Genomic DNA, 57,327 nt, shown 5'->3' with positions numbered 1-57,327 from the left:
GACCTGGGGGGCGGGGCATCTGACCGGAACGTCCCCCTACCCCCGGGTAATCCGGTCTGGCAAGCTCGGGCCATGACTCCCCGTGCCGCCGACAGGGCCCGCTACGACCGGGCCACCGCCCATCTCGACGCGCCGCTCGCCGTGGTCGATCTCGAGGCGTTCGACGCCAATGCCGACGATCTGGTGCGCCGCGCCGGTGGGAAGCCGGTCCGGGTCGCCAGTAAGTCGGTGAGGTGCAGGGCGCTGCTGGAGCGGGTGCTCGCGCGGGACGGGTTCGCGGGGATCATGTCGTTCACGCTCGACGAGTCGCTGTGGCTGGCGCGGGCCGGGTTCGAGGACGTGCTGCTGGCCTATCCGTCGGCGGACCGCGCCGGCTTCGCCGAGCTCGCGTCGGACGCCAAGCTCGCCGCCGCCGTGACGGTGATGGTCGACGACCCGGCGCAGCTGGAGCTGATCGACGCGGCCCGCGCCGGCGGTGGCGAGGAGATCAGGGTGTGTCTGGAGCTGGACACCGCCCTGCGTCTGCTGGGCGGCCGGGTACGGATCGGTGCCCGGCGTTCGCCGCTGCGGGAGCCGGCGGACGTGGCCGAGCTGGCCCGTTCGATCGACCGCCGTCCCGGTTTCCGGCTGGTGGGGCTCATGGCCTACGAGGGGCATGTGGCCGGTGTCGGCGACTCGTTGGCGGGCCGGCCCGTGCGGTCCCGGGCGATCCGGCTGATGCAGGCCGCCGCGCGCAAGGAGCTCGCGGCCCGCCGCGCGGCCGTGGTGCGGGCGGTGCGCGGCGTCGCCCCGGACCTGGAGTTCGTCAACGGCGGCGGCACCGGCAGCGTGCAGCACACGGCCGCCGAGGACGCGGTGACCGAGATCGCCGCCGGCTCCGGGCTCTACGCGCCGAGGCTCTTCGACAACTACACGTCCTTCAGCGCGCGCCCGGCCGCGCTCTTCGCCCAGCCGGTCGTGCGCCGGCCGGGCGTCGGCGTGGTGACCGTGCTGGGCGGGGGCTACCCGGCGTCCGGCGCGGCGGGGCCGGACCGGCTGCCGGTGCCGTACCTCCCCGAGGGTCTGCGCTACGACCCGCAGGAGGGCGCCGGCGAGGTGCAGACGCCGCTCCTCGGCTCCGCCGCCGACGATCTGCTGATCGGCGACAAGGTGTGGTTCCGGCACGCCAAGGCCGGGGAGATGTGCGAGCGGTTCGACCGGCTGCATCTGATCGAGGGCGACCGGGTCACGGCCACCGTGCCGACGTACCGCGGCGAGGGCCGCACCTTCCTCTAGGGCCCCGCTTCCGAGCGGGCAGGGCCTGTTCTGCCGGGGTCGGGGAGAGCCTGTTCTGCCGGGTCGGCGCGCGCCTGGTGGTGGGCGGCGCGCCCGGTGGTGAGTCGGGCCGCGCCGGCACGGACCCGAACGACAGGCCCGGGTGCCCGCCCCCTCAGGGGCCGACGCTGCTGCCGACCCCGCCGCCGGTGGAGCTGCCGATGGGACGGATGCCCTTGAGGATCTCGTCCATCTGCGCGAGCGCGGGTCCGTCGGTCCCCGCGTCGAAGACGAAGCGGAGGATCACGGGCGACTCGCTGCCCAGGGACGAAGGGAAGGCGACGGACTGGACGTACCCGCCGGGACCCTTGCCGTTGACGACCCGCCAGCGCACCAGGTAGCCCGTGCGGCCGGCGACCACCGTGGGCTTGGAGGCCAGCACCGTGTGGGAGCGGATGCCCCCGCGAATGGTGTTGCCGAGGAAGTCCTCCCCGTAGGCGGTCTTCGCTGCCTTGGCGATGTCCTCCTTGGCGAGGGCCTCGGACGTGGTCCCGTCACCGGCCGGACCGGGACGGGAGGAGACGGTGCCCCGGCGGCAGTACTTGACCGCGCCGTCGGGGCATTCATAGGTGCCGACCGTGGTCACCGCCGTCGCGTCCTCGGCGAAGTACTCCGGCTTCTCCCAACCCGTGAGGATCGGCAGGGTGATGCCGTTGAGCTGGTCCGTGACGCGGGTGGGGTCCTCGGCCGGTGCGGAGGAGGCGGGCGGCGGCGAGGTGGTGTTCTTGCCGTCGGTGGGCGCGCTGGTGGAGGCGGTCGCCCGGGGCGGGTCGTCCTGGTCACCACCGAGTACGAGGACGGCGGTCACGGCCGCCGCCACGACCACGAGGGCCGCGCCGACGACCGCGACGACGGTTCCGCTCGTACGGGCCCGCTGCGGCGGCGACATGGTGGGAGCCGTCATGGGCACCGTCACCGGTGAGGTGAGGGGCCGGGTGTGCGCCGTCCACGCCGCGCCGTCCCACCACCGTTCGACGCCGGGCGTGACCTGGTCCGGATACCAGCCCGGGGGTGGTCCCCCCATGCCGCCAGGCGTAGTGGGAGGGGTCGTCATGCTCATTCGATCACCCTAGAGGGCGGCTTCAGGAGGCGTACACCGAGTCCACCTGGTCGGGCACGACGCTCCCGTCGCCGCGCCGCACGGGGCCCGTGGACCCGTCGCCGGCGGTGTAGCCGGAGGTGGCGCAGGGGTAGGGGCTCGTCCTCCGCTTCTTCGGCTCGATGAACATCGGGTTGACGAGCCAGTGGCCGTCCTCGTTGTCGTACGCCCGGCACATCACTTCGCTCTTGTTGCGGTTGAGGACCAGCCGCAGTTCGGTCGCGTCGCGCAGGAAGGAGATGTCGGTGTCCGAGTCGCCGGCCGCGAACACCTGCCGACGGGCCGGTGGTTGGATCCTCTCGGCGGCCGCGCCCCGCACTCCGAAGATCTCCTGATTGATCCAGCAGCGCTTGCCGTCGATGTACGTGATCATCGAGTCGTCGCCGTCGCGGACGGTGCCGCAGCCCTTGAGATGGGAGCCGAGGCGGCCGTGTTCCGTGGTGTTGCGGATACCGAGGGCGTGGGAGGCCTCGACGCCGACGCCGGCCGCCCAGACGTCGACGACGGGCTCGGGGGACGCGGACGCGATCCAGACGTCGAAGCCGGCCTGCTGGAGCGTACGGATCAGGTCGCGCTGCTGGTCGTAGTAGCGGACCCAGCCGGTGGCGGTGCCGCTGCCGACGCGCTGCTGGGTCCCGACGGGCGCGGCGAGGTTCTCGGTACGGGCGGCCGCCGCGAAGGAGGCGACCTGGCGGGTGGTCCAGCCGTGCAGGAGCTGGGCGAGCCAGGCGTACTGGGGCTCCATGCGGCGGTGGTCGAAGCCGGTGAAGGCGGGGGCGCCGGTGGTGGTCGCGCCCTGTGCGTAGACGGAGAGGATCTCGTCGGCGCAGCGGGTGTCGGTGGCGGTGGGGAGGGTGCGTACGCCGGTGGGACAGGCGGCGGCGAGCGCGGTGGCGGCCTCGCCGGTGAGGTAGCGGCTGGTGGTGCGCCAGTCGCCGTGGCGGGGTGGCCGTATCCTGCCGTTCCGCAGCAGCCAGAACAGGGTGGCGTCGCCGACGTCGTTCTTGATGACGGTGTTGTCCCAGTCGAAGACGGCGACGGGCTTGTTCCCCTTGGGTGCCGTGGAGGGCTGCTCCGCGCAGTGGGTGTCGATGAGCCGCTGGAGCGCTGCCCGGTTGTCGCCGTACCAGCCCTGAGTGAGCTTCAGCGTCGGGCACGGCCGGGGGGTGTGCGCCTGGGCGGGACGGGCGACGAGAAGGCCGGTGGCGGCGAGGACGAGAGCGGCGGTCGCGGCGGGCCAGCGGCGCTTGGTGTTCATGAGCACACTCCTGATCTATGCGCGACAGCCGGGCGTCGTGCGACGCCCGGCTGTCGGGTGGGTGGAAGCGGGGTGAACGGTTAGAGCGGGGTGACGTACGCGCCCGCGATACCGCCGTCGACGAGGAAGTCAGTGGCGTTGATGAACGAGGAGTCGTCGCTGGCCAGGAAGGCGACGGCGGCGGCGATCTCCTCCGCCTCGGCGAACCGGCCGGCCGGGATGTGCACAAGGCGGCGGGCGGCGCGCTCGGGGTCCTTCGCGAACAGCTCCTGGAGCAGCGGTGTGTTGACCGGCCCCGGGCACAGGGCGTTGACCCGGATGCCCTCGCGGGCGAACTGCACCCCGAGCTCGCGGGACATGGCGAGCACGCCGCCCTTGGAGGCGGTGTAGGAGATCTGGGAGGTGGCGGCGCCCATGATGGCGACGAAGGAGGCGGTGTTGATGATGGAGCCCCTGCCCTGGCGCCGCATGTACGGCAGGGCGGCCTTGCAGCACAGGTAGACGGAGGTCAGGTTGACGTCCTGGACGCGCTTCCACGCCTCGAGGCCGGTGGTGAGGATGGAATCGTCGTCGGGGGGCGAGATGCCCGCGTTGTTGAAGGCGATGTCGACGCTGCCGTAGGTGTCGAAGGCGGTCTTGAAGAGCGCCTCGACCTGCTCGGGGTCGGTGACGTCGACGCGTGCGAACGTGCCGCCGACCTCCTCGGCGGCGGCCTTGCCCGCGGTCTCGTCGATGTCGCCGCAGACGACGTTGGCGCCCTCGGAGGCGAGGCGGCGCGCGGTGGCCAGGCCGATGCCGCTGCCGGCGCCGGTGATGACGGCGGTACGGCCCGCCAGGCGGCGGCAGATGTTCTCGCTGGTGCTGTCGGTCATGGGTGCTCAGGCCTCCGTGCTGATGAAGACGTTCTTGGTTTCGGTGAAAGCGGTGAGGGCGTCGGGGCCGAGCTCGCGGCCGAGGCCGGACTGCTTGTAGCCGCCGAACGGCGTCCAGTAGCGGACGCTGGAGTGGGAGTTGACGGAGAGGTTGCCGGCGGCGACGGCCCGCGAGACGCGCAGGGCCCGGCCGATGTCGCGGGTCCAGAGGGAGCCGGAGAGGCCGTACTCGGTGGCGTTGGCCAGCCGGATCGCGTCCTCCTCGTCCTCGAAGGGCAGGACGACGGCGACCGGGCCGAAGACCTCTTCGGTGGCGCAGGGCGCGTCCTCGGGCAGCTCGGTGAGGACGGTCGGCGGGAACCAGAACCCGGGGCCCTCGGGGGCGGTGCCGCGAATGCCCTTGAGGTCCTCGGTGACATAGGACCGTACGCGCTGGAGTTGCGCGGCCGAGATCAGCGGGCCCATCTGGGTCTTCTCGTCCGAGGGGTCGCCGACGACGATCTCCTGGACGGCCGGGGTGAGCAGCTCCATGAAGCGGTCGTACGCGGAGCGCTGGACCAGGATGCGGGTGCGGGCGCAGCAGTCCTGGCCGGAGTTGTCCAGGAAGGACATGGGGGCCGCGGCCGCCGCGGCCTCGATGTCGGAGTCCGCGAAGACGATGTTGGGACTCTTGCCGCCGAGTTCGAGGGTGACCCGCTTCACGCGGTCGGCGCACTTCGCCATGATCGACTTTCCGACCCGGGTGGAGCCGGTGAAGACGATCTTCGCGACTCCGGGGTGTTCGACGAGCGCGTTGCCCGCGACGTCACCGGCGCCCGGCAGCACCTGGAACAGATGCTCGGGAAGGCCGGCTTCCAGGGCGAGTTCCGCGAGCCGCAACGCGGTGAGCGGGGTGGTCTCGGCGGGCTTGAGGATCACCGCGTTGCCCGCCGCGAGGGCCGGGGCCGTGCCCCAGGCGGCGATCGGCAGGGGGAAGTTCCACGGCGCGATCACGCCGATCACGCCGAGTGGTTCGAGGATCGTGATGTCGAGTCCGCCGGCGACCGGGATCTGACGGCCGGAGAGCCGCTCCACTCCCCCGGCGGCGAAGTCGAGGAGATCACGGACGTTACCGGCCTCCCAGCGGGCGTTGCCGATCGTGTGACCGGCTTCGCGGACTTCCAGCTGGGCGAGTTCCTCGATGTGGTCGTCGACGACGGCGGCGAAGCGGCGCAACAGCCGGGCGCGGTCCGCGGGCGCGGCGGCGGCCCAGCCGCGCTGTGCGGCGCGGGCCCGGGCGACGGCGGCGTCGACGTCGGCCGCGGTAGCCGCCGGGACGGTGGCGATGACTTCCTCGGTCGCCGGGTTCAGGACCTGGTGTGCGGAAGCGGGGTGCTCGTTCGACAAGGCGTTCCTCACATGCGTTCGAAGGAGCGGCGCAGCTCCCAGTCGGTCACCGCGGCGTCGAAGGCCTCCAGCTCGACGCGCGCCATGTTGCGGTAGTGGGCGACGACCTCGTCGCCGAAGGCGGCCTTCGCGAGGGGGCTGTTCTCCCACAGCTCGGCGGCCTCGCGGAGGGTGGTGGGCACGTGCGCGTAGTCGCCGGTGTAGGCGTTTCCGGTGCAGGCGTCCGGGAGTTCCAGCTCGTTCTCGATGCCGTACAGCCCGGCCGCGACCAGGCCGGCGACGGCGAGGTGCGGGTTGACGTCGCCGCCGGGGAGACGGTTCTCGAAGCGCATCGAGCGGCCGTGGCCGACGACCCGGAGGGAGCACGTGCGGTTGTCGTAGCCCCACGCGACGGCGGTCGGTGCGAAGGAGCCGGACTGGAAGCGCTTGTAGGAGTTGATGTTGGGCGCGTACAGCAGGGAGAAGTCGCGCAGGGCCGCGAGCTGTCCGGCGAGGAAGTGACGCATCACCGGTGACATGCCGCCGGGGCCGTCCCCTGCCATCACGTTGCGCCCGTCGGCGTCCTGGAGGGACAGGTGGATGTGACAGGAGTTGCCCTCGCGCTCGTTGTACTTGGCCATGAAGGTGAGCGAGACGCCTTCCTGCGAGGCGATCTCCTTGGCGCCGGTCTTGTAGACGGCGTGCTGGTCACAGGTGACCAGTGCCTCGTCGTACTTGAAGGCGATCTCGTGCTGGCCCGGGTTGCACTCGCCCTTGGCGGACTCGACGGTCAGTCCGGCGGCGGCCATGTCGTTGCGGATGCGGCGCAGCAGCGGTTCGATGCGGCCGGTGCCGAGGACCGAGTAGTCGATGTTGTACTGGTTGGCCGGGGTGAGGTCGCGGTAGTTCGCGTCCCACGCCTGCTCATAGGTGTCCTTGAAGACGATGAACTCGAGCTCGGTGCCGACGTGGGCGGTGAAGCCGTGCTCGGCAAGGCGCTCCAGCTGTCGGCGCAGGATCTGCCGGGGCGCCGCGACGACGGGCGAGCCGTCGTTCCAGGCGAGATCGGCGACGAGCAGGGCGGTGCCCTCGTCCCAGGGGACGCGTCGCAGTGTGGAGAGGTCGGGGTGCATGGCGAAGTCGCCGTAGCCGCTGTCCCAGGAGGACATCGCGTAGCCGTCGACAGTGTTGAGCTCCACGTCCACGGCGAGGAGGTAGTTGCAGCCCTCGGTGCCGTGCTCCAGTACCTCGTCGAGGAAGAAGGGCGCGGCGAACCGTTTGCCCTGGAGCCGCCCTTGCATATCGGGGAAGGCGAGGACGACTGTGTCGATCTCACCGTTCGCGACGAGGGCACGCAGCTCCTCGACGGCGAGCGGGGGTTTGCGGTCTGCCACGGGAATACTCCGATTCACGTCATGGTGACGGCCTGCCGGAAGCCATAAGGTATTGCCGAAGACCATTGCTTGGGAAGGGGAAACCACAACGTGGCCAGGACGAGTGAACCGGCGGACCGGCTGACGCCCGTGCTCAGGCCGGTGCGGGCGGGCAACGGCTTCGAGGAGGCGCTGGAGCAGATCCTCCAGATCGTGCGGCTCGGGCTCGTGCCCGGCGGGGAGCGACTGCCCGCCGAGCGGGAGCTGGCGGACCGGATGGGGATCAGCCGGGTCACCCTGAGGGAGGTGCTGAAGGTCCTCCAGGACCAGGGGCTCGTGGAGAGCCGGCGCGGCCGGTACGGCGGAACGTTTGTGCTCCAGCGGGACCGAACGGGCGGCGAGGACGAGCTGCGGCGCCGTATCGCCTCGGTGGACGTCGAGGACACCCTGCGCTTCCGTGAGGTGCTGGAGGCCGGCGCGGCCGGGCTCTGCGCGGCCCACGGACTCACCGAGGAGGGCGCCGAGCGGCTGCGCGCGGCCCTCTCCGCGACGCACGACGCGGAGCTCGGCGACTACCGCCGGCTCGACACCCTGCTCCACCTGACGATCGCCGAGCTGTCCGGCTCGGCGACGCTGACGGCCCAGTACGCCGCCGTGCGGGCATCGGTGAACGACCTCCTGGACTGCATCCCCCTGCTCGTACGCAATCTGGAGCACTCCCAGCACCAGCACACCGCTCTCGTGGAGGCGATCCTCGACGGGGACGCGGACGCGGCCCGCGAGGTGATGCGCGAGCACTGCGGCGGCACGGCGGCGCTGCTGCGGGGCTTTCTCACCTGAGACGGCACGGGCCGGAGGGCCCCGGCCGTGCGCGTCGGCGGGCGTAACCCGAAAGTAACGCAGAGGTCTTGCGTTCCCGGCGGCGCGGCGCAAAGGTATGGTCCCATTCCATTGGGTCCGACGCGGGAGCTCTGCTGCCATGACGCTCGACGAGACCAACGAGAGCCGTACCACGCCGACGGCGCCATCGGACGACTATCTGGAGCGCCGGGCCCTGCGGCGCGGCAGCGCCGGCTGGTTGCTGCTGACCGGCCTCGGCGTGGCCTATGTCGTCTCCGGTGACTTCTCCGGCTGGAACATCGGCCTGTCCAAGGGCGGCTTCGGCGGGCTCGCCATCGCCACCCTCCTCATGGGCGCGATGTACGCCTGCCTCGTCTTCGCCCTCGCCGAACTCTCGGCGATCCTGCCCACGGCGGGCGGCGGCTACGGCTTCGCCCGCCGCGCGCTCGGCACCTGGGGCGGCTTCCTCACCGGTACGGCGATCCTCATCGAGTACATCCTCGCCCCCGCCGCGATCTCCATCTTCATCGGCGACTACGTCGAATCCCTGGGGCTGTTCGGCCTGGAGTCCGGCTGGCCGGTCTATCTGGCCTGTTTCGTGATCTTCATCGGCATCCATCTGTGGGGCGTCGGCGAGGCTCTGCGCTTCAGTCTGATCGTCACGGCGGTCGCGGTGGCCGCGCTGCTGATCTTCGCGCTCGGCGCGCTCACCGACTTCCAGGTGAGCGGCCTGGACGACATCCCGGTCGACCCGGACGCGACGGGGTCCAGCTCCTGGCTGCCGTTCGGCCTGCTGGGCATCTGGGCCGCGTTCCCGTTCGGCATGTGGTTCTTCCTCGGTGTGGAGGGTGTCCCGCTCGCCGCCGAGGAGGCCAAGGACCCGGTCAAGTCCATGCCGAAGGCGCTCGCCATCTCGATGTCCATCCTGGTCCTGCTCGCCGTCATCACCTTCTTCGCCTCGACGGGCGCGCGGGGCTCGGCCGCCATCCAGGAGGCCGGCAACCCGCTCGTCGTGGCCCTCCAGGGCGACGGCGACCCGACCGCGCTCAGCCGCTTCGTCAACTACGCGGGGCTGGCCGGCCTGGTGGCCTCGTTCTTCTCGCTCATCTACGCGGGCTCGCGCCAGCTCTTCGCCCTCTCCCGGGCCGGCTATCTGCCCCGGTTCCTGTCCCTGACCAGCCGCCGCAAGTCCCCCTACCTGGGCCTGCTGATCCCGGGCGCGATCGGATTCGCGCTCGCCGCCGGTACGGGCAACGGCGCGCGGATGCTGAACATCGCGGTCTTCGGCGCGACCATCTCCTACGCGCTGATGGCGCTCTCGCACATCGTGCTCCGGCGCCGCGAGCCCGGCCTCGCCCGGCCGTACCGGACGCCCGGTGGCATCGTCACCTCGTCGGTCGCCTTCGTCCTCGCCCTGTCGGCGCTGGTCGCGACCTTCCTGGTCGACAAGGACGCGGCGTTCATGGCGCTCGGCGTCTACGTCGTCGCCCTCGCCTACTTCGCCTTCTACAGTCGCCACCACCTGGTCGCCCGCGCGCCCGAGGAGGAGTTCGCGGCACTGGCCGCGGCCGAGGCCGAACTCGAACGCGACTGATCCCCGTACCCATCCCCACCGGAGGCCCGACCGTGTCCAAGCCGCTCATCGGTGTGACGACCTATCTGGAGGCGTCCGCCCAGTGGGGCGTGTGGGACCTGCCCGCCGCGCTGCTGCCGGCCGCCTATCCCCGTTTCGTCCAGGCGTCCGGCGGGATCGCGGCGATGATCCCGCCGGACGACCCGGCCCTCGCCGCCGAGGTGGTCGCCCGGCTCGACGCGCTGGTGGTGGCGGGAGGGGCGGACGTGGAGCCCGTACGGTACGGGGCCGAGCCGGGGCCCCGGACCGGGCCTCCGGCTCGGGAGCGGGACGCGTGGGAGCTCGCACTCATCGACGCGGCCCTGGAGTCCGGGACACCGTTGCTCGGCATCTGCCGGGGCATGCAGCTGCTGAACGTCGCACTCGGCGGGACGCTCGTCCAGCACATGGACGGCCACGCGGTACAGGTGGGCGTCTTCGGGCGGCACGCGGTGAAGCCGGTGCCGGGGACGCGCTACGCGTCGCTGGCACCGGAGGAGACCTCGGTTCCGACGTACCACCACCAGGCGGTGGACCGGCTCGGCGAGGGCCTGACGATCTCCGCGTACGCCGGGGACGGCACCGTGGAGGCGATCGAACTCCCGGCACCGGCATGGGCGTTGGGCGTGCAGTGGCACCCGGAGATGGGCGAGGACCTACGGGTGATGCGGGCCCTGGTCCGGGCCGCGGGCGCCTGAGGCGACGCGGACACCGTCCGAGCTACGAGCGGCTGAGGCCCGGCGCCAGTCCGGGCCTGGCCCCGGCCCCCGGTCCCAAGCCCCGGTCCCCTCATGTCCGCGTCAGAGCCAGGAGGTCGCGGGCCGGCCCAGTGGGGCGGTGGCCCGTCGGCCAGACCGCGCGGAGGTCGCGGCGGAGGCTGACCCCTTCCACCGGGATCTCGACCAGCCGCCGGGAGGCCAGCTCCTCCGCGATGGCCAACTCGCTGAGGACCGCCGGGCCCGCGCCACTGACCGCCGCCGCCTTGACCGCGGTCGTGGAGGCGAGTTCGAGCAGCGGCTCGGCGAGACCTCCGTACGCGGCGAGCGCCGAGTCGAGGACCTGCCGGGTGCCCGAACCGCGTTCGCGCAGGATCAGCGGGGTCTCGGCGACCTCGGCGGGGGCGACGGGCGCCCGTCGGCGGGCCCACCGGTGGGTCGGGGCGGCGACGACGGTGAGCCGGTCGTGCGCCACGACGACCCCGTCCAGCCCGTCCGGTATGGCCAGGCCTTCCACGAAGCCGAGGTCCGCCTCGCCGTCCAGGAGACGCTCGGCGACAGCCGCGGAGTTGCCGGCGAGAAGCGACACCGCCGTGTCGGGACGGCCCGCGCGCAGCGCGATGAGCCAGCCCGGCAGCAGATACTCGGCGATGGTCATCGAGGCGGCGACCCGCAGCCTGGAGTCGCGCCGGTCCCGCAGCGCCTGCGCGCCCGCGTCGAAGGCCTCCGCCGCCTCGACGATCCGCCGGGCCCAGTCGGTGACGAGCGCGCCCGCGTCGGTGAGCCGTGAGCCGCGGGGCGAGCGGTCCACCAGGGCGACGCCGAGCTGCCGTTCCATGGAGCGGATGCGGCTGCTCGCGGCGGGCTGGGTGATGCCGACCTCGCGCGCCGCCCGGCCGAGGCTGCCGTGCCGCGCGACGGCGAGGAGCAGTTCGAGGGCGCCGAGGTCGGGGACCCGGTGGGACAGGGGTGCGTCGCTGCTCATAAGCCCAGCTTATGACGGCATAGACCGGTGATCCCTGGTCGGGGTTCCCGCGCGCGGAGAGGCTGAGGCCATGGTCACCCTCGCTCAACCCCGTACGTACCGTCCCGCCGCCCCCCACAAGGTCAAGGCCGCGGCGGTACGTCACCTCGGCCCGAACTGGTACGCCTCCGTCATGGGCACCGCGATCGTCGCCACCGCGGGCGCGGCCCTGCCGGTCGGCGTTCCGGGACTGCGGACGGCGTGCGCCGCGATCTGGGCGCTCTCCTTGGCGATGCTGACGGCGCTGCTGACGGCCAGGGCGCTGCACTGGAGGCACCACCGGGACCGGGCGCGCGAGCACCTGCTGGACCCGGCGGTCGCGCCGTTCTACGGGTGTCTGTCGATGGCGCTGCTCGCGGTCGGCGGCGGGGCCATGCTGGTGGGCCGGGACTGGATCGGCGGGGAGGCGGCCCTCGCGATCGACGTCGTGCTGTTCACGGCGGGGACCGCGATCGGCCTGGCCGCCGCCGTGGCCGTCCCGTACCTCATGGTCGTGCACCACAGGATCGAGAGCGCGTCGCCGGTGTGGCTGCTTCCGGTCGTCGCGCCGATGGTGTCCGCCGCGCTGGGCCCGCTCCTCGTCGGACATGTGCCCGCCGGCCAGGCGCGGGAGGCCATGCTGCTCGGCTGCTACGCCATGTTCGGCCTGAGTCTGCTGGCGACGCTGGTGATGCTCCCTCTGGTGTTCGGACGGCTGGTCACCGGCGGTCCGCTGCCCCTCGCGCTCACTCCGACGCTGTTCCTTGTCCTCGGGCCGCTGGGCCAGTCGACGACCGCCGTGAACAAGTTCGCCGATGTGGCGCCCGGCGTGCTGCCCCCGCCGTACGCCGAGGGTTTCGCGGTCTTCGCGGTGATCTACGGGGTTCCGGTGATGGGCTTCGCGTTGTTGTGGCTGGCACTTGCCGCCGCGATGGTGGTGCGCGCCCGGCGCCGTGGGATGGGCTTCGCGATGACCTGGTGGGCCTTCACGTTCCCCGTCGGAACGTGTGTGACGGGCGCGGAGGGCCTGGCCGCGCACACCGGGCTGGGCGCGCTGCGGTGGCTCGCCGTCGTGCTGTATGCCGCCCTCGTGGCGGCATGGATGGTCGCGGGGGCGCGCACCGTGCGGGGGCTGGTCAGCGGAGAGCTGCTCGCAGCACCCGGGGCGCCTCGGCCAGGGACGGCCCGTACCAGGTGAGGTGCCGGCCGCTGACCAGGGCGGCGGGCGCCGGGGCGAACGCCTCGGGCCCGTCGCCGGCGGTGAAGCGGTACGGCTCGTCGGGCAGAACCACCAGGTCGGCGCCTGCGGAGCGCAGCTCGTCCAGCGGAATCCGGGGGTAGCGCTCGGGGTGGTCCGCGTACAGGTGGTGGATTCCCAGGCGGGCCAGCAGGTCGCCGGCGAAGGTGTCACGCCCGAGGACCATCCAGGGCCGCCGCCAGATCGGCACGATCGCGGTGCGGGGCGGCCCGGCCGGGGTGAGCGCGTCCCAGGCCGCTTCGGCCTCGTCGAGCCACCGCGGCCGGGTGCGTGCGCCGCAGGCCCGCAGGACCCGGTCCAGCTCGCGGAAGGCCTGGTCAAGGGTTCGTACCTCGGTGACCAGGACCTCGATCCCGGCGGCCCGCAGCACGGCCAGGTCGGCGGCGCGATTCTCCTCCTCGTTGGCGACGACGAGGTCGGGGCGCAGGGCGACGATCGCGTCGGTGTCGGGGTTCTTGGTGCCCTTGATCCGTACGACGTCCAGACCGGACGGGTGGGTGCACCAGTCGGTCGCGCCGACGAGCAGGTCCGGGGCGCCGGCCGCGACGGCTTCGGTCAGCGACGGCACGAGAGAGACGACCCGGGGCGCGGCCCGCATCAGCGTCCGGTCGTCTCGACGTGGTCGGCGACGGCCACCACCACGAGACGGGTGCCGGGCTCGGTGGCGCGCCAGCGGTGGCGTACGCCGCCCGAGAGGTAGAGGGTGTCGCCGCGCGCGAGGCGATAGGCGCGGCCTTCGGCCTCGACCTCGGCGGCGCCGTCGGCGACGTACAGCAGCTCGTCGTTGGGGTGGAGGTACTCGCGGCCGGCGTCCTGCTCCCCGGTGAACTCCAGGGCGTGCAGCTGGTGGTGGCCGCGCACCAGGGGCCTGATGCCGGGCCCGGGCGAGAGCTCGGCGTGGTCGCCGGACCGTACGACATCGACCGTGCGGGCGCTGTCGGCGGCGGCGAGGAGCTCCGCGGGCGTGGTCCCGAGGGCGTCGGCGACCCGCTGGAGCGAGCGAGCGCTCGGGCGGGCGCGCTCGTTCTCGACCTGGCTGAGGAAGGGCACGGACAGGCCGCTGCGCGCGGCGACCGCCGCGAGCGTCATGTCCAGCGCCCTGCGTCTCCTTCGGACGGCCGAGCCCACCCGAAGCGTGTCCTTGTCGTCCATGTCTCCGGCTCCCTCCCTCTCCGTGGTGCCCATCCGCCGCCGGTTCAGTCGTACTGGTCGGTCACGTGCACCCTACGCAGCTTCGGGCCGGGGTTCGCCACAGTTGTCACACCCGCTTCGGGGGCTCGAGGGCGCGCACGGCGGCCGCCGGACGGCGAAAGGGGCGGACGGCCCCTGGCCGTCCGCCCCTCTTCCGTGTGATCCGCCTGGTGCGGAGTGGTCCCGCGCGGGAGCGGTCCCGCCCGGGAGCGCCCGCTACAGCGGGGCCATCCGGTCCACCATTCCGGGGTTCTGCTCCATCCAGGTCTTCACGGCTTCGTCTTCGTGGCCCTTGCCGCGCCGGGCGATCTCGTTCTCCAGGCCGGCCAGCTGCTCCTCGTCCAGCGTGAAGTTCTTGAACCACTTCGCCAGCCGCGGGTACTGCTTCGGGAACTCCTTGCTGCCCACGGTGTGGATCTTGTCACCCTCGCCGAAGAGCTTCTTGGAGTCCGCCAGCTTGGTCAGCCCGTACTCGTCGTACGCCCAGTGCGGCGACCAGAGCAGGACGGCGATCGGCTCCTTGGCCTGGTACGCGCGCCGCAGCTCGGCGAGCATGCCGGGCGTCGAACCGTCGACGACCTCGTACTCCTGGTCCAGGCCGTAGCCGGGCAGGACCTTGTCCTTGAGCAGGCCCATCACACCGGTGCCGGGCTCGATGCCGACGATCCGGCCCTTGAACCGCGATGCCTTGCCCTTGAGGTCCTCCAGTGTCTTCACGTCCTTGACGTAGGAGGGCACGGCCACCTCCAGGGAGGTGGGGCTGTACCAGGGGCCGAGGTCGGTGAGCTTGTCGCCGTACTGGCCCCAGTAGTTCTTCTGGGTGTTCGGCAGCCAGCCGTCGAACTGGACGTCGACCTGGCCACGTGACATGGCGGCGTACATCGGGCCGACCTCGAACTGCTTGAGGTTCAGCTTGTAGCCGCGCTGCTCCAGGACCGCCTTCCACAGGTAGGTGGCGGCTATGTCCTCCTCCCAGGGGAACCAGGCGACGTTCAGGGCGCGGGCGCGCTCGTCCTTGCCGTCCGCTCCTTTGGCGGCCTTGGCGACCGGCGTCCACTTGTCGGCGAGGCCGGGGTTGTCCTTCAGCCAGGCGCGGACGGCCTCCTGCTCCTTGCCCTTGCCGGTCTCCTGGATCTTCGCCTCGAGACCGGTGAGCTGCTTCTCGGTCATCCTGAAGTCCTTGAGCCACCGGCCGGCCTGCGGGTTCTCTGCGGAGAAGCCCTTGCGGGCCAGGGTGTGCACCCCGTCGCCCTTGCCCCAGCTGCCCTTGGGGTCCTTGAGCTTCTTCAGGTCGTAGGTGGAGTAGGCCCAGTGCGGCGACCACAGAGTGGTGACGATGGGCTCCTTCTTCGCGTAGGCGCGCTTCAGCTCGGCGAGCATGCCGGGCGTGGACCCGTCGACGACCTTGTACTCGCCCTCCAGGCCGTAGTCCTTGAGGACCTTGTCCTTGAGGATGCCCATCATTCCGGCGCTCGGCTCGATGCCGACGACGCGGCCCTTGAACTGACCCGCCTTCCCCTTGAGGTCGTCGAGGGAGTCGACGCCCTTCATGTACGAGGGGACGGACAGCTCCAGCGAGGTGGGGCCGTACCAGGCGCCCAGGTCCTCCAGCCTGTCCTGGTACTTCTTCCAGTACGTGGCGTGGGTGACGGGCAGCCAGGAGTCCGTCTGGAGGTCGATCTGGCCGTTGGCCATACCGGTGTAGAGCGCCCCGGCCTCGTACTGCTTGGTCTCGACCTCGAAGCCGCGCTGTTCGAGCAGTTCCTTCCACAGGAACGTGGAGGCGATGCCCTCGTCCCACGGGATGTAGCCGAGGGAGACCTTCTTGCCCTGTCCGACGTCGGTGGCGTCGGAGGCGTCGGCCGGCTTGGATGCGCCGAACATGCCCATGCCGCCCGCGACGAGCGCGAGGACGACGACGCCCACCACGGCCACGACGGGCTGCGGACGGTAGTTCCAGACCTTGGCGCCGCCGGTCAGGGACTTCGCCTTGGCCGCCGCACGGCGGCCGAGCGGCGAGACCTGGCGGCCGAGGGCGCCGGTGACACGGTCCAGGTACATCGCCAGGATGACGATGGAGATACCCGCCTCGAAGCCGAGGCCGATGTCCACGTTGCCGATGGCCCGGTAGACCGCGCCACCGAGACCGCCGCCACCCACCATGCCGGCGATGACCACCATGGACAGGCCGAGCATGATGACCTGGTTGATACCGGCCATGATCGTGGGCAGCGCGAGCGGGAGCTGCACGCGCAGCAGGGTGTTGCGCGGTGTGGTGCCGAAGGCCTCGGCGGCCTCGACGAGTTCCCCGTCGACCTGGCGGATGCCGAGCTCGGTCATCCGTACGCCCGGCGGCAGGGCGAAGACGATGGTCGCGATGATGCCGGGGACCACGCCGACGCCGAAGAAGATGATGCCGGGAATGAGGTAGACCATCGCCGGCATGGTCTGCATGAAGTCCAGGACCGGCCGCAGGACCGCGCTCACGGTCGTGGAGCGGGAGGCCCAGATGCCCAGCGGGACCGCGATGGCGAGGGTGACGATGGTGGCGACGAGGACCAGCGAGAGGGTCGACATGGCGTCGCCCCACAGCTCGATGGAGTCGATCAGGGTGAATCCGGCGAAGGCGAGAACGCCCGCGACCAGGCCGCGCAGCCACCAGGCTCCGACGGCGAGGATCCCGGCGAAGAGCAGCGGCGCGGGTGCGGAGAGGACCGCGTCGATGCCGTCGTACATGCCGGTGACGACCGTGCTGATGGCGTCGAAGAGCCAGGAGAGCTGAGCCTGGAGCCAGTCGACGCCGCTGTCGACCCAGTCGCCGAGGTGGAGCCTAGGCATGGGCCACCTCCTTGGTGGCGCCGCCCGCGTCGCAGGTGGCCGGGCCGCCGTGCTCGTCACCGACGAAACCGATCAGCCGGGACTGCGCGACGACGCCGACGACCGCGCCCCCGGCGTCCCTGACGGCGACGGGGTGCGGGACCCGCGCGCTGACGGCGCACAGGTCCGCGACGAGGGTGTCGGGCGTGACGCTCTCGCAGCCGCAGTCGCCCGCGTCGGGCCGGTGCGGCTCGCTCATGACGGCTTCCGCGGTCAGGACCCTGGAGCGGTCCACGTCCTGGATGAAGGAGGCGACATAGTCGTTGGCGGGGCGCAGCAGGATGTCCTCGGACGTGCCGAGCTGGACGATCCGGCCGTCGCGCATCACCGCGATGCGGTCGCCGAGCCGCATGGCCTCGTTGAGGTCGTGGGTAATGAAGACGATGGTCTTCTTCAGCCGCTTCTGGAGTTCGAGCAGCTGGTCCTGCATGTCGCGGCGGATCAGCGGGTCGAGGGCACTGAACGACTCGTCCATCAGGAGCAGGTCGGCGTCGGTCGTCAGCGCCCGGGCGAGGCCGACACGCTGCTGCATTCCGCCGGAGAGCTCGTCGGGCCAGGACTTCTCCCAGCCCGCCAGGCCGCACAGCTCCAGGGCCGCGGTGGCACGCCGCTCGCGCTCGGCGCGGGGGACGCCCTGGACCTCCAGGCCGTACGCGGCGTTCTCCAGCACGCTGCGGTGGGGGAAGAGCGCGAAGTGCTGGAACACCATGCTGATCTTGCTGGAGCGGACGGTCCGCAGGTCCCGGGCGCTCAGCGCGGTCAGGTCCCGGCCGTCGAAGAGGACGCGGCCGGCGGTCGGCTCGAGCAAGCCGTTGAGCATGCGCAGGAGGGTGGACTTGCCGGATCCGGACAGACCCATGACGACGAAGATCTGGCCCGGCTCGACGGTGAAGGACGCGTCGATCACCGCTGGGGTCGTTCCGTCGGCACGCAGCTCGTCGCGGTCGGCGCCGCCTTCGAGTTTTCGTACCGCTTCGTCGGGTCGTCTGCCGAAGACCTTGTACAGGTGATCGGCCTGGAGCCTGGACACATACACCTCACGCGTTGAAACGAAAACGGACCGCCACCCCCGCAGCCGGGCCGTGGAGCGGGACAGGGTCCGCCCGTCGTCCCCCGGGTCCGTTGGTTGAAACCGGTACAGGGTCCGCTCCGGGACCCCGCCTGCCCCTGCCCCCTGGCCACAAACGCAAAGGTGATCCGCTTCACTGTCAGTGGGGTACGGCATCATCGGGGTGTGACGCGACGCCTGATGCTCCTCGACACCGCTTCCCTGTACTTCCGTGCCTACTTCGGGGTCCCCGACTCGGTCCGGGCCCCCGACGGCACCCCGGTCAACGCCGTGCGCGGGCTTCTCGACTTCATCACCCGTCTCGTCCAGGACCACCATCCGGACGACCTGGTGGCCTGCATGGACGCCGACTGGCGGCCGCACTGGCGGGTGGAGCTGATCCCCTCGTACAAGGCGCACCGCGTGGCGGTGGAGACCGAGACCGGGCCGGACGAGGAGGAGATCCCCGACACGCTGTCCCCGCAGGTCCCCGTCATCGAGGAGGTCCTCGACGCGCTGGGGATCGCCCGCGTGGGGGTCGCGGGGTACGAGGCGGACGACATCATCGGCACGCTCGCCGGCCGGGCGACGGGCCCGGTGGACATCGTCACCGGCGACCGCGACCTGTACCAGCTGGTGGACGACGCCCGCGGCGTGCGGGTGCTCTACCCGCTCAAGGGCGTCGGCTCGCTCCAGGTCACGGACGAGGCCTGGCTGCGTGAGAAGTACGGCGTCGACGGCCCCGGATACGCGGATCTGGCCCTGCTGCGCGGCGACCCGAGCGACGGCCTGCCGGGCGTGCCGGGCATCGGCGAGAAGACGGCGGCGAAGCTGCTCGCCACCTACGGCGACCTGGCCGGAATCATGGCGGCGGTGGACGACCCCACGGCGAAGCTGACCCCGTCGCAGCGCAAGCGGCTCGACGAGGCGCGGGACTATGTGGCGGTGGCGCCGAAGGTGGTGCGCGTCGCCGGGGATGTGCCGTTGCCCGACTTCGACGCGGCGCTGCCCACGGCTCCGCGCGATCCGGCCGCGCTGCAGAAGTTGGTCGCGCGATGGGGCCTGGGGGGCGCGGTGCACCGGGTGGGGTTCGCGCTCGGCCATTGATCACGCGACTCTCCCGCTGAGTGCCTGCCCGGCATGACGTGTGTGGCTGTGTAGGTGAGAACGGACCGCACCGAGAGGTCTCGCGCCAACTTGCTGGGACGCCCAGACGGGGGAGGCGGCTCGCTCCGTTGGGCGAGGCTGGTAGGCCGGACCGGACCGGGAGTGGTCGGCTGGCTCCAGCGCCGGAGCACCGAATGAGTGCTTCCCGGCGTAAAGGAGGAGCACTCGATGTTCTGGCAGTGGTTCCGATACAGCGGCAAGGTCACGCTGCAGCGGCGGTCACAACCCGACCGGCCGACCGGTCATTCCCGCTCCCTCGCACAGCCGGGGCGCTTCCGCCGGAGGCGGCTCGGGCTGTGGGCACTGCTGCTGGCGGCACTCATGCCGGCCCTGCCGGCAACAGCCGCCCAGGCCGTCCCCCGTCACTCCCAGTCGCTCGTGGCGCCCCATGACGCCGCCGACCCCCCACAGGGCGGGACCGAGGACCGGCTCAGCCGTCCGACGACCACGCCCCTCGGGTCGTTCGGCGGCATCCGCTACGTCCAGTACGACGGCGTGTTCGAAGGCCGGACGTCCACCGGCCGGTTCCGGGTGCCCTACCGGATCAGTGCCCCGGCCGAACCGCACCGCTCCAACGGCACCGTGCTCGTGGAACCGCCCCACTTCGTGGTGGGCCTCGGTACGCTCAACGTCTACCTCGGCAGGGATTTCCTGTTCCGCCGCGGATTCGTACACGCCAGCGTCGGCTGGAGCACCCTCGGCAACCGCATCCTCGACCCGTCCGTCCCCGGCACGTTCATCGAGGGAGGAATCGAGGAGGACGGAGCGAGGGTCGACGACGAGATCATCACCGACTTCGCCAAAGCGCTCTCCTCCGGTGGCCGCTCGATGGTCGGAAAAGTGGCCCGGAAGTACGTCACGGGCTTCTCCGACAGCTCGTACCCCATCCTCCGCCTGGTCCATGCCGGCGCCGCCGCAGGCGTGTTCGACCTGGCCGTGCCGATCACCACGGAGGGCTTCGACCCGCAGGCCGACCTAGCGGCCGGCCGCTTCGACGGCAAGATCGTCATCGTGAACTCGGAAGCTGACGACTCCACGAACCTGACCGACCGAGGCGTCGCCCTGGACCGCTACCGCTTCTACGTCGTCGCGGGCAGTCCGCACATCCCGGATCCGCTGGACGCGCCGCTGGACCTGCCGTTCCCGGTGAGGCAGACAACACCGGCCTCCTTCGTACCCGCGCTGCGCGCGCATTTCCTGCAGGGGCACGACTGGGTCCGCAAGGGATCTCCGCCGCCGACGAGCACGCAGCTGCGGACTCAGAACGGCACCGTCGTCCGCGACGCCATCGGCAACGCGATCACCGAGGACCGCACCGGCCGACAGGTGCCTCGGCTGCCATTCGTCGAACTCGGCGAGGCGCGCTACATCTCCGGCTTCGTCGGCAGCTACGACAACGTGCGCACCGTACAGCAACTCGGCTTCAGCTCCCACGAGGCTTACGCCAAGGCCTTCGCAGCCGAAGTCCGCGACTACCAGAAGGCCCGCTACATCCTGCCCGAGGACGCCGCCGACATGCGCCGGCGGGCACAGCTGTGCCCGCCGCTGACGTTCACCGAGACCTACCGCGACCACTACACCGAATTCGTCGCGATCCAGCCCTGCGCGGCCGCGGCCCGCTGAGCCCCCGGCCGCGTCCACCCGGCCGGTGATGCACACGCTGTCCGCCCGTCCGCCCACCGGCGCTCCGCCGCCCGCCCTCGTCTGTCCGCCGGGACGTACGGGGGCGGGGTGGCCAAGCCGAGGGTGCGTGCGGGGTCAGGCGGCTTGGGTGAGGTCAGCCGATGTACTGAGCCGATGGCTGAGGTGAAGAGGTTGAGTTCAGGCAGCTTTGACGAGGGTGGAGGGGCCGACCCGGCGGCTGGCGTCGTCGACCGACCAGCGGGTCTTGCCCTTAGGCGGGTTGCGGATCGTCAAGAACCGTTCTTCCTCGTCCTCGATCCGGGCCAGGATGCGGTGGACCCTGAAGGAGACGTCGGGCTGGCGGTGCTCCTTCGGCCACCGCGAAGCGGTCCACCTGGCGGCAGCCACCGTACTGAAGGACAACCCAATGTCCGCCGCCAGCCTGGTCAGCGAGTCACGGACGACCGGAACCCGCTCGCCCGCGGTCCGGCCACCGTGCTCACGTACCGGCTCGATCTCCAAGGAACGGTCCCCGATGACGAACGACCCCCGGGACTGCTGCTCGGCCACTTCACGCAGCTCAGCGACGATCTGCTCGTATCGCTGTTGGCTGACGCTTCCGACCTCGATGTGATGTTCGGGCATTGGCTTTCACCACGCCGAGCGGACCGGGCGCGGCTCCAAGGACCGTGACGGAAAGCGGTCCGCCGCCCTCACAGCGTCAGACCGGAAAACCGTTGATCGCAATAAACCACGGTAAACTGAACGGAATTGGACATACCATGACCGGATGGGCGTTCGCCCTGCGGTTACCGTGACCGTTCGCCGAACGATTCGTTCCGGTCCCTCCAGGCCCTCACTTTGCACCGCCCCGAGCAGTACACGGCGTTCGACCGCCGGTCCAACCCGGCGATCCACCGCATCCCGCAGACGGTGCACTCCACCACGCCGGCCCCGTCCCGCACCGCCGCCAGCCGCTTACGCGACCTCTGCTGGCGACGCCATGACCTGGAACGACAAGCCGACGAGCAGAACACCACACCCGGACCGGACCTCGGAGCCAGAACCTCATCACACCCCCGGCACCGACGCTCAGCACCCCTGCCAGCGGCAGCAGACACCCACCAGATTAGGCCGTCAGAGCAGCCAAATCACGGGATCGGAAACAAGTACTGATGAGGCTCTCCGCCGCCCTGCGAAGTGTTAACTTAGGCATGCCTAAGTGACCGAAACCAGGGGAGAAGCGCCGTGGCAGAAGAGCAGACGGCTCGCAAGACACCGCAGGCCCACGAGGCCCGCGTGGTGCGGACGGAGCGGATCACCCCGCACATGGTGCGTGTCGTGCTGGGCGGTGAGCTGGACGGTTTCGGCCCGGGCGAGTTCACCGACCACTACATCAAGCTGCTTTTCCCGGCCCGAGGCGTCACCTACCCGGTGCCGTTCGACATGGCGCGGATCCGCGAGGAGTTCCCGCGCGAGCAGTGGCCGAGCACCCGCACGTACACGGTACGGGCCTGGGACCCGGTGCACCGGGAGCTGACGGTCGACTTCGTCGTCCACGGGGACGAGGGGCTCGCCGGCCCGTGGGCGGCGCGCGCCCGGCCGGGCGAGACCATCCACTTCCTCGGCCCGGGCGGCGGTTACGCCCCGGACCCAGCGGCGGACTGGCACCTTCTGGCCGGTGACGAGAGCGCGCTGCCCGCGATCGCCGTCGCGCTGGAGCAACTGCCCGAGGGCGCCGTGGTCCATGCGTTCGTGGAAGTCGCGGGTCAGGAGGAGGAGCACAAGCTCGCCACGGCGGAGGGGGTCACGGTGACCTGGCTCCACCGGGGCGGCCGGCCGACGGGCGAGGCCCTGGTGGCCGCTGTGAAGGAGCTGGACTTCCCCGCCGGTGACGTCCACGCGTTCGTCCATGGCGAGGCCGGCTTCGTGAAGGAGCTGCGCCGTCATCTGCGCCTGGAGCGCGGAGTGGCGCGGGAGCGGCTGTCGATCTCGGGCTACTGGCGCCTCGGCCAGTCGGACGAGGCGTGGCGCGCGGTGAAGCGCCAGTGGAACGAGCAGGTGGAGAGGGAGCAGGAGCAGGTGGAGGAACAGGTGGAGGCGAGCGGCTGAGGACGGCCCCGAAGCCGTACCGCGCGGCCTCACCTCCTGGTCGAGCAACGCATGAACCCCCGCCCGACGAACGTCGGGCGGGGGTTCATGCGTGTACGAGCAGCAGTCGCCAGTCGGGATGCCGTGCGGATACGGGCCCGTCGTCAGGCCGGGGAGCTGTGCGGGTACGGGCGCATCGTCGGGCCGGGGAGCTGTCGGGGGGCCGTCGTCAGATCGGGGTGCTGTTGGGGGCCCGTCGTCAGGTCGGGGTCCCGTCCGCGTCCGGACCGGCCGGCCCGCCCGTTTCGTGGGTGGTCCGGTTTCCGTACAGGCGCGAGGACGCGTCGATATGCGCGAGCCGCCGCAGCGCGGCGAACATGGCGTCGCCCAGCACCGTGCCGATCACCACGCTCTCCACCAGGCTTTCGCGGACGGCGTGGCGGCCGACGTAGGCGAGGTCCTCCGCCGCCACCCGCTCCGCCGCTTCGGCGTACGCGTCGAGCACCTCCTCGAAGGCGCCGTGCCCCACATCGGCGAGCGCGGCGAGCGCGACCGCGAGGGCCTCGCCGGCCGCACCGTCCGGCGAGGCGTTCCAACCGCGCCGCGCGACGAGCTCGGCGACCGTCTCACGGGCGCCCAGAATCCCCTCCCCCGGCTCGTCGGTGTAGCGGGGAACGACCCGTTCGGCCACCGCGCCCAGGACCTTGTGCACCGGACGGTCCTCGTCGTCGACGGCCGCGAGCACGGCGCGGATCCCGGCGACGGAGAGGCCACCGACCTCGAGCAGCGCCCGGATCAGCTTCAGTCTGCGCTCATGGACGGCGTCGTACGAAGCCTGGTTCGGGCTCGTCAACTGCCCGGGCGGCAGCAGCCCTTCCCGTACGTAGTACTTGATCGTCGGGATGGGGACTCCGGCCCTCCGGCTCAACTCGCCAATGCGCACGCTGCGTTCACCTTTCCAGCCTTGCCAATCCGGCCTCCATCATAGATAGTTCCACTATCAGATAGCGGAAAGCGTCACTATCTATTCTTCACGGGGGTCCTTCATGTCCCAGTCCTTGTCCGCATCGCGCCCCTTAAGCCAGCTTGCCGGCTTGCACCGGCCACTCGTCTGGTTCGCCGCGGCCATGGTTCTCTCGACCCTGGTGTCGGCCGTCGGCCTCGTCATCGACGACCGCGTCCTGACCGGCGCCCCGATCTGGTCCAAGCCCTTCAAGTTCTCGGTCTCGTTCCTGGCCTACGCGCTGTCGCTCGCCTGGATGCTCTCCCTGCTCACCCGCGGCCGCAGGGTCGGCTGGTGGGCCGGCACGGTCGTCGCGGTGGCCGGAATGATCGAGATGGTGCTGATCACCGGCCAGGTGATCCGGGGCAAGCGCAGCCACTTCAACGTCGCGACGCCCTTCGACGAGCGGGTGTTCGCCGCCATGGGGATCACCGTGGTCATCCTGTGGAGCGGCGCGCTGGCCATCGCGATCCTGCTGTTCCGCGCCCGGATCGCGGACCGTGCGGCGGCCTGGGCCGTCCGCCTGGGCGCCGTCATCGCCCTCGCCGGCGCCGGAATCGGTTTCCTGATGACACAGCCGACGCCGGAGCAGCGCGCTATCGCCAAGGGCGAAGAGGCCCCGATCGTCGGCGCGCACAGCATCGGCGTGGCGGACGGCGGGCCGTCCATGCCCCTCACGGGCTGGTCGTCCACCGGCGGCGACCTGCGCATCCCGCATTTCGTCGGCATGCACGCCCTTCAGCTCCTCCCGCTGATCCTCCTGATCGTGGCCGCCCTCGCGCCACGCTTCCTCCGGCTGTGCGACGAGCGGGTCAGGCTGCGCCTCGTCCTGGTCGGATCGGGGGCCTACGCGGCGCTGTTCGCCCTGGTCACCTGGCAGGCCCTGCGCGGGCAGGCGCTGACCCGGCCGGACGCCGCGACGCTCACCGCCGCCGCGGTCATCCTCGTCGGCAGCGCGGTGGGGCTCCTCGTGGCACTGCGCACACCGGTACGCGCGCCGTCCGCACCCCTGAACGTCAAGGAGTTCGCCGCGTGACCGGCTTCCTCTTCTCCCTCACCTTCTGGCTGGCGGCCCCCGTCTGGCTGCTGATGATCTTCGCTCCCGGGTGGCGGCACACTCTGCGCGTCGCCGCGTCACCGCTGACCGTCGTACCGATCCTGACGGTCTATCTGGTCCTGGCGCTTCCCGTCTTCACGGAGCTGTGGGCGGCGGTCAGCAGCCCCGGTCTCGACGTCTTCCGGGACTTCACCGACCTCGCGAACGGCGCGGGGGCCATCTGGGCCCAGGTCATCGCCTGGGACCTGCTGCTCGGCCAGTGGATGTTCCTGCAGTCCCGCAAACTTGGGATATCGCCGCTCGTGATGGGGCCGTTGCTGGTCCTGACGATTCTGCTGTCCCCGTTCGGACTGCTGGTCTTCCTCGTACTGCGTGCCGCGAGGACCCGCTCGTCCACCAGCGCCGACCGAGCCGCCGCGCCCCCTACCCTGATCCAATGAACAACGCCCGCCCCTGCCGCACCGCGGGAGCAGTCATAGGCTCCGCCGTCGGCGACGCACCTTGTGCGGCTCGGTTCGCCTCCGGGGCGCCCCGGCCGAAGGGGCGCTTCCCCGACGGCGTGGGCGAGATGTGCGGGGGCGGGGGCTGGGACCCCGGCGAGGCCACGGGCGGCGACCCGTGGGACGTCGCGGCAGCCCTCCACTTCCAGACCAACGGACAGGCGGCGGGCAACGGTTCACTGATGCGCGCCGCCACCTCGGCCGTCCGGGGGCGCCGCGGTGGCGCACCGCGAGGCGTGCGAAGGTACACGAAAGGGCCTCGCGGTGGCACCGCGAGGCCCCATTCCGTGTCGGCCCGTAGGGCCGTCAGCCGACGGAGCTGTAGGCCACGACGCCTCTGAGCAGCCCCTCGACGGCCTTCCGCGCGTTCTTCGCGACGGTGCTGTTGTCGCGCGGCGCGGCCGCGGCGATCTGGCCCAGTACATCGATGACCTGCTTGCACCAGCGCACGAAGTCACCGGCGGGCATTTCCGCTTCGCGCAGTACTTCGTCGAGGCCTCGGCCGGATGCCCACTGGTGGGCGGCCCAGGCGAATCCGAGGTCGGGCTCGCGCTGTCCGACGCCCTCCGCCTGGTTGATCTTGAACTCTTCCTCGAGCGCGTCCAGACGACCCCAGATGCGGACCATTTCGCCGAGCGCGGCCTTCGCGGCCCCGGTGGGGAGCTTGGGTGCGACGGCGTCGTCGGACTGGCGTGCTTCATAGACCAGCGCGGAGACACAGGCGGCGAGTTCGGCGGGATTGAGGCCTTCCCACACCCGGTCGCGGAGGCACTCGCTGGCGAGGAGATCGAGTTCGCCGTAGAGCCTTGCCAGCCGCTTGCCGTGTTCGGTGACGGAGTCGGCGCGCAGGTAGTCCAGTTCGGTGAGAAGCGCGACGATCCGGTCGAAGGTGCGGGCGATGGTGTTGGTCCGGCCCTCGATGCGCCGCTCCAGCTGGCGGGTGTCGCGCTGGAGGCGGTGGTAGCGCTCGGCCCAGCGCGCGTGGTCCTCGCGCTCGTCACAGCCGTGACAGGGGTGAGCGCGGATCTCGGTGCGCAGGCGCGAGATCTCTCGGTCGTCGGCGGCCGCAGCGCGCTGCCTGCGGTGCCGCTCGGGCTCGATGTGTCCGGCCTTGCTGCGCAGGGCAGAGGCCAGGTCCCGACGGGACTGGGGCGAGCGCGCGTTGAACGACTTCGGGATCCGCATCCGCTCCAGCGCTTCGACGGGCACGGGGAAGTCGATCGACGCGAGCCGCTTGACCTGCCGTTCGGCGGTGAGCACGAGCGGGCGCGGCCCGTCGTGCTGCTCGAAGCCCCGGTGGCCGTTGGTGCGGCCGGCCGGGATGCCGGGGTCCAGGACCAGTGCGAGTCCGGCGAACTTGCCGGTGGGGACGTGGATGACGTCGCCCGGCTTGAGCTTCTCCAGCGAGCTCGCGGCGGCGGCGCGGCGCTGGGCGGCGCCCTGCTTGGCCAGTTCGGTCTCGCGGTCCTTGAGTTCGCGGCGGAGGCGCGCGTACTCCTCGAAATCGCCGAGGTGGCAGGTCATGCCCTCCCGATAGCCGTCGAGGCCTTCTTCGTTGCGCTGGACCTGGCGGGAGATGCCGACGACGGACTTGTCGGCCTGGAACTGCGCGAAGGACGTTTCCAGCAGTTCGCGGGAGCGGTGGCGTCCGAACTGGTCGACCAGGTTGACGGCCATGTTGTAAGACGGCTTGAAGCTGGAGCGCAGCGGATAGGTGCGGGTGCCTGCGAGTCCGGCGAGCTGGCCGGGGTCGAGGCCGCGCTGCCAGAGGACGACGGCGTGACCTTCGACGTCGATACCCCGGCGTCCGGCCCGGCCGGTGAGCTGGGTGTATTCGCCGGGGGTGATGTCGGCGTGCTGTTCGCCGTTCCATTTGACGAGCTTTTCGAGCACGACGGAACGGGCGGGCATGTTGATGCCGAGGGCGAGCGTCTCGGTCGCGAAGACGGCCTTGACGAGTCCGCGGACGAAGAGTTCCTCGACGACTTCCTTGAAGGTCGGAAGCATGCCGGCGTGGTGTGCGGCGATGCCTCGCTCGAGGCCTTCGAGCCATTCGTAGTAGCCGAGGACGTTGAGGTCCTCGCCGGGGATGGTCGCCGTGCGCGCCTCGACGATCTCTCGGACCTTCTGGCGTGCTTCGTCGTCGTTGAGGCGCAGTCCGGCGTACAGACACTGCTGTACGGCGGCCTCGCAGCCGGCGCGGCTGAAGATGAAGGTGATGGCGGGCAGGAGGCCTTCGGCGTCGAGCCGTTCGATGACCTCGGGCCGGCCGGGCGTCCAGATCCGGGAGCGCTGGCGGCGCTCGCGCTCGCGGTCGGCCTCGCGGACCATCTTGCCCCGGCGGCGTTCGCGCGGGTTGTACGTGCGCTGGTTCTCGCTGCGGGCGAGGCGGACGAGGTCGGGGTTGACCTCCCGTCGGGTGGCTCCGCGGCCGCCGTGGTCGGTCTCCTCCTCGAAGAGGTCGTACATCCGGCGTCCGGCGAGGACGTGCTGCCACAGGGGCACGGGCCGGGACTCGGAGACGATCACCTCGGTGTCGCCGCGGACGGTGTCGAGCCAGTCGCCGAACTCCTCGGCGTTGGACACGGTCGCGGAGAGCGACACAAGGGTCACCGACTCCGGGAGGTGGATGATCACTTCCTCCCAGACGGCGCCGCGGAAGCGGTCCGAGAGGTAGTGGACCTCGTCCATCACGACATGGCCGAGGCCGCTGAGGGCCTGGGACCCCGCGTACAGCATGTTGCGGAGGACCTCGGTGGTCATGACGATGATGGGTGCGTCGCCGTTGACACTGTTGTCGCCGGTGAGGAGGCCGACCTTCTCCGGGCCGTAGCGCTTGACCAGGTCGGAGTACTTCTGGTTGGACAGCGCCTTGATGGGCGTGGTGTAGAAGCACTTCCGCCCCTGGAGGAGGGCGAGGTGGACGGCGAATTCGCCGACGATGGTCTTGCCGGAACCGGTGGGGGCGGCGACGAGCACGCCCTTGCCCGTTTCGAGGGCTTTGCATGCCTCGATCTGGAAGGGGTCCAGATCGAAGTCGTACATCTCTCGGAAGGGTGCCAGCGCGGAGGCCTGCTCGGCGGCGCGGATCCGGGCAGCTGCGTACGCTTCGGCTGGTGTGAGGTCCTCTGTCATCTTGTTGTCGAGCCTACCCGCCGCCTCTGACACTGAGCGCGATCTTTAATGTCCGATGGTGATACCGCTCGCGGGTGGCTCAGGCGACCAGGACGCGAGCGGCTGCGGGGACGCAGGTGGCGGTGAGCGGCAGGGCTCCGAGGGGCTCGCCGTCGGCGTATCCGGTGACGCCGGGCGCCTCGAGGGTGATGCGGGCGGCCCGGTGGACGGTGACCTTGGGGTGGCTGAGGTGGGTCCCCCGGTAGACGCGAGGAAAGACCTTGAGCAGGGTGGCGCGTGAGCAGTCGCCGACGACGGTGATGTCGAAGAGCCCGTCGTCGAGCGAGGCGTCGGCACAGATGCGCATGCCACCGCCGTAGGAGCTGCCGTTGCCGACGGCGACGAGCGTCGCTTCGATCTCCAGTTCGGGTCCGTCGTCGAGGGTGATCCGGTAAGGGATGGACCGGAAGGCGGCGAGCTCGGCGATCATGGCGAGGTCGTACTTGAGGCGGCCGCTGGGGCGGCGCATCCGGTTGCCGCGGTCGTTGACGCGTGAGTCGAAGCCGGAGGCGAGGACGGTCCCGAACCAGCGGTCGCCGACCCTTCCCAGGTCGATGTCGCGCATCCGTCCGCCCTTGAGGGACTCAGCGGCGAGTCTCCCCGCTTCGGCGGGGGCGCGGACGGGCAGCCCGAGGGCGCGGGCGAAGTCGTTGCCCGTACCGACGGCGACGACGCCGAGGGGGGTGAGCGTGCCGGCGACCGCCTGCAGGGCGAGGGAGACCAGTCCGTCGCCGCCGACGGCGATCAGGGCGCCGGTGCCGCCGTCGACGGCTTCGCGTGCGCGGCGCAAAGCGTCCTCGGTGTCGGTTCCGAGGACGGTGCGTACGGAGTATCCGGCGTCCCGGAGCGCACGAGCGGCCGGCTGCGCGGCGTGCGCGCCCCGGCCGCGTCCCGCGGTGGGATTGACGAAGAGGGTGATCTCGCTGGTCACCCTTCCGGACCTTACAAGGTCAGGTGATGTCGTCGTAACCGTTGATACGGGGGGACCTTCCGCCGTCCGCCTCGCCACCGGCCTGCTCGGGCAGGGCGCGGACGGAGGGCACGGGCTCGACCTCGCCGATGGCCGACGGGGTGAGGTCGAGGTCGGACGCCTCGCCGTCGTCGAGCTCCGCGTCCAGGTCGTTCCTGCGGCGGCGCTTGTCGTTGAGGATCGAGATCCCGACGGCGATGAAGTACAGGACGATGATCGGTCCGGACAGGGCGATCATGCCGAGCGGGTCGGTCGAGGGCGTGGCGACGGCACCGAAGACGAAGATGCCCATGATCACTCCGCGCCACCATCCGGCCATCCGCCTGCCGGTGACGATGCCCGCGAAGTTGAGCATGATCAGAAGCAGCGGCAGCTCGAAGGCGAGGCCGAAGATCAGCACCATCCTGGTGGTGAAGTCCAGGACGTCGTCGAGGGAGAGGAAGTTCGACGCGACGTCGGGGGTGATGCTGATGAGGACCTTCACGCTGACCGGCATGATCAGGTAGGCGATGTAGGCGCCGGTGGCGAAGAGCGGCACGGCGACGCTGGCGAAGTAGTACGTGTACTTCTTCTCGCTCTTGTGAAGTCCCGGCGCGACGAACGCCCACAGCTGGTAGAGCCAGACCGGGCAGGAGGCGATGACGCCCGCCAGCATGATCACCTTGATGGTGGAGGTGAACGGGGACAGCATCGTCTGGTACGCGATGATCACACACCGGCCGCCGGTGTTGTCCGCGATGCCTGTGCCGGGCGGGCACTTCGGCACGGGCGAGGAGAGGAAGTCCATCAGCTCCTGGCTGTAGAACGCGGCGGCGATCGACGCGATCGTGATCGCCAGCATCGCCTTCGCGAGCCGGTTGCGAAGCTCACGCAGATGGTCCGAGAGCGGCATCCGCCCCTCGGGGTCCTTCTCCTTCTTGCTGCGGGCAGGCTTGAGCAACCCACGTCCTCATCTCGTGCGGCAGGCCGCGACGGGCGGCCTTGGGGTCAGCGCTGGGGGGTGGTGTCGGTCGGCTCCGTGACGGGGCGGGCGCTGGTCACGTCGCCGGGCGCGGCCTTGATGGTGCGCGGCGCCGCGGGCTGCTCGGCCGGCGGGTCGGTGGGGGCGGTCTGCTGACCCTCCGACTTCATCGCCTTCGCCTCGCTCTTCAGGATGCGGGCGGACTTGCCCAGCGAACGGGCCATCTCCGGAAGCTTCTTGGCGCCGAACAGGAGGACGACGACGAGGAGGATCAGAATGATCTCGGTGGGACCGATCTGTCGGAACATAAGTGTGTCTACCTTCTCACCGAGGCGGCATGGGGCTGGGCTGGTGGCCGTCGCACGGACTGGTGTCCGAACCCCGACCTTCAGCGATCGTAACGCGCATGGGTAAACGCACGGCAATCCCCGCGCATACTCCCGTTGCGGCCGGCGCCTCATCACCTGCGCCGCGATCAGCAGCGTACCCCTCGGGTCTGTCGAGAAGGAGACCGAGCCCGCTAGCGCAGGGCCTCGCCGGTACGGCTCAGATCGGTGGCCGCGCGCTCCAGATCCTCGGCGGCGCGGGTGATCCGCTCTGTGGTGTGGGCCACTTGGCGGCCGAGGCGCTGGGCCTCGACGAAGACCTTGATGCCGAGGATGCCGAGAACGGCGATCCCGAGGAATCCCAGGGCGATGGCGAGCATGGGCCAGAACATGCGCTGAGCCTAGACGGTGCCGGGGCGGTCAGGCGGTGGAGGTGGAGTGGAGGCGCAGGGTGCGCACTCCGCCGCCGGTGAGGAGTTCGATGATGCGTTCGCCCGCCGGCTTGCGGACGGCGCTGCCGCACTCGGGGCAGGTGAAGGAGTAGAAGGTGGTGCGGCTGCTGCCGCCGATCGCGAGGCGCAGGGCGCCTGCGGAGAGTTCGATGCGGGAACGGCAGTCGGGGCAGGCGGCCTTGAAGAGGACCGGCGCCATGGAAGCGGAGATTCCGTGCATCACGGACATTTCCCTCAACTTTCTCACCTTCGTCTGCTCGGTCGACTCCGTGCTCTGCCCGGCCGTCTCCGTCAGGTCCGCCGGCGGAACGACCCGGACCTTCGCGGCCGGACCGCTCACTCCTGCGCGTCGTACGCGGCGAGGGCCTCGGCCGCCGCCCGCTGGGCACTGTCCGCCAGGTCCTGCGGGGAGACGATCCGCCCGTCCCGGCCCAGCCTCAGCGCCAGCCGCCGCAGCGACGCCGGGGCGGGGGTCCGCAGGGTGATGCGCAGGCCGCCGTCCGGCAGCTCCTCGGCGCTGTCGTGCGGGTAGTACTCGGCGACCCAGCGGCCGCCCGGCCCGACCTCCACCACGACCTCCGGGTCATCGGCGGACGGCTGGACGAGCCCCTCGGAGAGATCACGCAGCTCGATCTCCGGCGGCGCGGACGGGTCGTCCAGGATCCGGATCTCGGCGACCCGGTCGAGACGGAAGGTACGCCGGGCCTCCGAGAGCCGGCACCACGCCTCCATGTACGTGTGGCCGACGGCGAAGAGCCGGATCGGGTCGACCTCGCGCTCGGTGAGCTCGTCGCGCGCGGGCGAGTAATAGCGGAGCCAGAGGCGGCGGCGCTCGGAGATGGCCCGGTCGACCTCGGCGAAGACCCCGCCCTCCGATTCGAAGGTGACCGACAGCCGGGAACTGGCGCCGGCCGCCTCGCCGGCCGCGGTCTCCAGCTTGGCGGTGGCGCGCAGCAGCGCTTCGCGGTCGCCCTCGCGCAGCCCCGGGAGCGTGGCGACGGCGCGGGCGGCGACGAGCAGGGCGGTGGCCTCGTCGGCGGCGAGCCGCAGCGGCTCGGCGACATCGTCGGGGTTGTGCCACCAGATCCGGTCGCCGTCGGTGTCGATGTCCAGGAGGTCGCCGCCGCGGAAGCTCGTCCCGCACATGGGCAGGACATCGAGGTCGGAGATCAGCTCGTCCTGGGTGATCCCGAAGGCGCGGGCGACGTCGGAGACGTGCGCGCCCGGGCGCTCCCGCAGATAGGTCACCAGTGACAGCATCCGCCGGGTCTGGTCGATCGCGTTCGTGGCCATCGCTAGTACGGTCCCCTCAACCCTTGGCGACGGCGCGCAGCCGGTCCACCACATCGGCCCGCAGATCCGCGGGCTCCAGTACGACGACGTCCGGGCCGAACTCGACGAGCCAGGCGTCCAGGCCGTGTCCGTACGGAATCTCCAACTCGTCCCAGCCGTCCTCGCGCTCCCGCACGGCGAGGGCGCGGGCGCGCAGCGGGTAGCCGCAGCCGGAGCGCAGCCTGATCACCGCCGAGCGGGTCGCGGTCTCCCCCGCCCAGCTCTCGACGGTCTCGCGGACGGTCGAGACGTCGGGTACGGGGGCGGTGAAGGCGCCGGCCCGGGAGCGGACCTTGCCGGTGATGCGGGAGAGGCGGAAGACGCGCTCGGCGCCGCGGTCGCGGTCCCAGCCGGCCAGATACCAGTGGCCGCGCCAGCACTCCAGGGTCCAGGGCTCGACCTGGCGGGTCTCGGGGCGGGCGGCGTTCGCCTTGCGGTAGTCGAAGACGACGGGGCGGCGGTCCCGGCAGGCGAGCATCAGCGGTTCGAAGGCGGTCTCGTGGACCGGGATGCGGGGCTCCAGCGCGCTGTGCTGGGCGTCGTACGTGTCCTCCGCCTCGGGCATCCCCGCGGCGCGGAGCTTCTGCAGGGCGCCGCTGGCGGCTCCCGCGAGGCGCGCCTGCTGCCAGACCTTGGCGGCGAGACCGAGGGCGGCGGCCTCCTCGGCGTCCAGGGTGATGGGGGGCAGCCGGTTGGAGTCGCGGCGGGCGAGATAGCCGGTGTCGCCGTCGAGGTTCTCCACGGTCTCGATCACCAGGCCGAGCTCGCGCAGATCATCCTTGTCGCGCTCGAACATCCGGTTGAAGGAGTCGTCGTTGCCGGCCGCGCCGTCTCCGGGCCTGAAGGCCTCGACGTAGGCCTCGATGGAGCCGCGCAGCTCACGCTTGCTCAGCGGGCGCCGGGTTCCCAGCAGGCACAGCGCCAGATTCATCAGCCGCTCGGCCTTGGCAATCGCCATCGACGCCCTGCACCTCTTCTGATGGAGTCACATTATCGCCCGATGACCGTACCGCCCCGGGGTGTCGTGGCAAAAGCGGAGGGCCCGCGCAGCCAGGCACGGGCCCTCGTTTCGATCAGAAATGATCAGCGCTTGGCAACGCCCACCAGGTCGCAGACGAAGATCAGCGTCTCGCCGGGGGCGATGGCGCCACCGGCGCCACGGTCGCCGTACGCGAGGTGCGCGGGGATGATCAGCTGGCGGCGGCCGCCGACCTTCATGCCCTGCACGCCCTTGTCCCAGCCCTGGATGACCTGACCGACTCCGAGCTGAAAGTCCAGCGGGGTGCCACGGTTCCAGGACGCGTCGAACTCCTCGCCCGTGGAGAAGGCCACGCCCACGTAGTGGACCTTGACGAAGTCACCGGCCCCGGCGACCTCGCCGTCGCCCTCCCAGATCTCCTTGATCTCCAGGTCGGCCGGGGGCTCGCCGCCCGGGAAGTCGATCTCGGGCTTCTCGATGCTCACTGAACTTGCTCCTCAACTGATGAACTGGGCAACCGGGACAGTCTTACATCTTCGCCAGGATGTCCACGGCGAAGACGAGGGTGGAGTTCTTCGGGATGCCCTGCTGTTCCTTGTCGCCGAACGCCTCGGCCGGGGGCGCGACGATGAGGACGCGGCTGCCCACCTTCTTGCCCACGATGCCGTTCTTGAGGCCCTTCAGCGTGACCTGCGCCAGCGGGAAGTTCGCGGTCTTGCCCGTGTCGAAGGTGGAGTCGAACTTCTTTCCGTCCTTCCACAGCAGCGCGACGTAGTTCACGACGACCGTGTCGGTGGCCTTGACGACCTCGCCCTTGGACTCCAGGACGTAGGTGGAGACGAGCTTGGCCGGCGGGGCGGACTTGGGGACGGTGACCGTGGGGGCCTTGCCGTCCGTGTTGATGCCGACCTTCGGCAGGTCGATGTTGTCCTGGGCGACCGGGGTGCCCGCGGCGGACTTGGGGATGGTCGTCGCCTTCAGGATGTCCACGACGAAGACGAGGGTGGCGTTGGGCTTGATGTCGCCCTGGCCCTGCGCGCCGTAGCCGAGCTCCGGCGGGATGCCGATCTCGACGCGGCTGCCGACCTTCTGGCCCTCCAGGCCCTGGTCCCAGCCCTTGATGACCTGACCGGCGCCGAGCGTCAGGTCGAACGGCTGCTTGCGGTCGAAGCTGTTGTCGAACGGCTTGTCCGAGTCCCAGGCCTGACCCAGGTAGTTGACCTGAAGGGCGTCGCCCTTCTTCGTGACAGCGCCGCCGCCCTCACTGATGACATTGACCTTGAGTTCCTTGGGCGGGTCGCCTTCACCCTTGGCGAGGGTGGGCTTCTCTCCGAACTTGGCACCCGCGGTGATGGCGGGGAGCCCGTTCTTCATCGAGGCGGATTCGGATCCCTTGTCGTCGCCACAGGCCACTGCCGACAGCAGCAGCAAGGGGACGACGAGAAGGCCGGCAAGTCGGCGCACGTGTTCCTCAGATCTCAGACGGCACAGTAGTTGCCCGACACTCTAGGGGGTGCCCGACCTATCCGGCCGGAACAATGAGCGGGGTCCGGTGCGTGCGGCCGCGAGACGGAGGAAGGAGCCACCGCGGTGGGGGCGCCTCCCGTGCCCGAAGGGCTACGGGGACATTGACGACTGACGACAGCTCTGGTTCCAGCGACTTCGACAAAGAGCAGACGCGGAGTGAGCGCGGCGAACGCAGCACGGCAGATGGGCGCGCCGGGGCACGCGAGCCCGGCCCGGTAGGCAGGACACCCCCTGGGGGCGCGCCGAGGGCCCCGCACGAGGCACGTGCGGGGCCCGGGTCGCGTTCCGGAACGCGGTACTACATTCCGGCGATCAGCTTTTCCACCCGGTCGTCGACCGACCGGAAGGGGTCCTTGCACAACACGGTCCGCTGCGCCTGGTCGTTGAGCTTGAGGTGCACCCAGTCGACCGTGAAGTCCCGCCGCTGCTCCTGTGCGCGGCGGATGAAGTCGCCGCGCAGCCGCGCCCTGGTGGTCTGCGGGGGCACCGACTTGCCCTCGAAGATCTTCAGGTCGTTGCAGATCCTGGCGGCCTGGCCCTTGCGCTCCAGGAGGTAGTACAGACCCCGCCGACGGTGGATGTCGTGGTAGGCGAGGTCTATCTGCGCAACCCTGGGGTGCGACATGGTCATGTTGTTCTTGGCGCGGTACCGCTCGATGAGCTTGTACTTCATGACCCAGTCGATCTCGGTACCGATCCGGTCGAGGTCCTCGGCCTCGATGGCGTCGAGGGTGCGGCCCCACAGTTCGAGGACCTGGGCGACGGTGCCGGTGCGGATGCCCCGGCGGTCGACGAAGTCCACGGCCTTCTCGTAGTACTCCCGCTGGACCTCGAGCGCGGACGCCTCGCGCCCGCTGGCGAGGCGGACCTTGCGCTGGCCGGTGATGTCGTGGCTGACCTCGCGGATCGCCCGGATCGGGTTCTCCAGGGTCAGGTCGCGCATCACCGTGCCGGCCTCGATCATGCGCAGGACGAGGTCGGTGGCGCCGACCTTGAGGAGCATCGTCGTCTCGGACATGTTCGAGTCGCCGACGATGACATGCAGACGGCGGTAGCGCTCGGCGTCCGCGTGCGGTTCGTCGCGGGTGTTGATGATGGGACGCGAACGGGTGGTGGCGGAGCTGACGCCCTCCCAGATGTGCTCGGCGCGCTGACTGACGCAGTAGACGGCTCCGCGCGGCGTCTGGAGCACCTTTCCGGCGCCGCAGATCAGCTGCCGGGTGACGAGGAACGGAATGAGGATGTCCGCGAGCCGGGAGAACTCTCCGTGGCGGGCGACGAGATAGTTCTCGTGGCAGCCGTAGGAGTTTCCCGCCGAGTCGGTGTTGTTCTTGAAGAGATAGACGTCGCCCGCGATTCCCTCCTCGTGCAGGCGGCGTTCGGCGTCGACGAGCAGGCCTTCGAGAATGCGCTCGCCTGCCTTGTCGTGGGTGACCAGTTCGGTCACGTTGTCGCATTCGGGTGTTGCGTATTCCGGATGCGATCCCACGTCGAGGTACAGGCGGGCGCCGTTCCGCAGGAAGACATTGCTGCTGCGGCCCCATGACACAACACGGCGGAAGAGGTAGCGCGCCACTTCGTCAGGTGACAGTCGGCGCTGTCCCCTGAACGTGCACGTGACGCCGTACTCGTTCTCCAGCCCGAAAATGCGGCGGTCCATGACTGAACATTACGCCTGATGGCGTGAGCTGAAACCGGGTTCGACTGCACCGTTTCGATCATTTTCCGATGAGCTCGTGATGACCTCGGCGTGTCGCGCCGAACGGCCGGGAACTGCGAGGACCCGTCCGGTCGCCATCAGGACCAGCAGGGCGGCGATTCCGCCGGCGCCGGCGACGGCGAAGCCGGCGGGCGTCCCCCAGAGCTCTACGGCCGGGCCGGCGGCGGCCGTTCCGACGGCGGCGCCCACGCCGAAGGTGGTCACCAGCCAGGAGAACGCCTCGGTGACCGTGCCGCTGGGGGCGTGGCGGTCGACGACGATGAAGGCACAGGCGATGGCGGGGGCGAGGAACACGCCGGAGACGGCGGCGAGCGCGGTCATGGCGGGCACGCCGGGGGTCAGCGCCAGCGGCAGATAACCCAGGGCGAGGAAACCGACGATGACACGCAGTCGGCGCTCGGGGGCACCCGCCCACTGCCGTGCGCCGTAGAGGACGCCGCCGAGGAGCGCGCCGAGCCCGAGGGCGGCCATCAGCCATCCGTAGACCGATTCGCGGCCGTGGTCGTCGGCGTAGGCGACGCCGGCGACGGTGATGGAGCCGAGAGCGAGGCCGACGAAGAAGAACGAGCCGAGCAGGGCGAGGAGTCCGGGTGAGCGCAGCGCGCCGAGCCAATGGGCCTCTCGGGGTGCGGAGCGCCAGGCGCGGGAAGGCTCGCTGACGACGACGGAGAGGGCGCCGAGGACGCCGAGGACGTTGATGACGAGCAGCGCTGCGGCGGGGGACCAGAGGGAGACGAGCAGGGTCACCAGCAACGGCCCGACAGTGAACATGACTTCCTGGGCCACGGCGTCCATCGCATACGCGCGGTGGACCCGGTCCTCTCGTCCGAGGACGCTCGGCCACAGGGCGCGCAGACCGCCTTCGAGGGGCGGGGTGAAGAGCCCCGCGACCGTGACGGCGAGGTAGGCGAGGAGGAGCGGCTCGATGCCTATGAGCGCGAGCAGTGCCATGCCCAGGGCGGAGAGGACTGCGGCGGGGAACTGGACGCGGGGCTGGCCGCGCAGGTCGACGGCGCGGCCGAGCAGGGGCTGGCCGACGGCGGTGGCGATGCCGTAGGCGGCGGCGAGGCCTCCGGCGAGGCTGTAGCTGCCGCCCTCGGAGCGGGTGAAGAGCACGATGGCGATGGGCGCGGTGCCGTTGGGGAGCCGGCCGACGAGGGTCCCGGCGAGCAGCCGGGCGGCGTGCGGCGCCTTCAGGATGTCCAGATATCCCCTGGCTGCCTTGGCCTCGGTGGCCATGTCCGGCTCCTCTCCCCCGGCGTCCCGACCGAAGTTTTACGTATAACGTCCGGAGTCATACGTACCATGTCGGCAGCCCGTGGGTCCACCCTCGGAGCGGTGACGTCGATCGCGGAGGCATGTGTGCAGACCCCGGAGTCCCTCGGCGGGACCCGCCCCACCAGCCGGGATGTCGCACGCGTCGCGGGGGTCTCGCAGGCCACCGTGTCCCTGGTGCTGGCCGACAAGTGGCGCGGCCGGGTCTCCGAGCGAACTGCGGGGGTCGTCCGCGAGGCGGCCCGGGAGCTGGGCTACCGGCCCAATCTGGCGGCCCGCAATCTGCGGCTCGGCCGGACCAGGACGGCGCTGCTGGTCGTGCCGGCGCTCACCAACGAGTTCTTCGCCCGCGTCTACACGGGCGCGGCCACGGTGGCCGCGCAGCACGGCTTCGGCGTGGTGCTGTACCCCTCCCCCGCCGGCGTCGGTCCGGCGAAGGACCCCTTCGCCTCCGCGCGGGCCGCGCTTGACGGGGTGATCGCCTCCTCGATGGCCACCGACGCCCTCACGGCGTTCCGCGGCACCGACCTTCCGCTGGTGATGCTGGACAGCGATCCCTCCGACCAGTCCGCCGCGGCCCATGTGAACCTCGACATCGCCGACGGGATGCGGCAGGTGACGGAGCATCTGCTCGGCCTGGGCCACCGCCGCTTCGTGCATCTGGCGTCGGCGGTACCCTCCTGGACCTTCGATGTACGGGCCGCGGCGCTGGCCGAGTCGCTCCGGGGCGCCTCCCTGCGGACCGTACGGGCTCCGCTGGACGTGCACGCGGCCCTGGAGGCCGCCGAGCGGGCACTGACCGCCCCGGGCCCCCGGCCCACGGCCCTGATCTGCGACGACGACATCCAGGCCGCCGGCGCCTGCAAGGCGGTGCGGCGGCTCGGACTGCGGGTACCAGAGGACGTCTCGGTGACCGGTTTCGACGATCTGGCGCTGGCGACGGCGGTGGAGCCGGAGCTGACGACGGTCCGGCTGCCGGCCGAGCGGATCGGCGAGCGGGGCATGGCGGCGCTGCTCGCCGTCCTGGCGGGCCGGCCACCGGAGACCGCGGACCTGCCGGTGGCCCTGGCCCCCCGGGGCTCCTCGGGCCCACCGCCCCAGGACTGACCGGGGCTAGCGGGGGCCCCGGACGGCGTGCGCCCGGCACGGACCCGCGGCGACCCGACCGACCTTCCAGCCGGTAAAGCCGAGGGGCTTGCCGGCCCAGCCGATGGTGACGTGCTCTCGGCATGCCGGCAGGCGGGCAGCGTCGGTCATGTGCTCGGGGGCATCGAGCGGGTACGGCCACGGACCCGACGGCGGCCGTCCGCTCCCGAAGCCGGCGCCGGGCGGGCGCGGGCTCGCGGTGACCGCGCGTCTGCCCCGTGGCCGGTGCCGACGCCGACGGCACCGGGTTCTCCTCAGCCGGCAGGACAGCGAGGCGCCCAAGGCACGCCCCGGGCCCACCCGCGCCCGCCTCGGCCGCCTGGCCCCCGGGAACGGCGAAGCCCCGACCCGTCCGCTGGTGCGGAGGGCCGGGGTCGGCCTGGACGAACCGGGCGGGGTTACAGCAGGGGCCCCTCTGGGGCGTCCTTGCCCGGTTCCGGGGCCTCGTCCGAAGGCGCGTCCGTCGGGGTGGACGGGGCACCGTCCGCCTCCAGGAGACGGGCAAGCTGGCGGCCGACGATCCGCTTGAACTTGCGCTCCTGCGGACGGGTGCGGTCCAGGACCGCCACCTCCAGGCGCTCCGCGGGGATCTCCCGCTCGCTGCCGTTGGTGTCCCGGGACAGGGCCTGGACGGCCAGCTTCAGCGCCTCCGCGAGCGACATGCCGTCACGGTGACGCTGATCGAGGAAGCTGCCGATCTGCTCGGCGTTGCCGCCGACCGCGACCGATCCGTGCTCGTCGACGATCGAGCCGTCGTGGGGCAGCCGGTAGATCTGATCGCCCTCGGGTGAGACGCCCACCTCGGCGACGACCAGCTCCACCTCGTACGGCTTCTCGCCGGCGCTGGAGAAGATCGTGCCCAGCGTCTGGGCGTAGACGTTGGCGAGGCCACGGGCGGTGACGTCGTCACGGTCGTACGTGTAGCCGCGCAGGTCGGCGTAGCGCACGCCGCCGATGCGGAGGTTCTCGTACTCGTTGTACTTGCCGGCCGCGGCGAAGCCGATCCGGTCGTAGATCTCGCTGAACTTGTGCAGCGCGCGGGACGGGTTCTCGCCGACGAAGACAATGCCGTCGGCGTACTGCAGCACTACGAGGCTGCGTCCACGGGCGATGCCCTTGCGGGCGTACTCCGCCCGGTCGGCCATGGCCTGTTGAGGTGAGACATAGAACGGCGTCGACACCGGCTATCCGTCCCTTTCTGTTATTGGCGTGGAGGCACCTTCCAGCCGTGGCTGGCGGATCATCAGAGCAGCGCGGCGCGCGGGCCGTCGGGCTGTTCGAGACGGCGCTCCAGGATCGAGCGGGCGACATCGGAGGACTCCGCCTCGGTGAGGCGGCGGAAGCCCTCGTCCGTGATGACGGTGACGATGGGGTAGATCCGGCGGGCCACGTCCGGACCGCCGGTCGCCGAGTCGTCGTCGGCGGCGTCGTACAGCGCCTGGATGACGAGGGTGATGGCCTGTTCCTCCGTCAGATCGCTGCGGTAGAGCTTCTTCATCGCTCCACGGGCGAAGATCGAGCCGGAGCCGGTGGCCGCGTACCCCTGCTCCTCGGAACGGCCGCCGGTGACGTCGTACGAGAAGATGCGGCCCTTCTCGCGGTCCACGTCCCAGCCCGCGAAGAGCGGGACGACGGCCAGGCCCTGCATGGCCATGCCCAGATTGCTGCGGATCATCGTGGAGAGCCGGTTGGCCTTGCCCTCCAGGGAGAGCTGGACGCCTTCGACCTTCTCGAAGTGCTCCAGTTCCAGCTGGAAGAGCTTGACCATCTCCACGGCGAGGCCGGCGGTGCCGGCGATGCCCACGGCCGAGTACTCGTCGGCGGGGAAGACCTTCTCGATGTCACGCTGCGCGATCATGTTGCCCATCGTGGCGCGCCGGTCACCGGCGAGCACCACGCCGCCGGGGAAGGTCGTGGCGACGATGGTCGTCCCGTGCGGTGCCTCGATGGCGCCCTGCACGGGCAGACTCCGATTGCCCGGCAGCATCTCGGGCGAGTGGTCGGCCAGGAAGTCCAGGAACGAGGACGAGCCCGGCGTCAGGAAGGCTGCCGGCAGACGCCCGGTGCTACGAGGGTTGGCTTCCACGCGTTTCCTTCCGGATGAGAGAGGCGGCCCGCCAGTGGGACGGCCGGGCCGATCTTGCGTACTGTGCACGGACCTTACCCGTGTCGCCGCCGGTCATCCGTCCCGGTGCCGACAGCTTTCGCCGCGGACACCGGAACGGACAACTGCGGTGGTCCCGGAGGCAGTCCGGGACTACTCGCCGCCCTTTTGCACAAAGGACCGCACGAAGTCCTCGGCGTTCTCCTCGAGAACGTCGTCGATCTCGTCGAGTACGGAGTCGACGTCGTCCGAGAGCTTTTCCTGACGCTCCTTGAGGTCCTCGGATGCCTGCGCGTCCTGCGCCTGCTCCTCGACCTCCTCGGTGGAACGCGTCGACTTCTGCTGTCCGCCGCCGGTGTCCTTGGTCGCCATTTCCCTCACCCCGCTCGGTTTGCCCGCCTGGTTCGGTCTCTCAAGATCAGACCCTACAAGCCAGGTCTGACATCGGCCCCGCAGTTACGGGAACGTCCGGGGGCCACCACCATGATTCCCGGCCGGGGACCCTTTCAGCCGTACTCGGAGCCCCGGGCGTGCGCGGCCTGGTCCGGGGCCGCCCCCGCGCCCCGCCAGGGGCCCTCAGCCGCCCGAAAGGACGCGGACGAGCTCCTCGGCCGTACGACACCGGTCCAGGAGCTCCTTGACGTGGTTACGGGTCCCCCGGAGGGGTTCCAGGGTCGGGACGCGCTGGAGCGAGTCGCGGCCCGGCAGGTCGAAGATGACCGAGTCCCAGGAGGCAGCGGCCACGTCGTCGGCGTACTGCTCCAGGCAGCGGCCCCGGAAGTAGGCCCGGGTGTCCTCAGGGGGCTTGGTCTCGGCCCTCTCCACCGCTGTCTCGTCCAGGAGCCGCTTCATCTTCCCGCGGGCCACCAGACGGTTGTACAGGCCCTTGTCGGGCCGTACGTCGGCGTACTGGAGGTCGACGAGGTGCAGCCGGGCGGCGTCCCAGTCGAGGCTGTCACGGCGCCGGTAGCCCTCCATGAGCTCCCGCTTGGCGACCCAGTCCAGCTCACCGGAGAGGCTCATCGGATCGTTCTCGAGCCGGTTGAGGGTGTCCTCCCAGCGCACGAGGATGTCCTTGGTCTGCTCGTCGGCGTCCGCCCCGAAGCGCTCCTCGACGTACTTGCGCCCGAGCTCGAAGTACTCCATCTGGAGCTGGACGCTGGTGAGTGTCCGGCCGCTGCGGAGAGTGATCAGGTGTTGCAGCGTGGGGTCGTGGGACACCTGGTGCAGGGTGCGGACCGGCTGGTCCACGGCCAGGTCGACATTGATGAAGCCGTCCTCGATCATGGAGAGGACCAGGGAGGTCGTGCCGAGCTTCAGGTAGGTCGAGATCTCGGACAGATTCGCGTCGCCGATGATCACGTGGAGCCTGCGGTACTTCTCCGCGTCGGCGTGCGGCTCGTCGCGGGTGTTGATGATCGGCCGCTTGAGGGTGGTCTCCAGGCCGACCTCGACCTCGAAGTAGTCCGCGCGCTGACTGAGCTGGAAGCCGTGCTCGCGGCCGTCCTGGCCGATGCCCACTCGGCCGGCACCCGTGACGACCTGCCGGGAGACGAAGAAGGGCGTGAGGTGGCGCACGATGTCCGAGAAGGCGGTCTCCCGCTTCATCAGGTAGTTCTCGTGCGTGCCGTAGGACGCGCCCTTGTTGTCGGTGTTGTTCTTGTAGAGGTGGATCGGCTGGGCCCCGGGGAGCTGGGCCGCGCGCTCGGCGGCCTCCGCCATGATCCGCTCGCCGGCCTTGTCCCAGAGCACGGCGTCGCGGGGATTGGTGACCTCTGGGGCGCTGTACTCCGGGTGCGCGTGGTCCACGTAGAGCCGGGCGCCGTTGGTGAGGATGACATTGGCCAGGCCGATGTCCTCGTCGGTGAGCTGGCTGGAGTCGGCGGCCTCGCGGGCGAGGTCGAAGCCGCGGGCGTCCCGCAGCGGGTTCTCCTCCTCGAAGTCCCAGCGGGCGCGGCGCGCCCGGTGCATCGCCGCCGCGTACGCGTTGACGATCTGGGACGAGGTGAGCATGGCATTGGCGTTCGGGTGGCCCGGAACGGAGATGCCGTACTCCGTCTCGATGCCCATTACTCGCCGTACGGTCATGCGGCCCTCCTTGCCCGGCGGCGCTCCCGCTCGGGAACGGCGCTCAAGTACCGCTGCTTCTCCGGTGCGTGTGCGGTGCCCGTCCCCGCACTGCGCGACCCGGCGGTACCGAAGAGCCTAGAGCGGCTCTGCGCTGGTGGGGAGATCAATTCCGTCATTGCTCCGGTGTCGTCGAATCATGGCCGAAGACCGTGGAATGCAACCGGCTGCGGACGCCCTCCCCCGCCTTTCGCGGGGGACCCCAGGACATCCGCAGCCGGCCGGTGTCTTACAGGTACTGACCGGTGTTCGCCACCGTGTCGATGGAGCGGCCGGTGTCCGCGCCCTGCTTTCCGGTGACAAGGGTGCGGATGAAGACGATCCGCTCGCCCTTCTTTCCGGAGATCCGGGCCCAGTCGTCCGGGTTCGTGGTGTTGGGCAGGTCCTCGTTCTCCTTGAACTCGTCCACGCATGCCTGGAGGAGGTGGGAGACCCGAAGGCCCTTCTGGTTGTGGTCGAGGAAGGCCTTGATGGCCATCTTCTTGGCCCGGTCGACGATGTTCTGGATCATCGCGCCGGAGTTGAAGTCCTTGAAGTACAGGACTTCCTTGTCGCCATTGGCGTAGGTGACCTCGAGGAAGCGGTTCTCCTCGGACTCCGCGTACATCTGCTCCACGACCGACTGGATCATGGCGTGGGCAGCTGCCGCCTTGGAGCCGCTGTGCTCGGACAGGTCGTCCGCGTGCAGCGGCAGCGAGGCCGTGAGGTACTTCGCGAAGATGTCCTTCGCGGCCTCGGCGTCCGGACGCTCGATCTTGATCTTGACGTCGAGCCGGCCCGGCCGCAGGATCGCGGGGTCGATCATGTCCTCACGGTTGGAGGCGCCGATGACGATGACGTTCTCCAGGCCCTCCACGCCGTCGATCTCGGCGAGCAGCTGGGGGACGATGGTGTTCTCCACGTCCGAGCTGACACCGGAGCCACGGGTGCGGAAGAGGGATTCCATCTCGTCGAAGAAGACGATGACAGGGGTGCCCTCGCTCGCCTTCTCCCGGGCACGCTGGAAGACGAGGCGGATGTGCCGCTCGGTCTCACCGACGTACTTGTTGAGGAGCTCGGGGCCCTTGATGTTGAGGAAGTAGCTCTTCCCCGCGGGCTGACCGGTCACCTCGGCGACCTTCTTGGCAAGGGAGTTGGCGACGGCCTTCGCGATCAGCGTCTTGCCGCAGCCGGGCGGACCGTAGAGCAGGATGCCCTTCGGGGGCCGCAGTTCGTGCTCCTTGAAGAGGTCCGGGTAGAGGTACGGAAGCTCGACCGCGTCGCGGATCAGCTCGATCTGGTTGCCCAGACCGCCGATCTTGTCGTAGTCGACGTCCGGGACCTCTTCGAGGACGAGCTCCTCGACCTCGCTCTTGGGGACCACTTCGTAGACATAGCCGGACCTGGGCTCGAGCAGCAGGGCGTCGCCGGGGCGGATGGTGATGTCCAGCAGCGGCTCGGCGAGCCTGACCACCCGTTCCTCGTCGGTGTGCCCGATCACCAGGGCACGCTCGCCGTCCTCAAGGATCTCCTTGAGGGTGACGATGTCCCCGGCACGCTCGAACTCCATGGCCTCGACCACGTTGAGCGCCTCGTTGAGCATGACTTCCTGGCCGCGCCGGAGCTCGTCGAGCTCGACGCTGGGACTGACGTTCACCCGGAGCTTGCGGCCCCCGGTGAAGATGTCGCACGTGCCGTCCTCGTTCGCCTGCAGGAAGACACCGAAGCCGGCCGGCGGCTGTGCGAGCCGGTCGACCTCCTCCTTGAGGGCCACGATCTGGTCGCGGGCCTCACGGAGCGTATTCGCGAGCCGCTCGTTCTGAGCGGACACGCCGGCCAGGTTGGTCTGCAGCTCGACGATCCGCTCTTCGAGAATCCTCGTATGACGCGGAGAGTCGGCGAGCTTACGTCGCAGGACGGCGATTTCCTGCTCGAGATAGGCAACCTGGCCGGCAGGGTCTTCAGACCCCCGCCCCGGCCGGATGCCGCGGTTGATGTCGTCGTCGTGGGCTGCCACGGTCCTCACCTCCTCCAAGGGGAGCTGGACGCTTCCTGACCCTACCTGGGTGGGTGTCGATTGAAACCCCTAGATCACAAAGACTGTCGAGGTGTGTCCGATCTTCACCCTTGCGCTCTCCCTCACGCCAGGGGAATACCCACCCATCAACATCGGAAAGCGGGCGGTTGTATCGTCGGGGTGGTCAACACCCGTCAGGGCTGGCCCGACTTAGAAGCGCGAAGCTCATCCGACGCAGGAAACGGCAGGAGATATGACCGTGCAGCACGAGGCTCCGACCGCACCGGCCGGGGAGGCTCTGGAGGTCTGGATCGACCAGGATCTCTGCACCGGTGACGGGATCTGCGCGCAGTACGCCCCGGAGGTCTTCGAGCTCGACATCGACGGCCTGGCCTATGTGAAGGACGGGGAGGACGAGCTGCTGCAGGCCCCGGGGGCGACGACGCCCGTGCCGCTGACCCTCCTGCAGGACGTCGTGGACTCCGCGAAGGAGTGCCCGGGCGACTGCATTCACGTCCGGCGCGTCTCGGACAGGGTCGAGGTCTACGGTCCCGACGCCGAGTGACCGCTCAGGCACTCAGCGCTTCGACCTGGGTGGTGCGGACGAACTTCCCGCCCCTCCACTGCCACTTGACCCGCTCCCTCTGATCGGGACAGCAGCCCGGCACGTCCGGTGACGAATAGCCGAGCAGCGTCGCCGTGACCGATCCGTCACGTACCGCGAGGGACTCGACGTTCTTCTTCCGGCCGGGCTCGACCAGGGTGGCCACCACGCGCGCGGCGGCGTCCCTCCCGAGGGTCAGGACGTAGACGCCGCTCGGTGGCGTCCCGGAGCCGGCGTCGCAGTGGACCACCGCGACGGTCTCAGGACGCCCGTCCCCATCGAGGTCCCCTGACGCCCTGCGGGCCACCACGCTGCCCACGGGGCCGCATTCGAGGGGGAACCGCACGGCGGCCGGGTCGGGCGCCGCCACGGCGGCGGGGGCGGCCTGGGGGGCCGTCTGGGAGGCAGTGGCGGGGCCGGGTTGCAGCAGACCGGCGGCCGCGACGACCCCGGCCATCGCGGTGGCCGTGGCGAGCCAGTGCACCGGGCGGGCATGGGTGTGCGCGAGGTCCGGGACGACGGAGGTCTGCACGCGGGATGTCTCCTGTGGCGGTCGTGCGGTGGGGGTGGCCAGCATCGTGCCACACGTCACAGGAGGGCGGAACAGCTGGGGTTCGCAGCCGTACGGAACATACGGCCTCCGAACGTGAAGGTGCCGCCGTCGAGTTCCCGTCCCGGGAGGGGAACTCGACGGCGGCACCGGTGCTTTGGGGAGGCGTCAGCCCTTGTTGGGACCTTCGTAGTCCTCGCCGTACGCGCCCTTGGCGGGGCGGCGGCGGCGCATCGGGGGCTCCACGCCGTCCGCGAGGCGGCGGGCGGTGACCAGGAAGCCGGTGTGTCCGATCATCCGGTGGTCGGGGCGGACGGCCAGGCCCTCGACGTGCCAGTTGCGGATCATCGACTCCCACGGCTGGGGCTCCGCGTAGCAGCCGAACTCGCGGATGGACTCCACGGTGCGCGCGAGCTGGGTGGTGGTCGCCACGTAGCAGCAGAGGATGCCGCCGGGCACGAGCGCCTTGGAGACGGCCTCCAGGCACTCCCAGGGCGCCAGCATGTCCAGGATGACTCGGTCGACGTCGGTGTCGGACAGGTTGTCCTGGAGGTCACCGACGGTGAGCTGCCAGGCGGGGTGCGGGCCACCGAAGTAGCGCTCGACATTGCCCTTGGCGATCTCGGCGAAGTCCTCGCGGCGCTCGTAGGAGTGCAGCATGCCCTCGTCTCCGATGGCACGGAGCAGGAAGCTGCTGAGCGAGCCGGAACCCACCCCGGCCTCCACGACGCGGGCGCCGGGGAAGATGTCGGCGAAGGCCAGGATCTGCCCCGCGTCCTTGGGGTAGACCACGGCGGCGCCGCGGGGCATGGACAGGACGTAGTCGGGGAGCAGGGGGCGCAGCGCGAGGTAGGCGACGTTTCCCGTGGTACGGACAACACTGCCCTCGGGAGCACCGATCAGCTCGTCGTGGGGGAAGGAACCCTTGTGGGTGTGGAAATTCTTCCCGGCCTCGAGCGTGAACGTGTAGTGGCGTCCCTTGGGGTCGGTGAGCTGGACCTGGTCCCCGACCTTGAAGGGCCCGCGACGGCGGGCGGCACCGGTCGGTTCGGACATGTGACCAGCCTACCGGCAGCTATGTGGTGGGTCGTGCCATGGCCCTGACGAAGGCCCGCTCGACGTCCATGGTCGACAGGACGCCGTAGATCTCGCCGGTCTCCTCGACGACGAGGTACTCGGTGGCCGGATGGGCGCGCAGCCGGTCGAGGAGCGGCTCGCCGGCCAGTTCGGCCGGGATGCGCATGTCGTCGGTGAGGTCCTGGGCGAGGCCGCTGACGGCCACCCAGGGCCGGCGGTGCTGGGGGACGCCCACGATGGCCGTCTCGCGGACGAGGCCGGTGGGGGTGCCCTGACCGTCGACGACGACGAGGGCGCGGGCGCCCGCCTCGTTGGCGCGACGCAGGGCCTCGGAAAGCGGGGTGGCGGATTCGACGGGGACGGCGCGCCGGGTGAGGGTGCGGGCGCGCAGTTCGGGGAGGTGTTCGCGCAGCCGCGCCATGCGCAGGCTGTTGCCGGCGCCGGTCCAGATGATGGCGGCGAGGATGGCGGCGAGGAGCGCGTCCATCACCGTGTCCATTCCGCTGATCTCCTCGGTGGCGTTGCCGAGGGCGCCGGTGTGGGTGAGCAGGGGCAGGCCGACGAGGACGCTGACGGCCAGGGCCCTGCCGACCCAGGCGGCGGCGACGGTGCCGCTCATCGGCTTGCCAGTGATCTTCCAGACGAGGGCGCGGAGCATCCGGCCGCCGTCCAGGGGCAGGCCGGGGAGGAGGTTGAAGACGGCGACGATCAGATTGGAGATCATCAGGCCGGCAAGCAGGACGCCGGGGACGGTGCCAGGTTCCACGGCGGCCATGCCCAAGTAGAAGACGCCCGCGAGGACGAGGGAGAGCAGGGGCCCGACGAAGGCGAGGACGAACTCGCGGCCGGGGGTCTCGGACTCCTTCTCGATCTCGGAGACCCCGCCGAAGAACTGGAGCTGGATGCGGCGCACCGGCAGTTTGAAGCGCAGGGCGGCGATCGTGTGGGCGAGTTCGTGGACGAGGACGGAGGCGTAGAAGGCGACCGCGAAGAAGAGCGAGACGAGGTAGCGCAGATTGCCCAGCTCGGGCAGGACGCGGTCGAGCTGGCCGCCGAACACCCAGGTGATGAGGGCGGCGACCAGGAACCAGCTGGGGGCGACGTAGACGGGCACTCCGAACGGGCGGCCCATGAGGATGCCGCCGCCGGCGTCCTGGGAGCGCCGGGGGGCGCCGCTGCCGGGGTTCGGTTGCGCCGTGTCGGACCGCGGCCTCGTGCTCTCGCCGCTCTCGTCGTCCTTTTTCACGGGTTCCCTTCGTTGCCTGCTCCTGCGTCGGGAGACCGACCACGTGCTGTGCGTTTCGTCACCATCTCACCGGAAGTCACCGGGTTACTGGCTCGATCATGCAGTGCGTGAGGGTCTGGAGTCGATGGTATTCCGCTCGCTGTCAGTGGCGGGTCGTAGGGTCTGCGTCATGAGTACCAGCCAGCAGCCGCCGTCGGACGCCCGGCAGCCCACGTCGTTGTCGCCCTCGCGGGCGAGCGATTTCATGCAGTGTCCTCTGCTGTACCGGTTCCGGGTGATCGACAAACTGCCGGAGAAGCCGAGTGAGGCGGCTACCCGCGGCACGCTGGTCCATGCCGTGCTGGAGCGGCTCTTCGACGATCCGGCGGTGGAGCGCACGGCGCCCCGGGCGAAGGCGATGATCCCGGCGCAGTGGGACCGGCTCCTGGAGTCGAAGCCGGAGCTCGGGGACCTGTTCGCGGCGGACGAGGAGGGTGAGCGGCTGCGGCGCTGGCTGGGCGAGGCGGAGCGGCTGGTCGAGCGGTGGTTCACGCTGGAGGATCCGACGCGCCTGGAGCCGGCCGAGCGGGAGCTGTTCGTGGAGACCGAGCTGGACTCGGGGCTCCGGCTGCGGGGCGTGATCGACCGAATCGACGTGACGCCGACGGGCGAGGTGCGGATCGTCGACTACAAGACGGGCAAGGCTCCGCGGCCGGAGTACAGCGAGGGCGCGCTGTTCCAGATGACCTTCTACGCGCTGGTGATCCGACGGCTGAAGGGGGTGCTTCCGCGCCGGCTGCAGCTGGTCTACCTGGGCAGTGGTGACGTCCTGACGTATGACCCGGTGGAGGCGGATCTGCAGCGGGTGGAGCGGAAGCTGCTGGCGCTGTGGGAAGCGATCAAGGAGGCGACGGAGACGGGCGACTGGCGGCCGCGTCCGACGAAGCTGTGCGGGTGGTGCGACCACCAGGCCCTGTGTCCGGAGTTCGGCGGGACTCCCCCCGTGTATCCGCTGAGCATCGGGATGCCGGGGGCGGCACAGGTCCCGTCACAGGCGGAGGTCCCGGCGGCGGAGGTCCCGGGCCCGGGAGAGCCCGCGGCTCCTTCGGTGACTCCCACCGCCCCCGTGGCAACGGCCGCCCCGGTCCAGGAGGACCGCGGCGGGGAGTGACGCGAACCACGTCGGCGGCGGCGCGGTGTGCGGTGTGCCCGGCGGAGTCGGGCGCGGGGTGCCAGGGCAGAATGGGGCGCGTCTAGCGAAGGAGAACCCGTGGCGATCCGCGTCCTATTGGTCGACGACCAGCCCCTGCTGCGCACCGGCTTCCGGATGATTCTGGAGGCGGAGCAGGACATCGCGGTCGTCGGCGAGGCCGGGGACGGCCTCCAGGCGCTCGACCAGGTGAGGGCGTTGCAGCCCGATGTGGTGCTGATGGACATCCGGATGCCGCGGATGGACGGGGTCGAGGCGACCCGGCAGATCACCGGGCCGGGCCGCGACGGGCCCGCGAAGGTGCTGGTGCTGACCACGTTCGACCTCGACGAGTACGTGGTGGAGGCGCTGCGCGCCGGGGCGAGTGGTTTTCTGCTCAAGGACGCGCCCGCCAATGAGCTGGTGCAGGCGATCCGGGTGGTCGCCGGTGGCGAGGCGATGCTGGCTCCCAGCATCACGCGGCGGCTGCTCGACAAGTACGCGGACCATCTGCCCTCCGGCGAGGAGCCGGTGCCGGACGCGCTGAACACGCTGACCGAGCGCGAGGTGGAGGTGCTCAAGCTGGTGGCGCGGGGCCTGTCCAACGCGGAGATCGCGGCCGACCTGTTCGTCAGCGAGACGACGGTCAAGACACATGTGGGTCATGTGCTGACGAAGCTGGGCCTGCGCGACCGGGTGCAGGCCGCCGTGTACGCCTACGAAAGCGGCCTGGTGCGCCCAGGGGCCCAGTAGCCGGTCCGGAGCGGCCCGGGTGTCACCAGCGCCGTGGAACGGCGGCAGTACGGCAGCAGCGCCCTTCAGGAGGGCAGCGGGAGGGCGGACGTACGGCGGCATCCCGGCGCTCGATCCACCGCCTGGTGACGTGCGTGTGCCCCTGGGACCGGTGGTCCCAGGGGCACACTGCTGTCGGTCGGCCGCGGCCTAGTCCTTCTTGATCTCCCAGAAGCGGAAGACCGTCGAGGCGTCCAGCGTCCACTCCAGACCGGTGATGTCGTCGTGGGCGACCGCGTACTGCTTGCCCTGCCAGAGCGGGATGACCGGGACGTCCTTGGCCACCAGGTCCTGGAGCTCCGCGAAGTCCTTCTCGGTCGCCTGGCGGTCGGTGGCGGCCGAGGTCCTCGGGATGAGCGTCCCGGTGATCTTCTCGTTCTTGTAGTTGTTGCCGAGGACGTTGCCCTCGCCGAAGAACGGGGCCGTGAAGTTGTCCGGGTCCGGGTAGTCGGGGACCCATCCCTTCACGTAGACGCCGTACTTGCCCGCCTCGATGTCCTTCTCGTACTGCTCGATCGGGACCGACTTCATCGTCGCCTCGAACAGCCCGCTGTTGTTGAGCTGCTCGGCTATCGCCTTCAACTCCTGGTCGGTGGACGGGCCGTAGCGGCTCGGCGTGGACCAGAGGGTGAGCTTGACCTTGCCCTTGACGCCGGCGGAGCGCAGCGCCTTGCGCGCCTTGGCGGCGTCCGGGCGACCGCCATAGGCGTCGAAGAAGGCCGTGTTGTGGCCGATGATGCCGGCCGGGACGATCGAGTAGAGCGGGCTGGCCGTCGAGCGGTAGACGTCCCGGACGAGGGCGTCGCGGTCGACGAGGTGCGCGATGGCCTTGCGGACGCCGAGCTTGCCCGTGACCGGGTCGTTCACGTTGAAGACCAGGTGCTGGACTTCGGCGCTGGAGCCTTCGAGGACCTCGCTGCCCAGTGCGTCGGGCGTCTCGGACTGCTCGAGCGCGGCGATGTCCTCGGAGGCGAGGCCACGGTAGGCGATGTCGATGTCGCCCTTGCCGAGCGCTTCGGACAGCGCCTCGCGGTCCCCGCGGAAGAACTTGAGGGTGACGCCGCCGTTGTTCGCCTTGGCGGTGCCCCGGTACTCGGGGTTGACCGAGAAGACGGCCTGACCGTCGTCGAAGGACTCCAGCTTGTACGGGCCCGAGCCGACGGCCTTGCCGTCGGTGCGCAGCCCGTCCTCGGTGTACTCGCGGTGGTCGACGATGGACCCCGCACCGGAGGCGATCTTGCTGGGGAAGGTCGCGTCGGGAACCTTGAGCGTGAAGACGACCGTCCGGTCGTCCGGCGTTTCGATCTTGGCGATCGTCGCCAGCAGGGGCGCCGGGCCGGACGGGTCGTCGATCTTCAGGGCGCGCTCGAAGGAGTACTTCACATCCTTCGACGTCAGCGCGTTCCCGTTGGTGAACTTCAGGCCGTCCCGCAGGGTGCAGCGGTAGACGGTGGTGCCGCCCTTGGCGAATTCGCACTTCTCGGCGGCTTCGGGCTCGGGTGACGAGGCGCCCTTGGGGAAGCTGAGAAGGGACTGGAAGACATTGTTGAACAGCAGCCAGGAGCCGGGGTCGTAGCCCGCGGCCGGATCCGTGGCCAGGACCTCGTCCGACATACCGACGACCACGGACCCATTCGCGCCCTGGCCCGGGCCCTTGTCCGTACCGCAGCCGCTGAGCAGCGCGGCCGACAGCCCAGCGACGAGCGGAGCGGTCAGCCACTTGTTATGTGCCTTCACAGAACCTTGCCTCGTGTATCTCTTTCAACCGGCCGCGCGGGAGCGCGCGGCCGGGGTGACGAAGGGGTCAGGCGGTGCCGCGGCCGAGCTCCCAGAGCTGCAGGTCCGAGGAGGTGTTCAGCGCCCATTCGACGCCGGTCACGTCATCGCGCGCGGCGACGTACTGCTTGCCCTGCCACAGGGGCAGAACCGGGACGTCGCCGGCGACGATGTCCTGCATCTGCTCGAAGGTGGCGGCCGCCCTGCTGCGGTCGGCCTCCCGTCGCGACTGCGGGATCAGCTGGTCGCGGACGGCCTTGTTGGCGTAGGGCGTGTTGAGGAAGTTGTCCGCGTCGAGGAACGGCGCGATGTAGTTGTCCGGGTCCGGGAAGTCGGGGAACCAGCCGAGGCCGTAGACGGCGTAGTCCCCACGCTTCTGGGCGGGGCGGAACTTGGCCCACTCGGTGCCCTGGACGGTCACGTCGAAGAGCTGGGTGGCGTTGAGCTGGTCGCGCAGCGCCTCGAACTCCTTGGCCGTGCCCGGGCCGTAGTGGTCGGTGGTGTAGTTCAGGGTCAGCTTCACCGGGGTGGTGATGTCCGCGCCACGCAGGATCGAGGCGGCCTTCTTCGGGTTCGGCTCGCCGTACTTGTTGAAGAACGAGTTGGTGTGCGTGGCGATGCTGGAGGGGATCAGCGAGTACAGCGGCTGCGCGGTGGAGCCGTAGACGCCGGCGAGGATCCGGCCGCGGTCGACGACGGCGGCCATCGCCTGGCGGACGGCCTTGTCCTTGACCGAGGGGGCCTGGGTGTTGAAGCCGAGGTAGCGGATCTCGAGGCCGGGCACCTCGGTGAGCTCGATGCCTTCCTTGGGCTTCTCCGTGAAGCTCTTGATCTGCTCCGGCGACAGGGTCCGGGTCATCATGTCGATCTTGCGCGCGTCGAGCGCCGCGCCCATGGCGTCGGCGTCGCCGAAGGAGCGCAGCTCGACCCTGTCGTTACGGAGCTTGACGTCGCCCTTGTACTTGGCGTTCTTCGTGAAGACGGCCCTGGTGGCCTGCTCGCCGTCGTGCTCGATCTTCACGGTGTACGGGCCGGAGCCGTCGATGGCGAAGCCGTCGCGGAGCTTCTTGCCGTCGTACTTGTCCTTGCTGAGGATGCCGGCGACCGGGGTGGAGAGCTTGTACGGGAAGGTGGCGTCCGGGGTCTTGAGGTGGAAGACCACCTCCTTCTCGCCCTTGGGCTCGACGGCGTCGACGTTGGCGAGCAGGGCCGCCGTGCCGTTGTCGGACTTGATGTCCAGGACGCGCTCGATGGAGAACTTCACGTCCGCGCTGGTGATCGCCTTGCCGTCCGCGAAGGTGAGCCCGTCACGCAGGGTGCAGCGGTAGCTCTCGCTGGCCTTGTCGGTGAAGCCGCACTTCTCGGCGGCGTCCGGGACGGGCAGGCCGCCGCCGCGGGGCACGTGCATCAGCGTCTGCACGGTCTGCCGCAGGACGTTCCAGGCGCCGGTGTCGTAGGCGAAGGCCGGGTCGAAGGGCGCGGGGGCTTCCTTGGTCGCGACGAACTGGTCCGTGGTGCCGACGACTATGGCGTTGCCACCGCCGGACCCGCCTTCCGAGCCGCCACAGGCGACGAGCACGGGCGCGAGCAGGCCGACCACGGCCGGCAGCACCAAAGTCTTGCGGTTCATCCTGGACGTTCTCCCTCATCCGGCACTGAGATACAGCGGTGTCATGGACACTCCGCCGCGGCCGCCCGGTCGGGGCGGGGCGATCGGGCCGGGAAACAGTGCGATCGGTCCTGTGTTCGCGGTGACTTGGTTGACACCGGGGCACGCGGATGGTGCGGCGAAGTACTCGCGAAAGATTAGTGGGCGGCGCCAGGAAAGCAGGACTCGGGCCGAGTTGGGGAGTAATCGCACAGTGATCGGTAATGCACGGGAATCGATGATCATGCGAGGGAATGATTCGTACACCACTCCATGAATCGGGACACATGGGCGTGCCTGAAGTGGCTCGATCCGGACATGACGCCCTACCGGGCCACCTCCCGGGCGCCACACTGGGTGACGAAGGTCACTCAGGCGGCTTTTCGGTGAGGGGCCCGGTCATTTTTTCCGCGCATTTCCCGCGGCGCACGCTGGGTGCGCGGTTCAGTTCATTCGTGTGATCAGGGTCCGGAGAAAGCGGAGGTCGACTTCTTCGAGGGACCGCACGACGACCCGGCCGTCGGAAGGGGCGATGGGCGCGACGGAGGGCACGGCGACGACCCGGCACCCCGCTGCCTCGGCGGACGCCACGCCGGTCGCCGTGTCCTCGATGACCGCGCACCGGGCGGGGTCGGCGCCGAGGCCTCGGGCGGCGAGCAGGTAGGGCTCCGGGTGCGGCTTGGTGCGCCCCACCTCGTCGCCCGCCACGGTGAGGGTGAAGCGGTCACGGCCGAGCGAAGCGAGGACGCGGTCGATGACGTGCCGGTGCGAGGCCGACACCAGGGCGGTGGGGATGTTGTGGGCGGTCAGCTCGGCGAGCAGGCGCTCGGCCCCGGGCATCAGCGGCACTCCCCGGTCGATGCGCTCCACGAACTTCTCGTTCAGCAGGACGGTGAGCTCGGCGAGGGTGATGTCGGCGCCGGTGGCCTTGATGAGGTAGCCGGCGCTGCGGCTCATCGGGCCGCCGACGACCACGTCGCGCCAGGCCTCGTCGAGCCGGTGGCCCAGGGCGGCGAACGCCTCGACCTCCGCGTCCCACCAGAATCCCTCGGTGTCGACCAGGGTGCCGTCCATGTCGAGGAAGACGGCCTGGAGGGCCGAGCCTTCCGCCGTACGGGTCAGGGACGCGGGGACCGTACTGGTCATCCGGCACACCTCCATGAGGGACGAGAAGGCCGGCCGCCCTCCCAGCTGGGAAAGGCTGCCGGCCTGCACTGGACCGACCAGTGTACGTCTCGATGCTCCGGGGCGCGCTGTTGTTTCCCCCGGCCCGTCGGACTGTCGCCCGCTCGGGCGCCCGGCGGACGTCAGCCGGGGGTCCACCGGAGGTCAGGGACGGTCCGACGGGCTCCCTCGAGCATTGGGGCCTACCGGGCGTTGAAGTACTTCGCCTCGGGGTGGTGGATGACGATCGCGTCGGTGGACTGCTCGGGGTGCAGCTGGAACTCCTCGGAGAGGTGCACGCCGATCCGCTCGGGCTGGAGCAGCTCCGCGATCTTGGCGCGGTCCTCCAGGTCCGGGCAGGCGCCGTAGCCGAGGGAGAAGCGCGCGCCGCGGTACTTGAGGGCGAACATGTCCTCGACGTCGGCGGGGTCCTCGCCTGCGAAGCCGAGCTCCGAGCGGACGCGCGCGTGCCAGTACTCGGCGAGCGCCTCTGCCAGCTGCACCGACAGGCCGTGCAGCTCCAGGTAGTCGCGGTAGGAGTCGGCCTCGAAGAGCTTGGCCGTGGCCTCGCCGATACGGGAGCCGACGGTGACGACCTGAAGTCCGACGACATCGGTCTCGCCGGACTCCTCCGGGCGGAAGAAGTCGGCGAGGCAGAGGCGGCGGCCCCGGCGCTGGCGCGGGAAGGTGAAGCGGGTGCGCTCGGCGCCGTCCTCGCCCAGGATGATCAGGTCGTCGCCCTTGGACACACAGGGGAAGTAGCCGTAGACGACCGCTGCCTCCAGCATGTTCTGGGTGTGCAGCTGGTCGAGCCAGCCGCGCAGCCGGGGACGGCCCTCCGTCTCGACGAGCTCCTCGTAGCTCGGGCCCTCGCCGGTGCGGGCCTGCTTGAGTCCCCACTGGCCCTTGAACAGGGCGCCCTCGTCGAGCCAGCTCGCGTACTCCTTGAGCTGGATGCCCTTGATGACGCGCGTGCCCCAGAACGGAGGCTCAGGCACCGCGTTGTCGGTGGAGACGTCGGAGCGGCCGCCTTCTTCGGGCTCGGTGACCTCCACGGCGGTGGTGGCCCGCACGCGGCGCTGCTTGAGCTCGGGCAGTACGGCTCCGGGGACACCGCGCTTGACGGCGACGAGCGCGTCCATCAGGCGCAGGCCCTCGAAGGCGTCGCGGGCGTAGCGGACCTCGCCCTCGTAGATCTCGTGCAGGTCCTGCTCGACGTACGCCCTGGTCAGCGCGGCGCCACCGAGGATCACCGGGTAGTCGGCAGCCAGCTTGCGCTGGTTGAGCTCCTCCAGGTTCTCCTTCATGATCACGGTGGACTTGACGAGGAGTCCCGACATGCCGATGACGTCGGCGCGGTGCTCCTCGGCGGCCTCCAGGATCGCGGAGACGGGCTGCTTGATGCCCAGGTTGACGACGTTGTAGCCGTTGTTGGACAGGATGATGTCGACGAGGTTCTTGCCGATGTCGTGGACGTCGCCGCGGACCGTGGCGAGCACGATCGTGCCCTTGCCGTCCTCGCCCTCGACCTTCTCCATGTGCGGTTCGAGGTGGGCGACCGCGGTCTTCATGACCTCCGCGGACTGGAGGACGAAGGGGAGCTGCATCCGGCCGGAGCCGAAGAGCTCGCCGACGACCTTCATGCCGTCGAGGAGGGTTTCGTTGACGATGTCCAGCGCCGGGCGCGTCTGGAGTGCCTCGTCGAGGTCGGCCTCCAGGCCGTTCTTCTCGCCGTCGATGATCCGGCGCTTGAGGCGCTCGTCCAGCGGCAGAGCGAGCAGCTCCTCCGCCTTGCCGGCCTTCATCGACTTCATGTTGACGCCCTCGAAGAGCTCCATGAGCTTCTGGAGGGGGTCGTAGCCCTCGGCGCGGCGGTCGTGGATCAGGTCGAGCGCGACCTTGACCTGCTCCTCGTCCAGGCGCGCGATCGGCAGGATCTTCGAGGC

General features: G+C 70.4%; 50 protein-coding genes. 14 read left to right on the top strand and 36 right to left on the bottom strand.

Annotated features, from left to right (window positions below; all coding sequences use genetic code 11):
* Window positions 1–72: 72 nt before the first annotated feature.
* Window positions 73–1,275 carry an amino acid deaminase/aldolase gene (locus ACZ7J0_RS26820; protein ID WP_470891492.1) on the top strand — a complete coding sequence of 401 codons (1,203 nt, stop codon included), beginning with the start codon at window positions 73–75 and terminating at the stop codon, window positions 1,273–1,275.
* Between the two features lie 154 nt (window positions 1,276–1,429).
* Here the strand turns inward: ACZ7J0_RS26820 and ACZ7J0_RS26815 are convergent, their stop codons facing one another.
* From ACZ7J0_RS26815 to ACZ7J0_RS26795, 5 genes are all read right to left on the bottom strand, one after another.
* The gene (locus ACZ7J0_RS26815) at window positions 1,430–2,338 is read right to left on the bottom strand and encodes a DUF2510 domain-containing protein (protein ID WP_470891490.1); all 909 of its coding nucleotides are present in this window, start codon (window positions 2,336–2,338) and stop codon (window positions 1,430–1,432) included.
* A 58-nt stretch (window positions 2,339–2,396) separates the two neighbouring features.
* Entirely contained in the window at window positions 2,397–3,671 is a 1,275-nt protein-coding gene (locus ACZ7J0_RS26810) for a haloacid dehalogenase-like hydrolase (RefSeq protein ID WP_470891488.1), read from the bottom strand.
* Window positions 3,672–3,751: 80 nt separating this feature from the next.
* Entirely contained in the window at window positions 3,752–4,543 is a 792-nt protein-coding gene (locus tag ACZ7J0_RS26805; RefSeq protein WP_470891486.1) for a 3-oxoacyl-ACP reductase, read from the bottom strand.
* A 6-nt stretch (window positions 4,544–4,549) separates the two neighbouring features.
* The gene (locus ACZ7J0_RS26800; RefSeq protein ID WP_470891484.1) at window positions 4,550–5,929 is read right to left on the bottom strand and encodes an aldehyde dehydrogenase family protein; all 1,380 of its coding nucleotides are present in this window, start codon (window positions 5,927–5,929) and stop codon (window positions 4,550–4,552) included.
* Window positions 5,930–5,937: 8 nt separating this feature from the next.
* Window positions 5,938–7,302 (bottom strand): glutamine synthetase family protein, encoded by a 1,365-nt coding sequence (locus ACZ7J0_RS26795; protein ID WP_470891482.1) that lies wholly within the window; start codon window positions 7,300–7,302, stop codon window positions 5,938–5,940.
* Between the two features lie 90 nt (window positions 7,303–7,392).
* Between ACZ7J0_RS26795 and ACZ7J0_RS26790 the strand changes: the two genes are divergently transcribed.
* From ACZ7J0_RS26790 to ACZ7J0_RS26780, 3 genes are all read left to right on the top strand, one after another.
* Complete coding sequence (locus ACZ7J0_RS26790; protein WP_470891480.1) at window positions 7,393–8,121, top strand: FadR/GntR family transcriptional regulator; 729 nt, start codon at window positions 7,393–7,395, stop codon at window positions 8,119–8,121.
* A gap of 139 nt (window positions 8,122–8,260) precedes the next feature.
* Window positions 8,261–9,715, top strand: a complete 1,455-nt coding sequence (gene eat / locus ACZ7J0_RS26785; protein WP_468709412.1) for an ethanolamine permease — start codon at window positions 8,261–8,263, stop codon at window positions 9,713–9,715.
* Between the two features lie 32 nt (window positions 9,716–9,747).
* Window positions 9,748–10,431, top strand: a complete 684-nt coding sequence (locus ACZ7J0_RS26780) for a gamma-glutamyl-gamma-aminobutyrate hydrolase family protein (protein ID WP_470891478.1) — start codon at window positions 9,748–9,750, stop codon at window positions 10,429–10,431.
* A gap of 91 nt (window positions 10,432–10,522) precedes the next feature.
* Here ACZ7J0_RS26780 and ACZ7J0_RS26775 read toward each other — a convergent pair whose 3' ends face one another.
* Window positions 10,523–11,434 (bottom strand): LysR family transcriptional regulator, encoded by a 912-nt coding sequence (locus ACZ7J0_RS26775; RefSeq protein WP_469122752.1) that lies wholly within the window; start codon window positions 11,432–11,434, stop codon window positions 10,523–10,525.
* A 70-nt stretch (window positions 11,435–11,504) separates the two neighbouring features.
* On the opposite strand from ACZ7J0_RS26775, the gene ACZ7J0_RS26770 reads away from it, so the two are divergent.
* Window positions 11,505–12,650 (top strand): TDT family transporter, encoded by a 1,146-nt coding sequence (locus tag ACZ7J0_RS26770; protein WP_470891476.1) that lies wholly within the window; start codon window positions 11,505–11,507, stop codon window positions 12,648–12,650.
* Here ACZ7J0_RS26770 and ACZ7J0_RS26765 read toward each other — a convergent pair.
* The 4 genes from ACZ7J0_RS26765 to ACZ7J0_RS26750 form a co-directional block, all read right to left on the bottom strand.
* Entirely contained in the window at window positions 12,589–13,308 is a 720-nt protein-coding gene (locus ACZ7J0_RS26765; RefSeq protein WP_470891474.1) for a helical backbone metal receptor, read from the bottom strand. The two genes, ACZ7J0_RS26770 and ACZ7J0_RS26765, sit on opposite strands and share 62 nt — an antisense overlap.
* The gene (locus ACZ7J0_RS26760; RefSeq protein WP_468709419.1) at window positions 13,308–13,862 is read right to left on the bottom strand and encodes a helix-turn-helix domain-containing protein; all 555 of its coding nucleotides are present in this window, start codon (window positions 13,860–13,862) and stop codon (window positions 13,308–13,310) included. Before ACZ7J0_RS26760 ends, ACZ7J0_RS26765 begins: the two co-directional genes overlap by 1 nt.
* Window positions 13,863–14,117: 255 nt before the next feature.
* On the bottom strand, window positions 14,118–16,739 hold the full coding sequence (locus ACZ7J0_RS26755) for an ABC transporter permease/substrate binding protein (RefSeq protein WP_470891472.1): 2,622 nt from the start codon (window positions 16,737–16,739) through the stop codon (window positions 14,118–14,120).
* Window positions 16,732–17,808 carry a quaternary amine ABC transporter ATP-binding protein gene (locus ACZ7J0_RS26750; RefSeq protein ID WP_470891470.1) on the bottom strand — a complete coding sequence of 359 codons (1,077 nt, stop codon included), beginning with the start codon at window positions 17,806–17,808 and terminating at the stop codon, window positions 16,732–16,734. The genes ACZ7J0_RS26755 and ACZ7J0_RS26750 overlap by 8 nt, the downstream gene beginning before the upstream one ends.
* 219 nt (window positions 17,809–18,027) lie before the next feature.
* Between ACZ7J0_RS26750 and ACZ7J0_RS26745 the strand changes: the two genes are divergently transcribed.
* On the top strand, window positions 18,028–18,933 hold the full coding sequence (locus ACZ7J0_RS26745; protein WP_470891657.1) for a 5'-3' exonuclease: 906 nt from the start codon (window positions 18,028–18,030) through the stop codon (window positions 18,931–18,933).
* A 228-nt stretch (window positions 18,934–19,161) separates the two neighbouring features.
* Window positions 19,162–20,616: an alpha/beta hydrolase domain-containing protein gene (locus ACZ7J0_RS26740; RefSeq protein WP_470891468.1), complete on the top strand. Its 1,455-nt coding sequence runs from the start codon at window positions 19,162–19,164 to the stop codon at window positions 20,614–20,616.
* A 198-nt stretch (window positions 20,617–20,814) separates the two neighbouring features.
* Here ACZ7J0_RS26740 and ACZ7J0_RS26735 read toward each other — a convergent pair whose 3' ends face one another.
* Window positions 20,815–21,261, bottom strand: coding sequence for a DUF6192 family protein (locus ACZ7J0_RS26735; protein WP_470891466.1), 447 nt, complete (start codon window positions 21,259–21,261; stop codon window positions 20,815–20,817).
* A gap of 603 nt (window positions 21,262–21,864) precedes the next feature.
* Here ACZ7J0_RS26735 and ACZ7J0_RS26730 point away from each other — a divergent pair.
* The gene (locus tag ACZ7J0_RS26730) at window positions 21,865–22,728 is read left to right on the top strand and encodes a siderophore-interacting protein (protein ID WP_470891464.1); all 864 of its coding nucleotides are present in this window, start codon (window positions 21,865–21,867) and stop codon (window positions 22,726–22,728) included.
* 238 nt (window positions 22,729–22,966) lie between these two features.
* Here ACZ7J0_RS26730 and ACZ7J0_RS26725 read toward each other — a convergent pair whose 3' ends face one another.
* A complete protein-coding gene (locus tag ACZ7J0_RS26725) occupies window positions 22,967–23,650 on the bottom strand; it encodes a MerR family transcriptional regulator (protein WP_470891462.1) in 684 nt (227 codons plus the stop codon).
* A gap of 184 nt (window positions 23,651–23,834) precedes the next feature.
* Between ACZ7J0_RS26725 and ACZ7J0_RS26720 the strand changes: the two genes are divergently transcribed.
* The gene (locus tag ACZ7J0_RS26720; RefSeq protein ID WP_470891656.1) at window positions 23,835–24,746 is read left to right on the top strand and encodes a hypothetical protein; all 912 of its coding nucleotides are present in this window, start codon (window positions 23,835–23,837) and stop codon (window positions 24,744–24,746) included.
* Complete coding sequence (locus ACZ7J0_RS26715; RefSeq protein ID WP_470891460.1) at window positions 24,743–25,207, top strand: ABA4-like family protein; 465 nt, start codon at window positions 24,743–24,745, stop codon at window positions 25,205–25,207. Before ACZ7J0_RS26720 ends, ACZ7J0_RS26715 begins: the two co-directional genes overlap by 4 nt.
* A gap of 366 nt (window positions 25,208–25,573) precedes the next feature.
* On the opposite strand, the gene ACZ7J0_RS26710 is transcribed toward ACZ7J0_RS26715, so the two are convergent.
* From ACZ7J0_RS26710 to ACZ7J0_RS26655, 12 genes are all read right to left on the bottom strand, one after another.
* Window positions 25,574–28,402 (bottom strand): DEAD/DEAH box helicase, encoded by a 2,829-nt coding sequence (locus ACZ7J0_RS26710; protein ID WP_470891458.1) that lies wholly within the window; start codon window positions 28,400–28,402, stop codon window positions 25,574–25,576.
* Between the two features lie 79 nt (window positions 28,403–28,481).
* The gene (locus ACZ7J0_RS26705) at window positions 28,482–29,372 is read right to left on the bottom strand and encodes a diacylglycerol kinase (RefSeq protein WP_470891456.1); all 891 of its coding nucleotides are present in this window, start codon (window positions 29,370–29,372) and stop codon (window positions 28,482–28,484) included.
* Between the two features lie 19 nt (window positions 29,373–29,391).
* On the bottom strand, window positions 29,392–30,303 hold the full coding sequence (tatC, locus tag ACZ7J0_RS26700) for a twin-arginine translocase subunit TatC (RefSeq protein ID WP_470891654.1): 912 nt from the start codon (window positions 30,301–30,303) through the stop codon (window positions 29,392–29,394).
* A 95-nt stretch (window positions 30,304–30,398) separates the two neighbouring features.
* On the bottom strand, window positions 30,399–30,680 hold the full coding sequence (gene tatA, locus ACZ7J0_RS26695) for a Sec-independent protein translocase subunit TatA (protein ID WP_468709434.1): 282 nt from the start codon (window positions 30,678–30,680) through the stop codon (window positions 30,399–30,401).
* A 212-nt stretch (window positions 30,681–30,892) separates the two neighbouring features.
* Window positions 30,893–31,090, bottom strand: coding sequence for a hypothetical protein (locus ACZ7J0_RS26690; RefSeq protein ID WP_468709435.1), 198 nt, complete (start codon window positions 31,088–31,090; stop codon window positions 30,893–30,895).
* A 28-nt stretch (window positions 31,091–31,118) separates the two neighbouring features.
* Window positions 31,119–31,379, bottom strand: a complete 261-nt coding sequence (locus ACZ7J0_RS26685; RefSeq protein WP_468709735.1) for a hypothetical protein — start codon at window positions 31,377–31,379, stop codon at window positions 31,119–31,121.
* Window positions 31,380–31,486: 107 nt separating this feature from the next.
* Complete coding sequence (locus ACZ7J0_RS26680) at window positions 31,487–32,443, bottom strand: helix-turn-helix transcriptional regulator (protein ID WP_470891454.1); 957 nt, start codon at window positions 32,441–32,443, stop codon at window positions 31,487–31,489.
* Between the two features lie 16 nt (window positions 32,444–32,459).
* Window positions 32,460–33,440, bottom strand: a complete 981-nt coding sequence (locus ACZ7J0_RS26675) for a helix-turn-helix transcriptional regulator (RefSeq protein WP_468709437.1) — start codon at window positions 33,438–33,440, stop codon at window positions 32,460–32,462.
* A gap of 125 nt (window positions 33,441–33,565) precedes the next feature.
* Window positions 33,566–33,946, bottom strand: a complete 381-nt coding sequence (locus tag ACZ7J0_RS26670) for an FKBP-type peptidyl-prolyl cis-trans isomerase (protein ID WP_468709439.1) — start codon at window positions 33,944–33,946, stop codon at window positions 33,566–33,568.
* Between the two features lie 43 nt (window positions 33,947–33,989).
* Window positions 33,990–34,925: an FKBP-type peptidyl-prolyl cis-trans isomerase gene (locus tag ACZ7J0_RS26665; protein ID WP_470891452.1), complete on the bottom strand. Its 936-nt coding sequence runs from the start codon at window positions 34,923–34,925 to the stop codon at window positions 33,990–33,992.
* 361 nt (window positions 34,926–35,286) lie between these two features.
* Window positions 35,287–36,648: a Pup--protein ligase gene (gene pafA / locus ACZ7J0_RS26660; RefSeq protein ID WP_147990651.1), complete on the bottom strand. Its 1,362-nt coding sequence runs from the start codon at window positions 36,646–36,648 to the stop codon at window positions 35,287–35,289.
* Window positions 36,649–36,657: 9 nt separating this feature from the next.
* Window positions 36,658–37,947: an MFS transporter gene (locus ACZ7J0_RS26655; RefSeq protein WP_470891450.1), complete on the bottom strand. Its 1,290-nt coding sequence runs from the start codon at window positions 37,945–37,947 to the stop codon at window positions 36,658–36,660.
* A gap of 123 nt (window positions 37,948–38,070) precedes the next feature.
* On the opposite strand from ACZ7J0_RS26655, the gene ACZ7J0_RS26650 reads away from it, so the two are divergent.
* Window positions 38,071–39,090 carry a LacI family DNA-binding transcriptional regulator gene (locus ACZ7J0_RS26650; RefSeq protein WP_470891652.1) on the top strand — a complete coding sequence of 340 codons (1,020 nt, stop codon included), beginning with the start codon at window positions 38,071–38,073 and terminating at the stop codon, window positions 39,088–39,090.
* 437 nt (window positions 39,091–39,527) lie between these two features.
* On the opposite strand, the gene prcA is transcribed toward ACZ7J0_RS26650, so the two are convergent.
* The 5 genes from prcA to arc form a co-directional block, all read right to left on the bottom strand.
* Window positions 39,528–40,310: a proteasome subunit alpha gene (gene prcA / locus ACZ7J0_RS26645; protein WP_470891448.1), complete on the bottom strand. Its 783-nt coding sequence runs from the start codon at window positions 40,308–40,310 to the stop codon at window positions 39,528–39,530.
* Between the two features lie 62 nt (window positions 40,311–40,372).
* Window positions 40,373–41,215 (bottom strand): proteasome subunit beta, encoded by an 843-nt coding sequence (gene prcB, locus ACZ7J0_RS26640; protein ID WP_470891446.1) that lies wholly within the window; start codon window positions 41,213–41,215, stop codon window positions 40,373–40,375.
* Between the two features lie 171 nt (window positions 41,216–41,386).
* On the bottom strand, window positions 41,387–41,605 hold the full coding sequence (locus ACZ7J0_RS26635) for a ubiquitin-like protein Pup (protein ID WP_468709447.1): 219 nt from the start codon (window positions 41,603–41,605) through the stop codon (window positions 41,387–41,389).
* 204 nt (window positions 41,606–41,809) lie between these two features.
* Window positions 41,810–43,321, bottom strand: coding sequence for a depupylase/deamidase Dop (gene dop, locus ACZ7J0_RS26630; RefSeq protein WP_470891444.1), 1,512 nt, complete (start codon window positions 43,319–43,321; stop codon window positions 41,810–41,812).
* Window positions 43,322–43,589: 268 nt separating this feature from the next.
* Complete coding sequence (arc, locus tag ACZ7J0_RS26625; RefSeq protein WP_470891442.1) at window positions 43,590–45,356, bottom strand: proteasome ATPase; 1,767 nt, start codon at window positions 45,354–45,356, stop codon at window positions 43,590–43,592.
* 253 nt (window positions 45,357–45,609) lie between these two features.
* Between arc and ACZ7J0_RS26620 the strand changes: the two genes are divergently transcribed.
* Complete coding sequence (locus ACZ7J0_RS26620) at window positions 45,610–45,921, top strand: ferredoxin (RefSeq protein WP_469122733.1); 312 nt, start codon at window positions 45,610–45,612, stop codon at window positions 45,919–45,921.
* 4 nt (window positions 45,922–45,925) lie between these two features.
* Here the strand turns inward: ACZ7J0_RS26620 and ACZ7J0_RS26615 are convergent, their stop codons facing one another.
* The 3 genes from ACZ7J0_RS26615 to ACZ7J0_RS26605 all read right to left on the bottom strand — a co-directional run bounded on the left by ACZ7J0_RS26615 (window position 45,926) and on the right by ACZ7J0_RS26605 (window position 48,833).
* Window positions 45,926–46,492, bottom strand: a complete 567-nt coding sequence (locus ACZ7J0_RS26615; RefSeq protein ID WP_470891439.1) for a hypothetical protein — start codon at window positions 46,490–46,492, stop codon at window positions 45,926–45,928.
* 186 nt (window positions 46,493–46,678) lie between these two features.
* Window positions 46,679–47,566, bottom strand: coding sequence for a tRNA (adenine-N1)-methyltransferase (locus ACZ7J0_RS26610; RefSeq protein ID WP_468709455.1), 888 nt, complete (start codon window positions 47,564–47,566; stop codon window positions 46,679–46,681).
* 19 nt (window positions 47,567–47,585) lie between these two features.
* On the bottom strand, window positions 47,586–48,833 hold the full coding sequence (locus ACZ7J0_RS26605) for a site-2 protease family protein (protein WP_470891437.1): 1,248 nt from the start codon (window positions 48,831–48,833) through the stop codon (window positions 47,586–47,588).
* A gap of 244 nt (window positions 48,834–49,077) precedes the next feature.
* Between ACZ7J0_RS26605 and ACZ7J0_RS26600 the strand changes: the two genes are divergently transcribed.
* Both ACZ7J0_RS26600 and ACZ7J0_RS26595 read left to right on the top strand, forming a co-directional pair.
* On the top strand, window positions 49,078–49,983 hold the full coding sequence (locus tag ACZ7J0_RS26600) for a RecB family exonuclease (protein ID WP_470891650.1): 906 nt from the start codon (window positions 49,078–49,080) through the stop codon (window positions 49,981–49,983).
* A gap of 99 nt (window positions 49,984–50,082) precedes the next feature.
* Window positions 50,083–50,754: a response regulator gene (locus ACZ7J0_RS26595; RefSeq protein ID WP_470891436.1), complete on the top strand. Its 672-nt coding sequence runs from the start codon at window positions 50,083–50,085 to the stop codon at window positions 50,752–50,754.
* Between the two features lie 189 nt (window positions 50,755–50,943).
* Here the strand turns inward: ACZ7J0_RS26595 and ACZ7J0_RS26590 are convergent, their stop codons facing one another.
* The 4 genes from ACZ7J0_RS26590 to ACZ7J0_RS26575 all read right to left on the bottom strand — a co-directional run.
* Window positions 50,944–52,530: an ABC transporter substrate-binding protein gene (locus ACZ7J0_RS26590; RefSeq protein ID WP_470891434.1), complete on the bottom strand. Its 1,587-nt coding sequence runs from the start codon at window positions 52,528–52,530 to the stop codon at window positions 50,944–50,946.
* A gap of 67 nt (window positions 52,531–52,597) precedes the next feature.
* Entirely contained in the window at window positions 52,598–54,199 is a 1,602-nt protein-coding gene (locus tag ACZ7J0_RS26585) for an ABC transporter substrate-binding protein (protein ID WP_470891432.1), read from the bottom strand.
* Window positions 54,200–54,661: 462 nt separating this feature from the next.
* The gene (locus ACZ7J0_RS26580) at window positions 54,662–55,363 is read right to left on the bottom strand and encodes an HAD family hydrolase (RefSeq protein WP_470891430.1); all 702 of its coding nucleotides are present in this window, start codon (window positions 55,361–55,363) and stop codon (window positions 54,662–54,664) included.
* Window positions 55,364–55,584: 221 nt separating this feature from the next.
* On the bottom strand, window positions 55,585–57,327 hold a 1,743-nt coding region (locus ACZ7J0_RS26575), incomplete at its 5' end, for a vitamin B12 dependent-methionine synthase activation domain-containing protein (RefSeq protein WP_470891428.1).

Source organism: Streptomyces sp. NPDC038280, assembly GCF_055600045.1.
This window is presented reverse-complemented; position numbering and strand designations above follow the sequence as displayed.

Coding starts and splice junctions, on each gene's coding strand:
- ACZ7J0_RS26820 (WP_470891492.1), top strand. CDS start 73: ATGACTCCCCGTGCCGCCGACAGGGCCCGCTACGACCGGGCCACCGCC.
- ACZ7J0_RS26815 (WP_470891490.1), bottom strand. CDS start 2,338: ATGGGGGGACCACCCCCGGGCTGGTATCCGGACCAGGTCACGCCCGGC.
- ACZ7J0_RS26810 (WP_470891488.1), bottom strand. CDS start 3,671: ATGAACACCAAGCGCCGCTGGCCCGCCGCGACCGCCGCTCTCGTCCTC.
- ACZ7J0_RS26805 (WP_470891486.1), bottom strand. CDS start 4,543: ATGACCGACAGCACCAGCGAGAACATCTGCCGCCGCCTGGCGGGCCGT.
- eat (WP_468709412.1), top strand. CDS start 8,261: ATGACGCTCGACGAGACCAACGAGAGCCGTACCACGCCGACGGCGCCA.
- ACZ7J0_RS26775 (WP_469122752.1), bottom strand. CDS start 11,434: ATGAGCAGCGACGCACCCCTGTCCCACCGGGTCCCCGACCTCGGCGCC.
- ACZ7J0_RS26770 (WP_470891476.1), top strand. CDS start 11,505: ATGGTCACCCTCGCTCAACCCCGTACGTACCGTCCCGCCGCCCCCCAC.
- ACZ7J0_RS26765 (WP_470891474.1), bottom strand. CDS start 13,308: ATGCGGGCCGCGCCCCGGGTCGTCTCTCTCGTGCCGTCGCTGACCGAA.
- ACZ7J0_RS26760 (WP_468709419.1), bottom strand. CDS start 13,862: ATGGACGACAAGGACACGCTTCGGGTGGGCTCGGCCGTCCGAAGGAGA.
- ACZ7J0_RS26755 (WP_470891472.1), bottom strand. CDS start 16,739: ATGCCTAGGCTCCACCTCGGCGACTGGGTCGACAGCGGCGTCGACTGG.
- ACZ7J0_RS26745 (WP_470891657.1), top strand. CDS start 18,028: ATGCTCCTCGACACCGCTTCCCTGTACTTCCGTGCCTACTTCGGGGTC.
- ACZ7J0_RS26740 (WP_470891468.1), top strand. CDS start 19,162: ATGTTCTGGCAGTGGTTCCGATACAGCGGCAAGGTCACGCTGCAGCGG.
- ACZ7J0_RS26735 (WP_470891466.1), bottom strand. CDS start 21,261: ATGCCCGAACATCACATCGAGGTCGGAAGCGTCAGCCAACAGCGATAC.
- ACZ7J0_RS26720 (WP_470891656.1), top strand. CDS start 23,835: ATGGTTCTCTCGACCCTGGTGTCGGCCGTCGGCCTCGTCATCGACGAC.
- ACZ7J0_RS26710 (WP_470891458.1), bottom strand. CDS start 28,402: ATGACAGAGGACCTCACACCAGCCGAAGCGTACGCAGCTGCCCGGATC.
- tatC (WP_470891654.1), bottom strand. CDS start 30,303: ATGCCGCTCTCGGACCATCTGCGTGAGCTTCGCAACCGGCTCGCGAAG.
- tatA (WP_468709434.1), bottom strand. CDS start 30,680: ATGTTCCGACAGATCGGTCCCACCGAGATCATTCTGATCCTCCTCGTC.
- ACZ7J0_RS26690 (WP_468709435.1), bottom strand. CDS start 31,090: ATGTTCTGGCCCATGCTCGCCATCGCCCTGGGATTCCTCGGGATCGCC.
- ACZ7J0_RS26685 (WP_468709735.1), bottom strand. CDS start 31,379: ATGTCCGTGATGCACGGAATCTCCGCTTCCATGGCGCCGGTCCTCTTC.
- ACZ7J0_RS26680 (WP_470891454.1), bottom strand. CDS start 32,443: ATGGCCACGAACGCGATCGACCAGACCCGGCGGATGCTGTCACTGGTG.
- ACZ7J0_RS26675 (WP_468709437.1), bottom strand. CDS start 33,440: ATGGCGATTGCCAAGGCCGAGCGGCTGATGAATCTGGCGCTGTGCCTG.
- pafA (WP_147990651.1), bottom strand. CDS start 36,648: ATGGACCGCCGCATTTTCGGGCTGGAGAACGAGTACGGCGTCACGTGC.
- ACZ7J0_RS26655 (WP_470891450.1), bottom strand. CDS start 37,947: ATGGCCACCGAGGCCAAGGCAGCCAGGGGATATCTGGACATCCTGAAG.
- ACZ7J0_RS26635 (WP_468709447.1), bottom strand. CDS start 41,605: ATGGCGACCAAGGACACCGGCGGCGGACAGCAGAAGTCGACGCGTTCC.
- dop (WP_470891444.1), bottom strand. CDS start 43,321: ATGACCGTACGGCGAGTAATGGGCATCGAGACGGAGTACGGCATCTCC.
- ACZ7J0_RS26620 (WP_469122733.1), top strand. CDS start 45,610: ATGACCGTGCAGCACGAGGCTCCGACCGCACCGGCCGGGGAGGCTCTG.
- ACZ7J0_RS26610 (WP_468709455.1), bottom strand. CDS start 47,566: ATGTCCGAACCGACCGGTGCCGCCCGCCGTCGCGGGCCCTTCAAGGTC.
- ACZ7J0_RS26600 (WP_470891650.1), top strand. CDS start 49,078: ATGCAGTGTCCTCTGCTGTACCGGTTCCGGGTGATCGACAAACTGCCG.
- ACZ7J0_RS26585 (WP_470891432.1), bottom strand. CDS start 54,199: ATGAACCGCAAGACTTTGGTGCTGCCGGCCGTGGTCGGCCTGCTCGCG.
- ACZ7J0_RS26580 (WP_470891430.1), bottom strand. CDS start 55,363: ATGACCAGTACGGTCCCCGCGTCCCTGACCCGTACGGCGGAAGGCTCG.